Origin of the sequence: Streptomyces sp. JH14, assembly GCF_029428675.1 — a bacterium.
Classification (GTDB): Bacteria; Actinomycetota; Actinomycetes; order Streptomycetales; family Streptomycetaceae; genus Streptomyces.
This window is the reverse complement of the sequence record NZ_JAJNEL010000001.1, coordinates 4,182,683-4,240,082: the sequence shown is the minus strand read 5'-3', so window position 1 is coordinate 4,240,082 and position 57,400 is coordinate 4,182,683. Positions and strand designations below refer to the sequence as shown.

The 57,400-nt window shown below is 70.6% G+C and carries 50 protein-coding genes (2 of these 50 cut by a window edge); 19 read left to right on the top strand and 31 right to left on the bottom strand.

The features are described from left to right. The 3 genes from LRD69_RS19145 to LRD69_RS19135 form a co-directional block, all read right to left on the bottom strand. Positions 1 to 961, bottom strand: partial view of an NADH-quinone oxidoreductase subunit C gene (locus tag LRD69_RS19145; RefSeq protein ID WP_277329789.1) — the 5' portion only. 386 nt of this gene lie to the left of the window's left edge; 961 of the gene's 1,347 nt are visible here — the first part of the coding sequence; it begins with the start codon at positions 959 to 961; its stop codon lies off the left edge, out of view. Between the two features lie 83 nt (positions 962 to 1,044). Beyond that, complete coding sequence (locus LRD69_RS19140) at positions 1,045 to 1,677, bottom strand: NADH-quinone oxidoreductase subunit B (RefSeq protein WP_277327804.1); 633 nt, start codon at positions 1,675 to 1,677, stop codon at positions 1,045 to 1,047. Beyond that, positions 1,668 to 2,069: an NADH-quinone oxidoreductase subunit A gene (locus LRD69_RS19135; RefSeq protein ID WP_277329788.1), complete on the bottom strand. Its 402-nt coding sequence runs from the start codon at positions 2,067 to 2,069 to the stop codon at positions 1,668 to 1,670. The genes LRD69_RS19140 and LRD69_RS19135 overlap by 10 nt, the downstream gene beginning before the upstream one ends. Before the next feature lie 177 nt (positions 2,070 to 2,246). On the opposite strand from LRD69_RS19135, the gene LRD69_RS19130 reads away from it, so the two are divergent. The 6 genes from LRD69_RS19130 (at position 2,247) to LRD69_RS19105 (ending at position 11,210) form a co-directional block, all read left to right on the top strand. Next, positions 2,247 to 3,440, top strand: coding sequence for a sensor histidine kinase (locus tag LRD69_RS19130; RefSeq protein ID WP_277327803.1), 1,194 nt, complete (start codon positions 2,247 to 2,249; stop codon positions 3,438 to 3,440). Positions 3,441 to 3,625: 185 nt separating this feature from the next. Continuing rightward, complete coding sequence (locus LRD69_RS19125; protein WP_277327802.1) at positions 3,626 to 4,981, top strand: sensor histidine kinase; 1,356 nt, start codon at positions 3,626 to 3,628, stop codon at positions 4,979 to 4,981. Positions 4,982 to 5,210: 229 nt separating this feature from the next. Next, positions 5,211 to 5,870 (top strand): response regulator transcription factor, encoded by a 660-nt coding sequence (locus LRD69_RS19120; RefSeq protein ID WP_277329787.1) that lies wholly within the window; start codon positions 5,211 to 5,213, stop codon positions 5,868 to 5,870. 260 nt (positions 5,871 to 6,130) lie between these two features. Then, a complete protein-coding gene (locus LRD69_RS19115) occupies positions 6,131 to 8,104 on the top strand; it encodes a 2-oxoacid:acceptor oxidoreductase subunit alpha (protein ID WP_277327801.1) in 1,974 nt (657 codons plus the stop codon). Beyond that, positions 8,097 to 9,176, top strand: a complete 1,080-nt coding sequence (locus tag LRD69_RS19110; protein WP_277327800.1) for a 2-oxoacid:ferredoxin oxidoreductase subunit beta — start codon at positions 8,097 to 8,099, stop codon at positions 9,174 to 9,176. Before LRD69_RS19115 ends, LRD69_RS19110 begins: the two co-directional genes overlap by 8 nt. Positions 9,177 to 9,254: 78 nt before the next feature. Beyond that, complete coding sequence (locus LRD69_RS19105) at positions 9,255 to 11,210, top strand: APC family permease (protein WP_277327799.1); 1,956 nt, start codon at positions 9,255 to 9,257, stop codon at positions 11,208 to 11,210. Between the two features lie 31 nt (positions 11,211 to 11,241). Here LRD69_RS19105 and LRD69_RS19100 read toward each other — a convergent pair whose 3' ends face one another. After that, positions 11,242 to 11,637, bottom strand: a complete 396-nt coding sequence (locus LRD69_RS19100) for a helix-turn-helix domain-containing protein (RefSeq protein WP_277327798.1) — start codon at positions 11,635 to 11,637, stop codon at positions 11,242 to 11,244. Between the two features lie 111 nt (positions 11,638 to 11,748). On the opposite strand from LRD69_RS19100, the gene LRD69_RS19095 reads away from it, so the two are divergent. From LRD69_RS19095 to LRD69_RS19070, 6 genes are all read left to right on the top strand, one after another. Continuing rightward, entirely contained in the window at positions 11,749 to 12,609 is an 861-nt protein-coding gene (locus tag LRD69_RS19095) for an SDR family oxidoreductase (RefSeq protein WP_277327797.1), read from the top strand. Positions 12,610 to 12,748: 139 nt separating this feature from the next. Next, on the top strand, positions 12,749 to 13,741 hold the full coding sequence (gene rarD / locus LRD69_RS19090) for an EamA family transporter RarD (RefSeq protein ID WP_277327796.1): 993 nt from the start codon (positions 12,749 to 12,751) through the stop codon (positions 13,739 to 13,741). 190 nt (positions 13,742 to 13,931) lie between these two features. After that, entirely contained in the window at positions 13,932 to 15,686 is a 1,755-nt protein-coding gene (locus tag LRD69_RS19085; protein WP_277327795.1) for a hypothetical protein, read from the top strand. A gap of 138 nt (positions 15,687 to 15,824) precedes the next feature. Further along, positions 15,825 to 16,274, top strand: coding sequence for a VOC family protein (locus LRD69_RS19080; RefSeq protein WP_277327794.1), 450 nt, complete (start codon positions 15,825 to 15,827; stop codon positions 16,272 to 16,274). Between the two features lie 143 nt (positions 16,275 to 16,417). Then, positions 16,418 to 17,224, top strand: a complete 807-nt coding sequence (locus tag LRD69_RS19075) for an HAD family hydrolase (protein ID WP_277327793.1) — start codon at positions 16,418 to 16,420, stop codon at positions 17,222 to 17,224. A gap of 165 nt (positions 17,225 to 17,389) precedes the next feature. Continuing rightward, on the top strand, positions 17,390 to 17,941 hold the full coding sequence (locus tag LRD69_RS19070) for an NAD(P)H-dependent oxidoreductase (RefSeq protein WP_277327792.1): 552 nt from the start codon (positions 17,390 to 17,392) through the stop codon (positions 17,939 to 17,941). A 23-nt stretch (positions 17,942 to 17,964) separates the two neighbouring features. On the opposite strand, the gene LRD69_RS19065 is transcribed toward LRD69_RS19070, so the two are convergent. The 5 genes from LRD69_RS19065 to LRD69_RS19045 form a co-directional block, all read right to left on the bottom strand. Next, positions 17,965 to 18,618 (bottom strand): TetR/AcrR family transcriptional regulator, encoded by a 654-nt coding sequence (locus tag LRD69_RS19065; RefSeq protein ID WP_277327791.1) that lies wholly within the window; start codon positions 18,616 to 18,618, stop codon positions 17,965 to 17,967. A gap of 213 nt (positions 18,619 to 18,831) precedes the next feature. Continuing rightward, on the bottom strand, positions 18,832 to 19,722 hold the full coding sequence (locus LRD69_RS19060) for an ABC transporter permease (protein ID WP_277327790.1): 891 nt from the start codon (positions 19,720 to 19,722) through the stop codon (positions 18,832 to 18,834). Then, positions 19,709 to 20,695, bottom strand: coding sequence for an ABC transporter ATP-binding protein (locus LRD69_RS19055; RefSeq protein ID WP_277327789.1), 987 nt, complete (start codon positions 20,693 to 20,695; stop codon positions 19,709 to 19,711). Before LRD69_RS19055 ends, LRD69_RS19060 begins: the two co-directional genes overlap by 14 nt. A 108-nt stretch (positions 20,696 to 20,803) precedes the next feature. Further along, positions 20,804 to 22,075 (bottom strand): DUF2092 domain-containing protein, encoded by a 1,272-nt coding sequence (locus LRD69_RS19050; protein WP_277327788.1) that lies wholly within the window; start codon positions 22,073 to 22,075, stop codon positions 20,804 to 20,806. Positions 22,076 to 22,314: 239 nt separating this feature from the next. Then, a complete protein-coding gene (locus LRD69_RS19045; protein WP_277327787.1) occupies positions 22,315 to 23,325 on the bottom strand; it encodes a polyprenyl synthetase family protein in 1,011 nt (336 codons plus the stop codon). Between the two features lie 482 nt (positions 23,326 to 23,807). On the opposite strand from LRD69_RS19045, the gene LRD69_RS19040 reads away from it, so the two are divergent. From LRD69_RS19040 to LRD69_RS19030, 3 genes are all read left to right on the top strand, one after another. Beyond that, positions 23,808 to 25,814, top strand: a complete 2,007-nt coding sequence (locus tag LRD69_RS19040; RefSeq protein WP_277327786.1) for a CocE/NonD family hydrolase — start codon at positions 23,808 to 23,810, stop codon at positions 25,812 to 25,814. 136 nt (positions 25,815 to 25,950) lie between these two features. Further along, complete coding sequence (gene fahA, locus LRD69_RS19035; protein ID WP_277327785.1) at positions 25,951 to 27,180, top strand: fumarylacetoacetase; 1,230 nt, start codon at positions 25,951 to 25,953, stop codon at positions 27,178 to 27,180. Beyond that, entirely contained in the window at positions 27,177 to 27,863 is a 687-nt protein-coding gene (locus tag LRD69_RS19030; RefSeq protein ID WP_277327784.1) for a GPP34 family phosphoprotein, read from the top strand. The genes fahA and LRD69_RS19030 overlap by 4 nt, the downstream gene beginning before the upstream one ends. 132 nt (positions 27,864 to 27,995) lie before the next feature. Here LRD69_RS19030 and recQ read toward each other — a convergent pair whose 3' ends face one another. The 15 genes from recQ to LRD69_RS18955 all read right to left on the bottom strand — a co-directional run bounded on the left by recQ (position 27,996) and on the right by LRD69_RS18955 (position 46,149). Next, a complete protein-coding gene (gene recQ / locus LRD69_RS19025) occupies positions 27,996 to 29,996 on the bottom strand; it encodes a DNA helicase RecQ (RefSeq protein WP_277327783.1) in 2,001 nt (666 codons plus the stop codon). A 147-nt stretch (positions 29,997 to 30,143) separates the two neighbouring features. Continuing rightward, positions 30,144 to 31,808, bottom strand: coding sequence for an NADH-quinone oxidoreductase subunit NuoN (nuoN, locus tag LRD69_RS19020; RefSeq protein ID WP_277327782.1), 1,665 nt, complete (start codon positions 31,806 to 31,808; stop codon positions 30,144 to 30,146). Beyond that, positions 31,805 to 33,376, bottom strand: coding sequence for an NADH-quinone oxidoreductase subunit M (locus LRD69_RS19015; protein WP_277327781.1), 1,572 nt, complete (start codon positions 33,374 to 33,376; stop codon positions 31,805 to 31,807). Before LRD69_RS19015 ends, nuoN begins: the two co-directional genes overlap by 4 nt. 4 nt (positions 33,377 to 33,380) lie before the next feature. Then, on the bottom strand, positions 33,381 to 35,276 hold the full coding sequence (nuoL, locus tag LRD69_RS19010; protein WP_277327780.1) for an NADH-quinone oxidoreductase subunit L: 1,896 nt from the start codon (positions 35,274 to 35,276) through the stop codon (positions 33,381 to 33,383). 14 nt (positions 35,277 to 35,290) lie between these two features. Continuing rightward, positions 35,291 to 35,590, bottom strand: coding sequence for an NADH-quinone oxidoreductase subunit NuoK (gene nuoK, locus LRD69_RS19005; RefSeq protein ID WP_024493678.1), 300 nt, complete (start codon positions 35,588 to 35,590; stop codon positions 35,291 to 35,293). Further along, a complete protein-coding gene (locus LRD69_RS19000; protein ID WP_277327779.1) occupies positions 35,587 to 36,414 on the bottom strand; it encodes an NADH-quinone oxidoreductase subunit J in 828 nt (275 codons plus the stop codon). Before LRD69_RS19000 ends, nuoK begins: the two co-directional genes overlap by 4 nt. Continuing rightward, a complete protein-coding gene (nuoI, locus tag LRD69_RS18995) occupies positions 36,411 to 37,025 on the bottom strand; it encodes an NADH-quinone oxidoreductase subunit NuoI (RefSeq protein WP_277327778.1) in 615 nt (204 codons plus the stop codon). Before nuoI ends, LRD69_RS19000 begins: the two co-directional genes overlap by 4 nt. After that, positions 37,018 to 38,436 (bottom strand): NADH-quinone oxidoreductase subunit NuoH, encoded by a 1,419-nt coding sequence (gene nuoH, locus LRD69_RS18990; RefSeq protein ID WP_277327777.1) that lies wholly within the window; start codon positions 38,434 to 38,436, stop codon positions 37,018 to 37,020. The genes nuoI and nuoH overlap by 8 nt, the downstream gene beginning before the upstream one ends. Next, a complete protein-coding gene (locus tag LRD69_RS18985) occupies positions 38,433 to 40,955 on the bottom strand; it encodes an NADH-quinone oxidoreductase subunit G (RefSeq protein ID WP_277327776.1) in 2,523 nt (840 codons plus the stop codon). Before LRD69_RS18985 ends, nuoH begins: the two co-directional genes overlap by 4 nt. After that, positions 40,952 to 42,331 carry an NADH-quinone oxidoreductase subunit NuoF gene (gene nuoF, locus LRD69_RS18980; protein ID WP_277327775.1) on the bottom strand — a complete coding sequence of 460 codons (1,380 nt, stop codon included), beginning with the start codon at positions 42,329 to 42,331 and terminating at the stop codon, positions 40,952 to 40,954. The genes LRD69_RS18985 and nuoF overlap by 4 nt, the downstream gene beginning before the upstream one ends. Then, positions 42,331 to 43,158 carry an NADH-quinone oxidoreductase subunit NuoE gene (gene nuoE, locus LRD69_RS18975; protein ID WP_277329786.1) on the bottom strand — a complete coding sequence of 276 codons (828 nt, stop codon included), beginning with the start codon at positions 43,156 to 43,158 and terminating at the stop codon, positions 42,331 to 42,333. Before nuoE ends, nuoF begins: the two co-directional genes overlap by 1 nt. 29 nt (positions 43,159 to 43,187) lie before the next feature. Continuing rightward, entirely contained in the window at positions 43,188 to 44,510 is a 1,323-nt protein-coding gene (locus LRD69_RS18970) for an NADH-quinone oxidoreductase subunit D (protein ID WP_277327774.1), read from the bottom strand. Continuing rightward, on the bottom strand, positions 44,510 to 45,220 hold the full coding sequence (locus LRD69_RS18965) for an NADH-quinone oxidoreductase subunit C (RefSeq protein WP_277327773.1): 711 nt from the start codon (positions 45,218 to 45,220) through the stop codon (positions 44,510 to 44,512). Before LRD69_RS18965 ends, LRD69_RS18970 begins: the two co-directional genes overlap by 1 nt. Continuing rightward, a complete protein-coding gene (locus tag LRD69_RS18960; protein ID WP_030926341.1) occupies positions 45,217 to 45,771 on the bottom strand; it encodes an NADH-quinone oxidoreductase subunit B in 555 nt (184 codons plus the stop codon). Before LRD69_RS18960 ends, LRD69_RS18965 begins: the two co-directional genes overlap by 4 nt. 18 nt (positions 45,772 to 45,789) lie before the next feature. Continuing rightward, positions 45,790 to 46,149: an NADH-quinone oxidoreductase subunit A gene (locus LRD69_RS18955; protein WP_030379754.1), complete on the bottom strand. Its 360-nt coding sequence runs from the start codon at positions 46,147 to 46,149 to the stop codon at positions 45,790 to 45,792. A 762-nt stretch (positions 46,150 to 46,911) separates the two neighbouring features. Between LRD69_RS18955 and LRD69_RS18950 the strand changes: the two genes are divergently transcribed. After that, positions 46,912 to 47,721: a C40 family peptidase gene (locus LRD69_RS18950; protein ID WP_277327772.1), complete on the top strand. Its 810-nt coding sequence runs from the start codon at positions 46,912 to 46,914 to the stop codon at positions 47,719 to 47,721. A 70-nt stretch (positions 47,722 to 47,791) separates the two neighbouring features. Here LRD69_RS18950 and LRD69_RS18945 read toward each other — a convergent pair whose 3' ends face one another. Continuing rightward, on the bottom strand, positions 47,792 to 48,181 hold the full coding sequence (locus LRD69_RS18945; protein ID WP_346771914.1) for a hypothetical protein: 390 nt from the start codon (positions 48,179 to 48,181) through the stop codon (positions 47,792 to 47,794). 50 nt (positions 48,182 to 48,231) lie between these two features. Between LRD69_RS18945 and LRD69_RS18940 the strand changes: the two genes are divergently transcribed. Beyond that, positions 48,232 to 48,744, top strand: a complete 513-nt coding sequence (locus LRD69_RS18940) for a DinB family protein (RefSeq protein WP_277327771.1) — start codon at positions 48,232 to 48,234, stop codon at positions 48,742 to 48,744. A gap of 18 nt (positions 48,745 to 48,762) precedes the next feature. On the opposite strand, the gene LRD69_RS18935 is transcribed toward LRD69_RS18940, so the two are convergent. Both LRD69_RS18935 and LRD69_RS18930 read right to left on the bottom strand, forming a co-directional pair. Next, complete coding sequence (locus LRD69_RS18935; RefSeq protein ID WP_277327770.1) at positions 48,763 to 50,046, bottom strand: geranylgeranyl reductase family protein; 1,284 nt, start codon at positions 50,044 to 50,046, stop codon at positions 48,763 to 48,765. A 142-nt stretch (positions 50,047 to 50,188) separates the two neighbouring features. After that, positions 50,189 to 50,881, bottom strand: coding sequence for a demethylmenaquinone methyltransferase (locus LRD69_RS18930; RefSeq protein WP_277327769.1), 693 nt, complete (start codon positions 50,879 to 50,881; stop codon positions 50,189 to 50,191). Positions 50,882 to 51,027: 146 nt separating this feature from the next. Between LRD69_RS18930 and LRD69_RS18925 the strand changes: the two genes are divergently transcribed. Continuing rightward, a complete protein-coding gene (locus LRD69_RS18925) occupies positions 51,028 to 51,537 on the top strand; it encodes a SigE family RNA polymerase sigma factor (protein ID WP_277327768.1) in 510 nt (169 codons plus the stop codon). 17 nt (positions 51,538 to 51,554) lie between these two features. Further along, positions 51,555 to 52,454: a hypothetical protein gene (locus LRD69_RS18920; RefSeq protein ID WP_277327767.1), complete on the top strand. Its 900-nt coding sequence runs from the start codon at positions 51,555 to 51,557 to the stop codon at positions 52,452 to 52,454. Between the two features lie 216 nt (positions 52,455 to 52,670). Here the strand turns inward: LRD69_RS18920 and LRD69_RS18915 are convergent, their stop codons facing one another. The 4 genes from LRD69_RS18915 to LRD69_RS18900 all read right to left on the bottom strand — a co-directional run. Beyond that, positions 52,671 to 53,705: a M36 family metallopeptidase gene (locus LRD69_RS18915; protein WP_277327766.1), complete on the bottom strand. Its 1,035-nt coding sequence runs from the start codon at positions 53,703 to 53,705 to the stop codon at positions 52,671 to 52,673. 140 nt (positions 53,706 to 53,845) lie between these two features. Beyond that, positions 53,846 to 54,499 (bottom strand): hypothetical protein, encoded by a 654-nt coding sequence (locus LRD69_RS18910; protein ID WP_277327765.1) that lies wholly within the window; start codon positions 54,497 to 54,499, stop codon positions 53,846 to 53,848. 7 nt (positions 54,500 to 54,506) lie between these two features. After that, the gene (mqnC, locus tag LRD69_RS18905) at positions 54,507 to 55,706 is read right to left on the bottom strand and encodes a cyclic dehypoxanthinyl futalosine synthase (RefSeq protein WP_277327764.1); all 1,200 of its coding nucleotides are present in this window, start codon (positions 55,704 to 55,706) and stop codon (positions 54,507 to 54,509) included. A gap of 72 nt (positions 55,707 to 55,778) precedes the next feature. Beyond that, positions 55,779 to 57,400 carry the 3' portion of a serine/threonine-protein kinase gene (locus LRD69_RS18900; protein ID WP_277327763.1) on the bottom strand. 175 nt of this gene lie beyond the right edge of the window, so only the last 1,622 of its 1,797 coding nucleotides appear in the window; its start codon lies off the right edge, out of view — the gene reads right to left on this strand; it ends in the stop codon at positions 55,779 to 55,781.

Sequence of the window (57,400 nt, the reverse complement as noted above, 5' to 3'; positions counted from 1 at the left end):
CCGCTGCCGACTTCGGCACTTCCGGGCGGGAGGCCGCGGACTCGTCGGTCTCCGGGCCGGGAACCGCTGCCGGCTTCGACGCTTCAGGACCGGCAGCTGCGGACTCGTCGGCCTCCGGGGTTGCCGGCTCCGGCGCCGCCGCGCCCGGCTCCACCGCCTTGCGCGCCTCGGGCTGCGGCGTTGCCGCTGCCGGCTCCGCCGACGGCTGCTGGCTCGCCGAACCCTGGGATGCGCTGCGGGTGCGGCGTGGGGTCGCGGTCGTGGGTGGGGTCTCCGTGCCCGTGGCCGGTGCCGGTGTCTCCGGCTGCTGGCTCGCCGAGCCCTCGCTCACGCTGCGGGCGCGGCGTACCGGGCGGTCGCCTGCGGCCCTCGCGGCGCGGGCCGGGCGGGCCGGGGCGGGTGGGAGCTGGCCCTTCAGGGGGCCCCATTCGTTCGGGTCGGGGACACCCGGCGGCAACATCGTGCGTCGCTTCGGACCGCCGTGTTCGGACTCGCCCGGCTCCTTGGCGCCCGGCCATGCCTTGGCGACCCGGGCCGCCAGCACGAAGTCCTTGCGCAGCGGGTGGCCCTCGAAGCCCTCGGGCAGCAGCAGCGGCACCAGGTGCGGATGGCCCTCGAAGCCGATGCCGAACATTTCGTGCGTCTCGCGCTCGTGCCAGGCGGCGCCCGCGTAGACGCCGACTGCCGTGGGAAGAACGGCAGCGTCGTGCGGGACGGTCGTACGGATCAGGAGTCGGCGTACCGTGCCGGGTGCCGGGGCGGCCACGTGGGCGCAGACGCGGAATCCGGTGCCCGGTTCGTCGACGGCGCTCAGCCAGTCGAAGTAGGTGCAGCCCAGCCGGTCGCGGGCCGTTTCGAGCGCGGTGATCCAAGCGGTGGCCGGGACGTCGACGGTCAGCAGGTCGTACGCGTGCTCCGCCGCGGCTCCGTCGCCGAAGAGGGTGGTGACGGCATCCGGCAGGCTGTCGTACGCGTCGGCCGCAGGGGTGCTGCCGGGTGCGGCGCCGGCCGGGACGTCGGCAGGCGTGCTGTCGGGCGTGCTGGTCACTGTCGGTCCTCCCCCGGTGCCGGCGGGGCCGCGACCAGGCCGCTGCGCAGCGCGGCGGTGGAGGGACGGCTGCCGCCCTCCGTCGCGTACCGCGCACCCAGCGACTCGCGCGCGATCTTCTCCTGCAGCTTGAGGATGCCCTGGAGCAGCGCCTCGGGGCGCGGCGGGCAGCCGGGTACGTAGACGTCGACGGGGATGATCTGGTCGACGCCCTTGGTCACGGAGTACGAGTCCCAGTACGGGCCGCCGCAGTTCGAGCAGGCACCGAAGGAGATGACGTACTTGGGCTCGGGCATCTGCTCGTACAGCCGCTTCACGGCCGGGGCCATCTTGTCCGTCACCGTGCCGGAGACGATCATGAGGTCGGCCTGGCGGGGGCCGGGCGCGAACGGGATCACGCCGAGCCGGATGAAGTCGTGCCGGGCCATGGAGGCGGCGATGAATTCGATCGCGCAGCAGGCGAGCCCGAAGTTGAAGACCCAGAGGCTGTAGCGGCGCCCCCAGTTGAGGACCACCTTCATCGGCTCCGGCGCGAGCCGGGACAGCACGCCGAGCCGCTTCGGCTCCGGCAGCAGGGTCGGTTCGGGCCGGGGCTGCGGCTCCGGGGTCTGCGGGCTCGTCACGTCCATTCGAGGACGCCCTTCTTCCATGCGTAGAGCAGTCCCACGGCCAGGAAACCGAGGAAGATGAACATTTCCACCAGCGTCGTCGCGCCGTATCCGGGAGCGGCGAATACGGTCGCCCATGGAAAGAGGAAGATCGAGTCGACGGCGAAGATCACGTACAGGAAGGCATAGACGTAATAACGGACCTGGGTATGTGCCCATCCTTCACCCACGGGGTCCACGCCGCACTCGTACGTGAGGAGCTTTTCCGGTGTCGGCACCACGGGGCGCAGCAGTCGTCCGGCTCCGAAGGCGACGGCCACGAACAGCACGCCGATCAGTGCGAGCAGCCCGATCACCGAGTAGCTGTGGAAGTAGTCCGACGCGAGAACGGTCGATTCCGGCAGGTCCGCCACGTAGGCCACGTCCGCCCCTCCGCTCCCTCATACCTGTTCGACGATCTGTACGCACGGGAGTCTAGGCCCTGTTAAAGAGACGGTAAGCAGCCGCGTCTGGGATCGGGGGGTTATCCCTACCTCACCTCACCTACGAACCCCATGGCGTGCGCAGGTCCGGCCCGGCAGGCTGGGCCCATGACCATGAGCCCCCCGGCGCCCGACAGCGACCGGCTGCCGCCTGCCCGCATCGCCCTCGATCCGTGGACGTGGAAGGAGATCTCGTATCTCCTGGCCAATCTGCCGATGGCGATTGCCGGGTTTGTTTACACAGTGTTCATGATCGGTGTCGGCGTGGGGCTTGCCGTCACGGTCATCGGTCTGCCACTGCTCGCCGCCGGGCTGCAGGGCGCGCGGCTGCTCGGCAGGGCGGAGCGGGGCCGGGCCAGGGCGCTGCTCGGGGTCCGGATCGACGAGCCGAGCTCGATGGCGCCGGTCCACCGCGACCAGGGGTTCTTCCCCTGGCTGTGGTCGAGCCTCAAGGACCCGGTGGGCTGGCGGGCGGTGCTGTACTCGTTCATCCGGCTGCCCTGGGGGGTGCTCACGTTCACGGTGACGTTCGTGAGTCTCTTCGTCCTGTGGCCGGTGCTGCCGTTCACGGCACGTCTGCTCACCAACGCGGACCGGGCGATGGCGCGCGGACTGCTCTCGCCCTCGGACGAGCTGGAGCGCCGGATCGCGGAGCTGGAGTCGGACCGCGGGGTGGTCGTCGACACGGCCGCCGCCGACCTGCGCCGCATCGAGCGGGACCTGCACGACGGCGCCCAGGCCCGCCTCGTCGCCCTCGCCATGGGGCTCGGTCTGGCGAAGGAGAAGCTCGCCGAGGACCCGGAAGCCGCCGCCCGCATGGTCGACGAGGCACACGGCGAGGTCAAGGTCGCCCTCCAGGAGCTCCGCGACCTCGCCCGCGGCATCCACCCCGCCGTCCTCACCGACCGCGGCCTCGACGCCGCGCTGTCCGCCGTCGCCTCCCGCTGCACCGTCCCGGTGCAGGTGGGCGTGGACCTGCCGGGGCGGCCGGCGCAGGCGATCGAGGGCATCGCCTACTTCACCGTGTCCGAGCTGCTGCAGAACGTCAGCAAGCACAGCGGGGCGCGTTCGGCGTCCGTCGAGGTGTGGCGGTCGGGGGAACGGCTGCTGATCCAGGTCAGCGACGACGGCCGGGGCGGGGCACGGATGGACGGCGGTACGGGAATGTCGGGGCTGGCGGAGCGGCTGGGGGCGGTCGACGGGCTCTTCGTCCTCGATTCGCCGGCCGGCGGGCCGACGACGGTCACCGCGGAGCTGCCCTGGCGGGACCGGGACGGCTCCGGCGCCGCGAAACGCGCTTGAGGCCCTTCTCCCGGACCGTGCCGCGGTGCGGGGTGGGGAAAACCCCCGCCCGAAGAGGGATACCGCCCTCATGGTGCGGCGCCCCGCGCCCCAGCACCCTTGACGTATCCGCCCGCTGCACGGGCTGTTCCAGACGAACCACAGCCGAGACGACCACTGCCGAGCAGAAGAAACGGATGGCACCCATGGCCACGGCATACGGACCGGACACCCGGGACCATCGGCGGTCCGGTGCCGGCTCGGAGAACCATCCCCCGGTGAAGCACTTCTTCCCGGCGGTGCTGCGGGCGCCGCTGGAGGCGAGGACATGGCGCGAGTTCGGCTATCTGCTGCTGAGCCTGCCGATCAGCGTGGTGTTCTTCAGCTTCGCAGTCACCCTGACCTCACTGAGCGCGGGTCTGCTGATCACCTTCCTCGGCATCCCGCTCCTCGCCTTCGGTCTGGCCATGTGCCGCGGTTTCGGCGCGATGGAGCGGGCCCGGGCACGCGGCCTGCTGCGGCTGGAGGTGGCGGACCCGGCGCCGGCGCGCAGCCGGACGGGCGGGCTGATGTCCTGGGTGGGCGCGGTCCTGAAGAGCGGGGTGTCCTGGCGGCATCTGCTCTACGCGCTGCTGCACTTCCCGTGGGCGGTGTTCGCCTTCAGCGTCTCGCTGACGTTCTGGTCGTGCGGGTGGGCGGCGTTCACGTACCCGCTGTGGCAGTGGGTCTTCCCGGTGTACGCGGGCGTCGACGGCATCCAGCTGTACGGCGACACCACGCACAGCGTCTATCTCGACTCGCCCTTCGAGCTGGCGGCAACCTGCGTGTTCGGCCTTCTACTCGTCCTGCTCACCCCGTGGATCATCCGCGGTCTGGCGTCCGTGGACCGGGTGATGGTCTACGGGCTGCTGGGACCGTCCCGGCTGGCGTCGCGCGTCGTCGAGCTGGAGTCGGACCGCGGGGTGGTCGTCGACACGGCCGCCGCCGACCTGCGCCGCATCGAGCGGGACCTGCACGACGGCGCCCAGGCCCGCCTCGTCGCCCTCGCCATGGATCTGGGGCTGGCGAAGGAGAAGCTCGCCGAGGACCCGGAAGCCGCCGCCCGCATGGTCGACGAGGCACACGGCGAGGTCAAGGTCGCCCTCCAGGAACTCCGCGACCTCGCCCGCGGCATCCACCCCGCCGTCCTCACCGACCGCGGCCTCGACGCCGCACTGTCCGCCGTCGCCTCCCGCTGCACCGTCCCGGTGTCGGTCGATGTGGATCTGGCCTCGCGGCCGGCGCAGGCGATCGAGGGCATCGCCTACTTCACCGTGTCCGAGCTGCTGCAGAACGTCAGCAAGCATGCGCATGCGACGCGTGCGACGGTCGACGTGTGGCGGGCTGCGGACCGGCTGATGCTCCAGGTCACCGACAACGGCCGGGGCGGTGCGGATCCTGCGGCGGGCAGTGGTCTCGCCGGTCTGACCGAGCGGCTGGACGCGGTGGACGGTGTCCTCGTCGTCGACTCCCCGGTGGGCGGGCCGACGAGGGTCACGGCCGAGCTCCCCTGGCGCGGCTGAAACAGACCCGTACCCAGAGTGCGCGCGCAGTCACGCACGGTTTCCAGGCGCCCGGACACCCGTCCGGGCGCTTCGACCGCCCCTTGCCCCACCCGGCACACGACCGTCCGCCACAGCCCCCATCCGCGGACCGATGCTGGGATGCTGGAGGCACCAGAGGGCGGATGTCGCCGGCCTTTCGCCGGCGGAGAGCAGCAGTGGGGGATACAGCGTCGTGGTGGAGGACAGGGTGCGGGTGGTCATCGCCGAGGATTCGGTACTGCTTCGGGAGGGACTCACCCGATTGCTGACCGATCTCGGGCACGACGTCGTCGCCGGGGTGGGGGACGCCGAGGCGCTGATCAGCACGGTGAATGATCTTGCCGCGCAGGGGGAGCTGCCGGATGTCGTCGTCGCCGATGTGCGCATGCCGCCGACGCACACCGATGAGGGCGTGCGGGCGGCGGTGCGGCTGCGCAAGGAGTACCCGGGCATCGGGGTGCTCGTCCTCTCACAGTACGTCGAGGAGCGGTACGCCACCGAGTTGCTGGCGGGCAGCAGCCGCGGCGTGGGCTACCTGCTGAAGGACCGGGTCGCCGAGGTCCGCGAGTTCGTGGACGCCGTGGTCCGGGTGGCGCAGGGCGGTACGGCGTTGGACCCTGAGGTGGTGGCGCAGCTGCTGGGCCGGAGCCGTAAGCAGGATGTGCTGGCCGGGCTGACGCCGCGCGAGCGCGAGGTGCTCGGCCTGATGGCGGAGGGGCGGACGAACTCGGCGGTCGCGAAGCAGCTGGTGGTGAGCGACGGCGCGGTGGAGAAGCACGTCAGCAACATCTTCCTGAAGCTCGGCCTGTCGCCCAGCGAGGGGGACCACCGACGGGTTCTGGCCGTGCTGACCTACCTCAACTCCTGACGGCCTGACACCCTGTCAGGAAAACGGCCGGAGCTGCGGGCCCGGAAGCAGGAAGGAGCGCCCGTGAACAGCCGGCCATGCGGACGGACAGCCCCGGGGGGTTCACGAAATATGGCGATGCGGAATAAAAAGGCGTCTCATAGTGGCGTCCAGTATGTGACCGGTCCAAGGAAGGCGACCCTTACCGACGTAGGGTGGGCTTTGGGACCGCCGGTGGGCCGGACGGTCCCGAGCCGCCGCCCCGAGGGAGGTCCAGTTCAGTGACCAGTCAGGTCAGTAGCCCAGCCGACCAGGCCGATGAGGCCAATGACGCCGATCAGGCCAGTGAGGCTGTTCTCGGGGAGCAGCGAGCCCCCCAGTCCGACAAACCGGGTGCCGACGGGAAAGAGATCCGCCGCCTGGACCGGGTGATCATTCGCTTCGCGGGTGACTCCGGAGACGGCATGCAGCTCACGGGTGACCGGTTCACCTCGGAGACGGCGTCCTTCGGGAACGACCTGTCGACGCTGCCGAACTTCCCGGCCGAGATCCGGGCCCCCGCAGGTACCCTGCCGGGCGTCTCCTCGTTCCAGTTGCACTTCGCCGACCATGACATCCTCACGCCGGGCGACGCCCCGAACGTGCTGGTCGCGATGAACCCCGCGGCGCTGAAGGCGAACATCGACGATGTGCCGCGCGGCGCCGAAATCATCGTCAACACCGATGAGTTCACCAAGCGCCCGATGGCGAAGGTGGGCTACGAGACCAGTCCGCTGGAGGACGGCTCGCTGCAGGCGTACAACGTCCATCCGGTGCCGCTGACGACGCTGACGATCGAGGCGCTGAAGGAGTTCGGGCTCTCCCGCAAGGAGGCCGAGCGCTCGAAGAACATGTTCGCGCTCGGACTGCTCTCCTGGATGTACCACCGGCCCACCGACGGCACCGAGGCGTTCCTGCGGTCGAAGTTCGCCAAGAAGCCGCAGATCGCCGAGGCGAACGTGGCCGCCTTCCGGGCGGGCTGGAATTTCGGGGAGACGACCGAGGACTTCGCGGTCAGCTACGAGGTGGCGCCCGCGGCGCACACCTTCCCCACCGGCACGTACCGGAACATCTCCGGGAACCTCGCCCTGTCGTACGGGCTGATCGCCGCGAGCCGGCAGGCGGATCTGCCGCTCTACCTGGGCTCGTACCCGATCACCCCGGCCTCCGACATCCTGCACGAGCTCAGCAAGCACAAGAACTTCGGCGTCCGCACCTTCCAGGCGGAGGACGAGATCGCGGGCATCGGTGCCGCGCTCGGTGCGGCGTTCGGCGGCTCGCTCGCCGTGACGACGACGTCCGGGCCCGGGGTGGCCCTGAAGTCGGAGACCATCGGCCTCGCCGTCTCGCTCGAACTGCCGCTGATCATCGTCGACATCCAGCGCGGCGGGCCGTCCACCGGTCTGCCGACCAAGACCGAGCAGGCCGACCTGCTCCAGGCCATGTACGGGCGCAACGGTGAGGCCCCGGTGCCGGTCGTGGCCCCGCGGACCCCGGCCGACTGCTTCGAAGCCGCGCTCGACGCGGCCCGGATCGCGCTGACCTACCGCACGCCGGTCTTCCTGCTCTCCGACGGCTACCTCGCCAACGGCTCCGAGCCCTGGCGGATTCCGCAGATCGACGAACTCCCGGACCTGCAGGTGCAGTTCGCCACCGGGCCCAACCATGAGCTGGCCGACGGCACCGAGGTCTTCTGGCCGTACAAGCGCGACCCGCAGACGCTGGCCCGCCCGTGGGCCGTCCCCGGCACCCCCGGTCTCGAACACCGCATCGGCGGCATCGAGAAGCAGGACGGCACCGGCAACATCTCGTACGACCCGGCGAACCACGACTTCATGGTCCGCACCCGCCAGGCCAAGGTCGACGGCATCGAGGTCCCCGATCTGGAGGTCGACGACCCCTCCGGCGCCCGGACCCTGGTCCTGGGCTGGGGCTCCACGTACGGCCCCATCACCGCCGCCGTCCGCCGGCTGCGCGCGGCGGGGCAGCCGATCGCACAGGCCCATCTGCGCCACCTCAACCCGTTCCCGCGGAATCTCGGCGAGGTGCTGAAGCGTTACGACAAGGTGGTCGTCCCGGAGATGAACCTCGGCCAGCTGGCCACGCTCGTCCGGGCGAAGTATCTGGTCGACGCCCACAGCTACAACCAGGTCAACGGCATGCCGTTCAAGGCCGAGCAGCTCGCCGCAGCTCTCAAGGAGGCCATCGATGCCTAACACCGACCAGGCACTGCCTACCGGGCTCCCCGCCCTGCAGTTGGTGCCCAAGGCCGAGGCCAGGCAGTCCATGAAGGACTTCAAGTCCGACCAGGAAGTGCGCTGGTGCCCCGGTTGCGGTGACTACGCGGTCCTCGCGGCCGTGCAGGGCTTCATGCCCGAGCTCGGTCTGGCGAAGGAGAACATCGTCTTCGTCTCCGGCATCGGCTGTTCCTCCCGGTTCCCGTACTACATGAACACGTACGGGATGCACTCGATCCACGGCCGCGCCCCGGCCATCGCCACGGGCCTGGCCTCGTCGCGGCGCGACCTGTCCGTCTGGGTCGTCACGGGTGACGGCGACGCGCTGTCCATCGGCGGCAACCACCTCATCCACGCGCTGCGCCGCAATGTGAACCTCAAGATCCTGCTCTTCAACAACCGGATCTACGGGCTCACCAAGGGGCAGTACTCCCCCACCTCCGAGGTCGGCAAGATCACCAAGTCGACGCCGATGGGCTCGCTCGACGCCCCCTTCAACCCGGTGTCGCTGGCTCTCGGCGCGGAGGCCTCGTTCGTCGCCCGCACGGTGGACTCCGACCGCAAGCACCTCACGAGCGTGCTGCGCGAGGCCGCGGCCCACCCGGGCACGGCGCTGGTGGAGATCTACCAGAACTGCAACATCTTCAACGACGGCGCCTTCGAGGTCCTCAAGGACAAGGACCAGGCGGAGAACGCGGTGATCCGGCTGGAGCACGGGCAGCCGATCCGCTTCGGCGCCGGGCAGTCCAAGGGTGTCGTACGCGACCCGGCCACCGGCGATCTCAAGGTCGTCGAGGTCACCGCGGAGAACGAGTCGCAGGTCCTGATCCACGACGCGCATGCCGCCAGCCCCACCACGGCGTTCGCGCTGTCCCGGCTGGCCGACCCCGACACCCTGCACCAGACCCCGATCGGGGTACTGCGCAGCGTCGAGCGACCGGTCTACGACACGCAGATGGCCGAGCAGCTCGACACCGCGATCGAACAGAACGGCAAGGGCGACCTGGCCGCGCTGCTCGCGGGCAACGACAACTGGACAGTCGTCGGGTAGGGCGGACGGACGCACCGAACGGGTGCCGGGCCGGGGAGTCTTCACCGCTCCCGGCCCGGCACCCGTTCTCATGTGGCCATGGCCCTGGACCGTCCCGCGTACCGCATCAAACGGCATCTGCTCGGCAAGCCCCTCACCACCGAGCGCATCAGCGACGAGAAGCTGAACAACCGGACGGCGCTCGGGGTGCTCGCCTCCGACTGCATCAGCTCATCGGCGTACGGCTCCGAGGAGATGCTGCGGGTCCTCGTGCCCGTCGTCGGCGCGGCGGCCTTCACCCTGCTCATGCCGGTGACCGGCGCGATCCTGCTCGTCCTGCTGCTTCTGACGCTCTGTTACAGCGACGTCGTCATGATCTACACGCGGGCGGGCGGTTCGTATGTCGTCGCCCGGGAGAACTTCGGGCCGAACATCGCCCAGATCGCCGCCGTGGCACTGCTCGTCGACTACATCGTGACCGTCGCCGTCCAGGTGTCGGCCGGCACCAACGCCCTCATCTCGCTCGCCCATCTGGTCGGGGGCGGCTGGACCGGGCTGGACCATCTGCAGCTCCCGGTCTCCGCCGGGGTGATCGTGCTGCTCGCCTACGGGAATCTGCGGGGCGTGCGCGAGGCGGGCCGGACCTTCGCGCTGCCCGCCTATCTCTTCATGACCGCGGTCGGTCTGGTGCTCGTCGCCGCCGGAGTGCGCGCGCTGACGGGCGGGCTGCCGCACGCCGATCTGCACGCGGACGGGGTGGTGCCGCTGGGCACGCCGGGCAACGGCTGGCTGTACGGTGCCTCGCTCTTCATCGTGCTGCGCTCCTTCGCCAACGGCGGCTCGTCGCTCACCGGGCTGGAGGCGATCTCCAACGGCATCTCCGCTTTCCGCGAACCGCAGGGCCGCAACGCCCGCCGCACCCTCATCGTGATGAGCTGTGTGCTCGGCACCCTCGTCCTCGGCGTCTCCACCCTTGCGCACTTCACGCACGCCGTGCCGTACACCGACGGCACACCGACCGTCATCGCGCAGGAGGCCCATCTCGCCTTCGGCGGCGGGCCGTTGGGGACGATCGGGCTGGTCTTCGTGCAGCTGGCGACCGCACTGGTCCTCTATACGGGCGCCAACACCCCGTTCACCGGCTTCCCGTTCCTCGCCAGCTTCGTGGCTGCGGACCGGTTCCTGCCGCGGGTGCTGACCCGGCGCGGCCACCGGCTGGCGTTCTCCAACGGGATCATCTCGCTCACCGTCGTCTCTCTGGCGCTGCTGCTGGCGACCGGCGCCAGCGTGGACAGACTGGTGGCGCTGTACGCGATCGGCGTGTTCACCGCGTTCACCATGGCGGGATCCGGCCTCACGGCGTACCACCTACGCCGCCGCGAGCCCTACCGCCGGCTGAAGATCGCGGTCAATGGGCTGGCCGCGGTCATCTCGGCCGCCGTGGTGCTGATCTTCGCGGTCACCAAGTTCACCGAGGGCGCCTGGCTGGTCGTGGTGATCTTCCCGCTGGGCGTCTGGGGGCTCATGCGGATCAACCGCGAGTACCGGCGCGAGGCCGCCGCGCTGAAAAGCATCCAGGCCCCGGGCGCCGACCGGCCGCGGGTCCGGCGCCATCTCGTCTTCGTCCTCGTCGAGTCGCTGGACCTGGCCACGCTGAAGGCACTGCGGTACGCCCATGAGCTGCGCCCGGACGAGATCCGGGCGGTGCACTTCTCGATCGACGAGGCGCACGGCAGACGGCTGGCCGCGCAGTGGGAGGCGACGGCCGCCACCACCGTGTCGCTGGAGGTGGTGGCGTGCCCGGACCGGCGGCTGCGTCATGCGATGAGGGAGCTCGCGGCCCGCACCACCGCGGACGGCGAGACGTCGCTGACGGTGCTCGTGCCGAGGCGGCTGTACCCGAACGCGCTCGGGAAGATGCTGCACCGGGGCACCGGCGAGCAGATGGCCAAGGCGCTGGGGCAGCTGCCGAACGTGGCCGTGACGATCCTGCCGTTCGACGTCGCGCGGGCGCTGCGGACGCTGGAGGAGGGCGGGGCCCCTCAGCCCGACTGAGCCCGCACGGTCCGTCCGGGCCCGGACTCCCTCAGCCCGCCCGGTCCTCGGTCGCCTGCCGCTTCCGGGCGTCGTACGTCTCGCGGGCCGCGTGCACGGCGTCGAGGCGCCGCTCCGTCCAGCGGGCCAGCCCCCACACCTGCTCGGCCGCCTCCCTGCCCAGCTCGGTGAGCGTGTAGTCCACCCGCGGCGGGATCACCGGCCTGGCGTCGCGGTGCACGAAGCCGTCGCGCTCCAGCGTCTGCAGGGTCTGGGCCAGCATCTTCTCGCTGACGCCGTCGACCTCTCGGCGCAGTTCGCTGAAGCGGTAGGACCGCTCCAGCAGCGCGGCCAGGACCAGGACGCCCCAGCGACTGGTGACGTGTTCGAGCACCAGCCGGGACGGGCACATCCGCCGGTTCACATCCGGTGCCTTGCTTACGCTCATGCCAGTACCTTACTCCAAAGTGGGTACTTTCTCTTGGTTAGCGCTTCTCCTAGGGTGGCTGGACAGAGAGACCGAACAAGGATCAGCGCCACCAAAAGGGAGCAACCACCCATGAGCATCGTTGTCACCGGAGCCACCGGAGAGCTCGGCCGCCTCGTCGTCGACCGGCTGCTGGCCACCGTGCCCGCGAGCGAGATCGCCGCGGTCGTCCGCAACAAGGAGAAGGCCGCCGGCCTCGCCGCCCGCGGCGTCGAGCTCCGCATCGCCGACTACGACCGGCCCGAGACCCTCACCCCCGCCTTCAAGGCGGGGGACCGCGTCCTGCTCATCTCCGGCAGCGAGGTCGGCAGGCGCATACCCCAGCACACCGCCGTCATCGACGCGGCCGGAACGGTGGGTGTCGCGCAGCTCGCGTACACCGGCGTGCTCGGCGGCCCGGCCGCCGACTTCCGGCTGGCGGCCGAGCACAAGGTCACCGAACAGCTGATCCTCGACTCCGGCCTGCCGTACACCTTCCTGCGCAACGGCTGGTACACCGAGAACTACACGGCGAACCTCGCCCCGGTCCTGGAGCACGGCGCCGTCGTCGCCAACGCGGGCGACGGCCGGGTCGCCTCCGCCACGCGCGCCGACTACGCAGCCGCCGCGGCCGCCGTACTGACCGGCGAGGGTCACCTCGGCAGGACGTACGAGCTGAGCGGCGACGTCGCCTGGTCGCTGGCCGAGTACGCGGCCGAGGTGTCGAAGGCCACCGGCAAGGAGATCGCGTACAACGACGTCCCCGCCGCCGTGCACCAGGAGATCCTGGTCGGCGCCGGTCTGCCCGAGGGCTTCGCGGCGATCCTGGTCGACGTCGACGAGGCGATCGGACGCGGACTGCTCGCCGGAACGAGCGGTGATCTGGCCCGCCTGATCGGCCGCCCGACGACGCCGCTGACCGAGACGGTGGCCGCCGCGATCGCTGCCGCGTAGGGCGCATCGCCCCGACCCGGCCGGGTCCGATGTCATGACCGTATCCCGATACGGGTATGACACCGGGCCCTCGTGGCGATACCGTCGTGCAGTTGACGATGCAGCCGAACGGCTGACGCGAGGGATGCCGGGAGGGCCCGTGGCAGGGACGAACGAACAGCGGGCGGGCTTGCTGTCCGGTATCGGCGCCTACGGACTGTGGGGCATCGTCCCGCTGTTCTGGCCGCTGCTGAAGCCGTCCGGTGCGATCGAGATCCTCGCCCACCGCATGGTCTGGTCACTCGCCTTCGTCGGCATCGCGCTGCTCGTACTGCGCCGCTGGGCATGGATCGGCGAGCTGATGCGGCAGCCGAAGAAGCTGGCACTGATCACCTGCGCCGCGGCCGTGATCAGCGTCAACTGGGGGCTGTACATCTGGTCCGTGAACAGCGGCCATGTCGTCGAGGCATCGCTCGGCTACTTCATCAACCCGCTGGTCACCATCGCCATGGGCGTTCTGCTCCTCGGCGAACGCCTGCGCCCTGCGCAGTGGGTGGCGGTCGCCACGGGCGTACTGGCGGTGCTCGTGCTGGCGATCGGTTACGGGCGTCCGCCGTGGATCTCGCTGGTGCTCGCGTTCTCCTTCGCCACGTACGGCCTGGTGAAGAAGAAGGTCAACATGGGCGGCCTGGAGTCGCTCACCGCCGAGACCGCGGTGCTGTTCCTGCCCGCGCTCGGGTATCTGCTGTGGCTCGGTGCGCAGGGCGACGCGACGTTCGTCTCCGGCGGCACCGGCCATCCGGTGCTGCTCGCCGCGACCGGTGTCGTGACGGCCGCGCCGCTGGTCCTGTTCGGGGCGGCGGCGATCCGGGTTCCGCTCTCGACTCTGGGGCTGCTGCAGTATCTGGCCCCGGTCTTCCAGTTCGCCCTGGGCATCCTGTACTTCCACGAGGCGATGCCGCCCGAGCGGTGGGCCGGGTTCGCACTGGTGTGGCTGGCGCTCACGATGCTGACGTGGGACGCGTTCCGGACGGCGCGACGGACGAAGGCACAGGCGGCGAAGCTTGCGGCAACGGTACAGGCGACGCGGCCCCGGACCCGGCCGCAGCGGCGTTCACAGCCGCTTGCGGCGGACGCGGACACCGCCTCGTAAGCAGCCCGGGAGCGGTGACCGTCGCGCCGGGCGGCACCCTCGCCGCCGGCCCGGCGATCGCCGTCGCCGACGGCGTCCGGGACGACCGCGGTGGACCACCCGGACAGGACGTACGGCAGTCGGGCGACCGTAAGCGTGTCACGGTGAGTAAGCGCAATATTATCGGCTGCTTATATTTTCCTACCGTTTCATGACCCGAACTCGGTACCTCGCGAGACACTCTCGCGCACTCCTGCGGACGGCCACCGCCACCGCCGCCGTTTCCGCGCTCGTCTGCGCGGCCGCGCCCACCGCCCTGGCCGTCGACACCGTGCAGGTGGTGAACCCGTCCGGTCTCGGCCCGGGCAAACCCTGGCTCCGCCTCCAGGGCCAAGGCCAGGACGGCAACGAAGGCCGGACCCCGGGCATCCAGGAAATCGCCCCGAAGTCCGACCCGGTCCAGCTGAACGGCAGTCGCCATCTGGCCGTGACGAACGACCAGCAGTCCCAGGTGGCCCACGCCTTCAACTCGTCGGCGACGCCCGTGTCCCTGCAGTCGCTCCTCGATCAGGGCGTCTCGTACTGGGCCTACACGGACACACGATCCGATGACACCAACCTTGCGGACTTCGGGCCCAACCTCCAGTTCCCCTCCCGGTGCGGGGAAACCTTCACCACGCTGTCGCTCGAACCCGGCCGGAACGCGGACGCTCAGGGCAGCGACCTGCAGCCGGACACCTGGCAGAAGTACGAGCTGACCGGCGCGTCCATGATGCGCACCTCACAGGACGTCCCCGGCCATCCGGCCGGCACGGACGCCTCGCTGGCCGACTTCGCGGCGGCCTGCTCAGGGGCTTACGGAATCATCGCCGACGTCGGCCGGCTCGGTTTGAACACGGCCGGCCTCGACACGTACGTCGACGACATCACCGCCAACGGCACGACGTGGGACTTCGCCGAACCGGGTGACGGCCCCGGCCCGACGCCGTATCCCACCCCGAGCCACACCCGCCCGCCCCACGACTCCTGGTCGCCGCACGAGGGCCGACCGTCGCACGACACGTGGCCGTCGCACGAGGGCCGGCCGTCGCACGACGCATGGCCTCCCCATCACACGCGCCCGCCGCACCACACCGCATCCCCGTCGCCGACAACCACTGCCACCACGGCCCCGTCCCCCGCCCCCACCCCGACGACGACGCCCAAGCCCTGGCCCACCCACTCGAAGCACGACGACCACTCCTGGAACGGCGGAGGCAAGCACGACAACAACGGCAACCACGACTCCTGGAACGGCGGAGGCAAGCACGACAACAACGACAGCCACGACTCCTGGAACGGCGGAGGCAAGCACGACAACAACGACAGCCACGACTCCTGGAACGGCGGAGGCAAGCACGACAACAACGGCAACCACGACTCCTGGAACGGCGGAGGCAAGCACGACAACAACGGCAACCACGACTCCTGGAACGGCGGAGGCAAGCACGACAACAACGGCAACCACGACTCCTGGAACGGCGGAGGCAAGCACGACAACAACGACAGCCACGACTCCTGGAACGGCGGAGGCAAGCACGACAACAACGGCAACCACGACTCCTGGAACGGCGGAGGCAAGCACGACAACAACGACAGCCACGACTCCTGGAACGGCGGAGGCAAGCACGACAACAACGGCAACCACGACTCCTGGAACGGCGGAGGCAAGCACGACTCCTGGAGCGGGAAGGGCGGCAGCCACGGCTCCTGGAAGGGCAGCGGCAGCCACGGCGCACAGCCCATCGGACCGGTCGACGCGGGTGAGGGCGGCCTCAGCGCGGGCAAGACCGAAGCCGCACCTACGGGCATGCTCGGCACCGGACTGACCGCCACGAACCTGGCAGCCGCCGCTGCCGCGCTCCTCGCAGCCGCGACAGCTGCGATCCTCGGCCGCTTCCGGACCCTGCGCCGTCGGCGCGCCTGAGCGGTACCACCTCGCGGGAACGGCTGCTGCGGCGGCCGTTCCCGCCCCGGGTCCCGACCCGACCGTCGCCGCTCGCCGGTGGAGCGGGCCCGCGCGCCGGTTGCCGACCCACGGGTGCAACGACTAGGAACGGTTTCCATGACCCTGCACTGGAAGCTAGTCATCGACGCGACCGACCCGCACGGCCAGGCCGACTTCTGGGCCGGAACGCTCGGCTACCTGGTCGAGGACAACAGCCCGCTGATCGAGCGGCTGCTCGCCCTCGGAGCCGCACCGGAGGCGGCGACGATCGAATCGCACGGGCGCCTGGCCTGGCGCGACCTCGCTGCGGTTCGCCACCCGGGCGATCCGCACGAGGAGGAGAGCGGCATGGGCCTCGGGCGCCGGCTGCTGTTCCAGCGCGTACCGGAACCGAAAACCGGCAAGAACCGGCTCCACCTGGACGTGCACGCCGGCCCGGACCGCCGCGAGACAGAAGTGGTGCGGCTGGAGGGCCTGGGCGCGACGCGGCTGCACAAGGTGGAGGAACCGGGGGGCACATGGTGGGTGCTCGCCGATCCGGAAGGCAACGAGTTCTGCGTGCAGTGACCGGCCCGGAGACCATCACGGTCACCCGCTCTGCACAGTTCCTCCCACGATGTCCCCGGCGGCTCGCCGCCGCGCCCCGAAGCGCGACCGTCCGCGCAGGTCAGGGCCGTACGACCGGAGGGCGATCTCCCTAGGCTTGGCCCATGCCCATGCCTCCCGCACATGCCCTCGTCGCCACGGATCTGGACGGCACTCTGCTGCGCCCCGACGACACCGTGAGCCCCCGCTCCCGTGCCGCGCTCGCGCGGGCCACCGCGGCGGGGGCGCGGCACATAGTGGTCACCGGGCGGCCGGTGCCCGGCATACGGAGCCTGCTCGCAGGGCTGGACTACCGGGGTCCGGCGGTCTGCGGGCAGGGCACCCAGCTGTACGACGCCGGGTCCGGGCGCATGATCAGCGCGGCCACCCTGGACCGGGAGCTGGCCGACACCGCTCTCGGCAAGATCGAGGCACAGGTGGGCCCGGTCTTCGCGGCCGTGGACCAGGACGGAACCGACGGCCGGACGCTGATCGAGCCGGGCTATCTGATGCCGCATCCCGCGTTGCCCGCCGTGCGGATCGGTCGCCGCGAGGAGCTGTGGGCCGCGCCGATCATCAAGGTCCTCGTCCGTCACCCGGAGCTGACGGACGACGCCCTCGCCGAGGCCGCCCGCACGGTCGTCGGCGATCTGGCGACCGTCACCCTGTCCGGCCCCGGCACGGTCGAACTCCAGCCGTACGGCGTGGACAAGGGCACCGGGCTGGCGCTCGCCGCCGAGGTCCTGGGGCTGGATCCGGCGGCGGCGATCGCCTTCGGGGACATGCCCAACGATCTGCCGATGTTCCGCCGGTCCGGGTACGGCGTCGCGATGGCCGACGCCCATCCCGAACTGAAGGCGGCAGCGGACGAGGTGACGCTGTCGAACGGCGAGGACGGGGTCGCGACGGTGCTGGAGCGGCTGTTCGGCTGACGGCACGGAGGCATTGGCCTGCCACGGAAGGAGCGGGCCGCACCGGCCTCGGGCACCCGGACCGCCCTCCTGGTTCATGAATCCCCTGGGCAAATTCCATGCGTATGCATATAGTGCAGACGCGTGAAGCCGTCGTACGCCAGGCCGCCCGAGGAGCCCATCGCCATGACCGCTCGTTCGTTCCTGTTCCTGCTCGGCAGCAGCCGCGCCGACGGCAACACCGAGGATCTCGCCCGGCTCGCCGCCGAACAGCTGCCGACCGGGACCGAGCAGCGGTGGCTGAACCTGAGCGAGCCGGCGCTCCCCGATTTCGAGGACCTGCGGCACGAGGGCGACGGCAGCTATCCCGCACCCACCGGGCACGCAGCCACCCTGCTGGAGGCGACGCTCGGCGCGACCGATCTCGTGCTGGCGTCACCGCTGTACTGGTATGCCATGTCCACATCCACCAAGCGGTACCTGGACCACTGGTCGGGGTGGATGCGGGTGCCCGGCGTCGACTTCAGGGAGCGGATGACCGGACGCACCCTGTGGGGCGTCACCTCGCTCGCGACCGCCGACAGGAGCGTCGCCGAACCGGCGACCGGGACGCTGCGTACCATCGCCTCGTACATGCGGATGGAGTGGGGCGGGATGCTGCTGGGAACCGGCAACCGGCCCGGCGACGTGCTGAACGACCCGGCCACCACCGCCCACGCCAAGCACTTCTTCGGCTGACGCCGGACACCGGCCGCAGGAGCCTACGAAGCAGCGGCCTCCGGAGCGGCCGGCTCCGGGCCGACCGCCGCCGGAGCGGCCGGCTCCAGCTCCGCCCGGGCACCCAGCGAGCGCAATACATGCACGACCAGCGCCGCGATCGTCGCGTCGTCCTGCGGGGGCTTGCGCAGCACATGGCGGTAGTAGACCGGCCCGTAGAGCATCTCCACGGCCAGCGGAAGATTCGCGCCGGGCGGGATCTGCCCCTGCTCCTGGGCCTGACGCAGACGGGCCACCGCCGCCTCGAAGCGGGGTTCGATCAGCTGGGTGCGGACCGTTTCGGCGAGTTCGTCGTCATGGTGGATCTCGGAGAGGATCCCTGCGTACGCGGGGCCGAACGGCGGCGTGGAGAGCAGTCTCACCGCACCCGTCACATGGGTGCGGATGTCGGCGGCGATGTCACCGGTGTCGACGAACGGTGTGGCGTCGACCAGCGCCTCCGTGAACGCCTCCAGCAGCACCGCACTCTTTGACGGCCACCAGCGGTAGATCGTCTTCTTGCTGACGCCCGCCCGGCCCGCGATCGCCTCGATGGTGACGCGGCCGTATCCCTTCTCCGTGCACAGCGCGAGGGCGGCATCCAGGGTCGCCCGTCGTGATCGCTCGCTGCGGCGCAGAGAACTCGGCGATGTGATCATTCGGTGAGCATAGGGGTGTTCGGTCCCATCCTTGTTGACAGTTCGTCGCCAAAAGTCGAACAATACCCAGGCGGAAACGGAACGTGCCGTGTCGGGTCGTGCCCGCTGTTCGCACCGTTCGTGCCGTTCGTGCTGCGACGAGCCGATCGGGGGACGGCTCGCCCGGCCGACGGCACGGACGGAACCAACAACCGGCCGTGCGCGCCCGCCCGTTCAGGCGGTGATGTCCTTCGCCGTGAATCGCGCCCAGGCCGCCGAGCCGAACACCGCCACGTACAGACCCTGCAGCCCCAGGTTCTTGACCACCTGGTCCCAGTAGACGGGGTCGCGCAGCAGGTCCGCGAAGGACAGCCAGTAGTGCGGGAAGAGATACGGGTGGATGCCGCTCAGCTGCGGGATCGAGTCGAGGATCTGCACGGTGATCAGCACCCCGACCGTCGTGGCCATCGCCGCGATCCCGCTGCCGGTGAGCGTCGACACGAACAGCCCGAGCGCCGCGAATCCGGTCAGCGAGGCCGCCACGGCCACCGCGATCAGGCCGGCCCGCAGCAGACCCTCGCCGAAGCCGATCTGCGTCCCGGAGATCGTCGTGACCTCCCCGACCGGGAACAGCAGCGCCCCGACGGCGAGCGCCGACGCCGCCACGACCACCGTGGCGAGCAGGCAGAACACCAGCGTGGAGGCGTACTTGGCGAGCAGCAGCCGGGTCCGGCCGGCGGGGGCGACCAGCAGATAGCGCAGGGTGCCCGCACCGGCCTCACCTGCGATCGCATCGCCGGCGATGACGCCGACGGCCATCGGGAGGAAGACCGGGAGGGTCGCGGCGAGGGCGGCGAAAACCAGGAACAGGCCGTTGTTGGTCACCTGGGAGAGAAACGCCGGGCCGCCGTCCCCCCTGCCCGGACCCGTCGGCGACCCGTCGCCCGTCTCGATCTTCACCGCGATCCCGATCAGTACGGGAACGGCGGCCAGCACCCCGAGCAGCGCGAGCGTGCGCCAGCGGCGCAGTGTCGTGGCCAGTTCGGAGCGGAGGATCCCGAAGGTCCACAGCGGGTTGCGGGGCCGGTCCGCCCCGGTGCGTGCGACTGCTTCAGCCTGCGACATCGAATCCCTCTCCGGTGAGTGCGACGAAGGCGTCCTCCAGCGAGGCCCGTTCGACGCCGAACGACCGTACGCGCACCCCGCCGCGGACCAACGCCCCGTTCAGGTCGGCGAGTTCGACATCGCCCGGAGGGGCCTCGGCGCTGACCCGGTCGCCGTCGGCGGTGATGCCGGTGACGCCCAGCTCCTTGAGGATGCGGGCCGCGTCACCCGGGTCGGGGGTGGTGACGGCGAGCCGGCCGCGGGCGCCGGCCGCGAGGTCGGCGACCGGGCCCTGGATGACCAGCCGCCCCCGGGCCATCACGGCGGCGTGCGTGCAGACCTGCTCGATCTCGTCGAGGAGGTGGGAGGAGAGGAAGACGGTGGTGCCGTCGGCCGCCAGCTCCCGGACCAGGTTGCGGATCTCTCGCATCCCTTGCGGGTCGAGGCCGTTGGTCGGCTCGTCCAGGACGAGGAGTCGACGCGGCTGGAGGAGGGCGGCCGCCAGGCCGAGGCGCTGCTTCATGCCCAGCGAGTACGCCTTCGCCTTCTTGCCCGCCGCGGCGCCGAGCCCGACCCGGTCCAGCGCGGCCTCGACCCGGTCGCGGCGGGTGCGCGGATCGGCGGTCGGGTCGGCCGAGTCGTACCGTACGAGATTGTCCCGGCCGGTCAGGAACCCGTACAGGGCGGGCCCTTCGATCAGCGCTCCGACCTGCGGGAGCACGGTCCGGCCCGCGCCCGGCATGGGGTGGCCGAGCACCCGGGCGGTGCCCGACGTCGGGTCGATCAGGCCCATCAGCATCCGGATCGTGGTGGTCTTCCCGGAGCCGTTGGGCCCGAGGAAGCCGAAGACGCTGCCGTCGGGGACGCTGAGGTCGAGTCCGTCGACGGCGAGCTGACCGCCGCGGTAGCGCTTGGTCAGTCCGCGGGTCTCGATCACGGCCGTTCCGGTCCGGGGCTCCGCCTCGGACACGGTCACGGCACCGGGCTCTGTCATGCGTGACTCCCCAGGGGTCGGGTAACGGACCGCCCCGCCGTACGGAGCGTACGGCGGGGCGGTCGCGCGGTGCGAGAGGTGCTGGGACATGCGTGAACTGCCGGTACGTCAGGCGGCGTTGTCCGCTGCCCTGACGAGTTCGTCCTTGGTGACCAGACCGACGTAGACCTTGCCGTCGTCCGTCACCAGGGCGTTGACCAGGCGGGTCCTGAAGACCGTGCCCGAGCCGAACTTCCCGGTGACCTTGTCGCCGAACGAGTCCAGGAACTCCTGTGCCGCAGGCGGCGCGTCGCCGGACTTCGGTGACGTCGGGACCGCCTTTCCGCCCGGCGCCTCGATCTCCGCTATCGCGCTCCAGCCCTCGCCGATGACCTTCACGCCCTTGCCGCCGGCCAGCTCGTCCAGCCCGGCCGGGCCGCCGGGCACGGTGAAGTCCGGAGCCTGCTTCCCCGCCTTCTTCTCCGCCTTCGCCTCGTCGGCCTCGGTCACCTTGGCGCCCTTCGGCGGGGTGAACGTGAACGAGGAAGCAGCCGGAGCGCCGAAGTCGACGCTGGTGAACCCTGCGTCGACGGCCGCCTTCCCGCCGCTGCTCGGGGAGAGCGTGAACTTCAGCGGTACGCCGTTCTTCGCGTCGACCGCGACCGTGATCGCGCCGATCGTCGAGCCGCCCTGCCTGGGCTTGATGACCAGCTTGTACGCGTCGCGCCCGGCGACCTGCGCCGTGCCGTCGACCGTCACCGAGGTGGTGGGTCCGGCCATCTTCAGTGCCTCTTCGGCGAAGGCCTTCGGGGTCGCCGGAACGCCCTGAGAAGCCCTGGCCCCGTCGTGCTCCTCCGCTCGGCCCGAAGCCTTGTCCTCGGTCGCGTGGTACGCCTCGTTGGACTTGCTGTCGTACGCCCAGACCTGGTCCCCGTTGCGGATCACGCTGTACTCCGCGGCGCTGTCCAGTATCGAGACGCGCTGCTTGTCGGGGCCGTCGGCGGCCACCCGCAGGGTGTGCGTGCCGGAGGCGAGCTCCGTCAGCTTCTGCTGCGGGTCGGCGCTCGAACCGCCCTGTGGTCCGTCGCCGCCGCCCGGCAGCGCCAGGCCTGCGATCCCGCCCAGCGACGGGATGCCGAGGTCGGTGCTGATCTTCACCGTGCCGGAGAGCTGCTCGGTGTCCGACGCTGCGATCTTCTCGATGAGCTGCTGCGCAGTGATCTCCGGCAGATCGGGGTCACCGGTGTCCGCGAGCGCCGGGACCAGCCCGATCGTCGCGGCCGCCACCCCCGCCACCGCTACCGGGACGATGTAGCGCGCCGCCTTGCGGCGGCCGACCGTGGTGCCGGTGACCTCGTCCGCGGCGTTGCCGGTGGTCCCTGCGCTGTCGTTCGGTGCCATGTGTGCCCTACCTCCGTGGTCGGCGGCTTCCGTCGGATGCACTCGTCCACTCCGTGCCGCCATTCTCACCCGTTTTGGTCAGGAGTGGTTGTTCTCCATCTGACCAAAATCTTCCTGGCGAGGCGTCAGCCCGCGGGAGCAACTCCGCGTACCTCTGCGGTATGACACCGCCCACCCGTACCTCCCCCGACCCGTAGGGGTCCGGGCGGGGGCACGGGTGCACAGCTCGCCGGACGGGGTCAGCCCGCGCGGTGCACCACGAGGTCGCACAGTTCTTCCAGCGCGGACTTCGCGTAGCACGCCGGCAGCGGCGCCAGCGTCGCCCGCGCCTCCTGCGCGTACCGGATCGTGTCGCGCCGGGCCTGCTCCAGCGCGGGGTGCGCGCGCAGCCGGCAGAGCGCCTCGGCGAGCCGGTCGTCGTCGCCGAGATCGCCGTCGAGCAGCTCCAGCAGCTCCAGGTCGTCCGGCTTGCCGTCGGCGGCCGCCTGCGCCCGCAGATGCAGCACGGGGAGCGTCGGGATGCCCTCGCGCAGGTCCGTGCCGGGGGTCTTGCCGGACTCGTGGGTGTCGGAGGCGATGTCGAGCACGTCGTCGGCGAGCTGGAAGGCGACGCCGAGCCGTTCCCCGTACTGGGTGAGGATGTCGACGGCCGACTCGTCGGCGCCGGACATCATCGCGCCGAACCGGCAGGCCACGGCGATCAGCGAGCCGGTCTTGCCGCGCATCACCTCGAGGTAGTGCTCGACCGGGTCGCGGCCGTCGCGCGGGCCCGCGGTCTCCAGGATCTGGCCGGTGACCAGGCGCTCGAACGCCTCCGCCTGGATGCGGACGGCCTCCGGACCGAGGTCGGCCAGTATGTGCGAGGCACGGGCGAAGAGGAAGTCGCCGGTCAGCACGGCCACCGAGTTGCCCCACCGGGTGTTGGCGCTGTCGACCCCGCGGCGTACGTTCGCCTCGTCCATCACGTCGTCGTGGTAGAGCGTGGCGAGATGCGTCAGCTCGACCACCACGGCGGACGGCACGACACCCGGCGCGTCGGCGTCACCGAACTGGGACGCCAGCATCGCCAGCATCGGCCGGAAACGCTTGCCCCCCGCCCGTACGAGATGCTGCGCGGCCTCTGTGATGAACGGGACGTCGCTCTTGGTGGCATCGAGCAGCCCCGCCTCGACAGCGGCCAAACCGGTCTGGACATCGGCCTCAAGAGCCTGGTCCCGCACGCTCAGTCCGAACGGCCCGACGACGGTCACGAGGGGATCTCCTGTCTGCTGACGATCACACGGAATGTCGATGTGTCGCTGCCATCACTCAAGTCAGCGTATCCGGTCCCCTTTCGATCACCGTGGGCGCCTTCCCGCCACCGCCGGTATGTTCGGGTTCAGCTCATCCGATCAGGAGTTGTCCCTTGGTCCCACAGCGCCGCCGAAGCCGGACGGACCCGGCCGCCACCCGGCGACGGCCATGCCTCCTCCCGGCCGTTCCCGGGCCTCGTCCGGGCCCTGTCCGGGCCTCCCCCGGGCCGCCCGGGGACCGCGCGGGCCGGCACCGCCACGTCACGGCCTGCCGGCCGCGCGACGAGCTCCGGCCCGGTCCGGTACATACACGGCCGGCGTCACCTGGCCGGGCGTAACCACGACGCCGGTTTCCCGCCCGTGCCGGCCGGCACCGCCCCGCCGCACCCCGGCCCGGGCGCACCCTGCGTCCCGTCGCACCCCGTCCCCCGAGGTACGCCATGCACATCCGCACCCGGTTCCCGTACGACACGGCCCACGAGGACGTCTGGATCCCGCTGCCGGGCGGCACACAGCTCTACGCCCGGATCTGGCGTCCGGTCACCGACGAACCCGTGCCGGCGCTCCTCGAGTACCTGCCGTACCGGCTGAGCGACTGGACATCGGCGCGCGACCGGCAGCGCCACCCCTGGTACGCCGGCCACGGCTACGCCTGCGTACGGGTCGATCTGCGCGGGCACGGCAACAGCGAGGGGCTGCCGGGCGACGCGCACGACACCACGGAGCTGGCCGACGGGGTCGCCGTCGTCCACTGGCTGGCCCAGCAGGAGTGGTGCTCCGGCCGGGTCGGCATGCTGGGGATCTCCTGGGGCGGCTTCGACGCACTCCGGATCGCCGCGCTCGCCCCCGAGCCGCTGAAGGCGATCGTCGCGGTCTGTTCGTCCGACGACCGGTACGACAACGACGTCCACTACCTGGGCGGCTCGGTCCTCGCCGTCGAGATGCACGCCAGGGCGGCGGCGCTGCTGGCCTTCACCGCCCGGCCACCGGACCCGGCGTACGTCGGCGATGACTGGACGGACCTGTGGCTGAAGCGGCTCGAAGGGGTCGCCCCGTACATCCACACCTGGCTGGCACACCAGACCCGCGACGCCTACTGGACCCGGGGCAGTGCCCGCGAGGACTGCTCCGCCATCCAGGCGCATGTGCTCGCGGTGGGCGGCTGGCACGACCCGCACCGCGACACCGTCCTGCGGCTCGTCGAGCGCCTCGACCCGGCGAGGGTGCGCGGGCTGATCGGGCCGTGGTCGCACCAGTATCCGGACGGCGGCCTGCCGCCGGGGCCGTCGATCGGGTTCCTCCAGGAGACGCTGCGCTGGTGGGACCAGCACCTCAAGGACAAGGACACCGGCGTCATGTCCGAGCCGCTGCTGCGGTCCTGGATCAGCGGGTCGCACCGGCCCGCCACGGTGTACGAGTCGCTTCCCGGCCGGTGGGTCGGCGACACCGGCTGGCCCTCGGAGAACGTCACGCCCCTCACGTACGCCCTCCGGGGCGGGCCGCAGACCGTCCGCTCGCCGCAGCAGACCGGGCTGGACGCCGGGCGCTTCGTCCCGATCGGCAGCGACGCCGATCTGCCGCCCGACCAACGTGACGAGGACGCCAAGTCGGTCTCCTTCGAGTTCCCCGTCGAGAACGCCCCGATCGAGATCCTGGGACGTCCGAAGGTGAAGCTCCGGATCCGGATGGACGTACCGCGCGGCCAGGCGATCGCCCGGCTCTGCGACGTCGCACCCGACGGCTCCTCCACCCTCGTCACCCGCGGCTTCCTCAACCTGTCCGCCCGGCACGGCCTCGACCGCTCCGACGACTGGCCGGTGGGCGCCACGGAGGACGTCACGTTCGAGCTGAACGGCATCGGATACGCCTTCCCGCCCGGCCACCGGATCAGACTCGCCGTCTCCTCCTCGTACTGGCCGTGGATCTGGCCGCAGGCCGGTTCGGCGGGATTCACCCTGGACGCGGACGGCAGCTTCGTCGAACTGCCGGTGCGCCGCCGCACCGAGGATCCGCCCATCATGTTCGAGGAGGCGGAGCACTCGGAGCCGCTCGGCGTCGTCCAGCCGGTGACGCTCGACGAGCCGCGCCCCGAGCGCCTGGTGGTCCGCGACGTCGCCAAGGGTGAATGGCGGCTGGAGACCGACCCGCGCCACGGCGGCACGCGCGTCTACCCGGACGGTCTCGAAGTCACCGAGGACGCGGAGGAGACGTACACGATCCAGGAGGACGACCCGCTGTCCGCGCGCACCCGCTCCCGGTGGACGATCCGGCTCCACCGGCCGGAGACGGCCGAGGACGTGAAGTGGGACGTGAAGATCGAGACACGGTCCGAGATCAGTGCGGACGAGACCGACTTCCTCACCTTCGACGAGGTGGTGTGCACGGACGGCAGCGAGATCGTCTTCCACCGCACCTGGGAGAAGCGGATCGCGCGCACGGCGGGCTGAATCGGCTCCGCACCCTCTCCCACATGGGCGTACGAAGGAACTTTCCGGGCATCGGGCGTAGTTGGGGCACTGCCGCGAGACGGCCGCGTCGACGTAACGTGTCCCCCAAGCGACCTTGAAAGCGAGGCAGCAACAGATGCCCGAGCAGAGCAGTCCGCTCGATCTGGCCGAGGGCGACCCCTTCGGTCCGCACAACCTTCCGTACGGTGTGTTCTCCACGACCGGCCACCCCGGGGAGCGCCGGGTCGGCGTCCGCATCGGCAGCCACGTGCTGGACGCGGGGGCCGCGGCGCACGCGCTCGGCTCGCCCTACGCACAGCTCCTCGCCCAGCCGGACCTGACCGCGCTGCTCGCTGCCGGCCGCACCGCCTGGCGTGACGTCCGGCGGGCGCTCACCGCCTGGGTGACGGTCCCGGCCCACCGTGCCGACATCGAGCCGCTGCTGCACCCCGTCGACGCGGTGACGCTCCATCTGCCGTACGCCGTCGCGGACTACGTCGACTTCTACGCGAGCGAGAACCACGCCACCAACGTCGGGAAGATCTTCCGCCCGGACGGCGTCGCGCTCACCCCCAACTGGAAGCACCTCCCGATCGGCTACCACGGCCGGTCCGGCACCGTCGTCGTCTCCGGTACGGACGTGGTGCGCCCCTCGGGCCAGCGCAAGGCACCGTCCGACGCCGCCCCCGTCTTCGGCCCCTCCGTCAAGCTGGACATCGAGGCCGAGGTCGGCTTCGTGGTGGGGGTTCCCTCCGAGCAGGGCCGGCCGGTCGCACTCGGCGACTTCCGCGACCATGTCTTCGGGCTCTCGCTGCTCAACGACTGGTCGGCGCGCGACATCCAGGCGTGGGAGTACGTCCCGCTGGGACCGTTCCTCGGCAAGTCCTTCGCCACATCCGTATCGGCGTGGGTGACCCCGCTCGAGGCACTGGACGCGGCCCGGATCGCACCGCCCGCCCGGGACTTCCCGCTCCTCCCCTATCTGGAGGACGGGGGCGAGGACGAGCCCGGCGGCCTCGACCTGCGGATCACCGTCGCGATCAACGGGCAGCCGGTGGCCGAGCCGCCGTTCGCCACCATGTACTGGACGGCCGCCCAGATGCTGGCGCACATGACGGTGAACGGTGCGTCGCTGCGTACCGGCGATCTGTACGGCTCCGGCACCGTCAGCGGCACCGAGCCCGGCCAGCGCGGCTCGCTCCTCGAACTCACCTGGAACGGCCGCGACCCGCTGGACCTCCCGAACGGGAAGCGGACCTTCCTGGAGGACGGCGACGAGGTGACCCTGACGGCCTGGGCGCCGGGGCCGCACGGCACCCGGGTGGGTCTCGGCGAAGTGACGGGCCGAATCGTGCCGACACCATGACCCCGGCCCACCCGGGACTCACGCTCCCCGAGGAACTGCTGCTGCTCGCACTGGACCCGCAGCGGGGCAGACCGTACTGCCGCAACCGCTTCCTGGAGTACGGGATGGCGGGCGCGGTCCTCGCAGAGCTGGAGCTCCAGGGCCGGATCACCGAGCAGCTCGGCCGGATACGGGTGATCAACCCGCTGGCTCCCCAGGACCCGCTCCTCGCACAGGTCCTGGGGAGTCTGCCGGCCCCGGACAAGGGCGGATTCACCGGCGGCGTCAGCGCGAAGCGATGGATCCGGCGGACCGGCCGGCACGTCGAGGAGCTGTGCCTGGGCCACCTGGTCGGCCGCGCGGTCCTGCGCAGGGAGACCCACCGCTTCCTCGGCCTGCTGCCGTACCACCGCCACCCGGCGGCGGCCCCGGACCTGCCGGCCGCGGTCCGGGAACGCTTCACGGCCGCCCAGACGGCCGGCTTCCCAGACCCTCGCAGCCGCACACTGGCCGCGCTGGTCTCGGCGATCGGTCTGTCGAGCGCGGTGGCGCAGGGCGGCTGGAGGGCCCGTTCGGCGATGCGCGACCTCGTACACCAGGAGTGGACCGCGCACGCGGTGCACCGGAACGTCCGTCAGGACAAGGCGAACGGGAGCGGCGGGAGCGCGGGCGGCAGCGGAGGAAGCAGCGACGACGGCGACTGACCGCGGGCAGGGCCACGGGTGCAGGGGCTGACCGCGGCGTGAGGCGGTCAGCCCCGGTCGGGGCCCGATCCGGTTTCCGGCGCACACGCCCCGGACAGCCGCGGGACTGTCCGGCACCGCCCGGCCCCGGGCTCACTCATACTCGGGCGGCTCCTCGTCCCAGCCGAACTCGGGGTCCGCATCCGGGACCGCGGGTGCGACCGGGCGCGGGGCCGCCGGCTGACGGGTAGCCCCCACCCGATGCGCGGCCGGCTCCCCGTCGCCCGGCGCGGGCGCCCCGGCCGCCCCGAGCGACGCGAGCACCTCCAGCACCCCCTCCCCGTACGTCACCAGCTTCTTCTCGCCGAGGCCGCTGACCGTGCCCAGCTCGGCCAGGGAGGCGGGGCGCACGGACGCGATCTCGCGCAGCGTCGCGTCGTGGAAGATGACGTACGCCGGAACGCCCTGCTCCTTCGCCCGTGCGCCGCGCCAGGCGCGCAGTGCCTCGAAGACCGGTACGGCCTCCGGGGCCAGCTCGGCGACGGCCGCCGACGCCTTCGGGCTCCGCTCACCCTTCGAGGACCGCGACGCGGGCTTCGGCGCCTCCTTGCGCAGCCGTACCTCCCGCTCCCGGCCGAGCACCGAGCCGCTCTCCCCGGTCAGCACCAGCGTGCCGTACTCGCCCTCGACCTCCAGCAGCCCCTGGGCCAGCAACTGCCGCACCACGCCCCGCCATTCCGCCTCGGACAGCTCTGCGCCGATGCCGAACACCGACAGCTGGTCGTGGTCGAACTGGATGACCTTCGCGGTCTTGCGGCCCAGCAGGATGTCGATGACCTGGCCCGCGCCGAACTTCTGGCCCCGCTCCCGCTTCAGCCGCACCACGGCGGACAGCAGCTTCTGCGCGGCCACCGTGCCGTCCCAGGTCTCGGGCGGGGTCAGGCAGGTGTCGCAGTTGGCGCAGGCCGCCTTCTGCGGATCCTGGCCGAAGTACGTCAGCAGCCGGGCGCGGCGGCAGTCGGCGGTCTCGCACAGGGCGAGCATCGCGTCGAGGTGGGCGGCCGCGCGACGGCGGAACGCCTCGTCGCCCTCACCGCCCTGGATCAGCTTGCGCTGCTGCACGACGTCCTGGAGGCCGTACGCCATCCAGGCCGTGGACGGCAGCCCGTCGCGGCCCGCGCGGCCGGTCTCCTGGTAGTAGCCCTCGACGGACTTCGGCAGGTCGAGGTGGGCGACGAACCGCACGTCCGGCTTGTCGATGCCCATCCCGAACGCGATCGTCGCGACGACGATCAGGCCGTCCTCGCGCAGGAACCGTGCCTGGTGGCGCGCCCGCGTCCCGGCGTCCAGACCCGCGTGGTACGGCACTGCCTCGATGCCGTTGCGGCAGAGGTACTCGGCGGTCTTCTCCGTCGAGGCGCGCGAGAGGCAGTAGACGATGCCCGCGTCCCCGGCGTGCTCCTCCTTGAGGAAGGTCAGCAACTGCTTCTTGGGGTCGGACTTCGGCACGATCCGGTACTGGATGTTGGGCCGGTCGAAGCTGGCCACGAAGTGCTTCGCACCGGGCATGCCGAGGCGCTGGGTGATCTCCTGGTGCGTGGCGTTCGTCGCCGTCGCGGTCAGGGCGATCCGCGGTACGTCGGGCCAGCGCTCGCCGAGCACGGACAGGGCCAGATAGTCCGGCCGGAAGTCGTGGCCCCACTGGGCGACGCAGTGTGCCTCGTCGACGGCGAAGACGGAGATGCTGCCGCGTGCGAGCAGATCGAGCGTGGAGTCCAGGCGCAGCCGCTCCGGCGCCAGGTAGAGCACGTCGAGCTCGCCGGCGAGGAACTCGGCCTCGCGCACCCGGCGTTCGTCGAAGTCCAGCGTGGAGTTGATGAATCCGGCGCGCACACCGAGCGCCCGCAACGCGTCCACCTGGTCCTGCATGAGGGCGATCAGCGGCGAGATCACCACGCCCGTACCGGGTCGGACGAGGGCCGGGATCTGGTAGCAGAGGGACTTTCCGCCACCGGTCGGCATCAGGACGACGGCGTCTCCGCCCGCCACCACATGGTCGACGACCGCTTCCTGCTCGCCGCGGAACGCCTCGTACCCGAACACCCGGTGCAGCGTCCGCTGCGCCTCGCTCTCGGTGCTCTCGGTCACGTCCATGGTCACGCCCGTCCCGCCCATCGCTCTCCCCGGGGGTCTGCCCTGTTCTGTCCTGCGCCGTCCCCTGCCACCATAGGCGCCGGGTACGACAACGCCGGACGGGCTTGACTTCCTGTGCCCGTCCGGCGCTCTCGCAGTGTCTCCGTGTTACCGCACGAACACTCCCGCCTGGCTCGCCAGGTCCAGGAAGTACTGTGGCGCCAGGCCCAGCACCAGCGTGACCGCGACGCCGACCGCGATGGTCGTCATCGTCAGCGGCGACGGGACGGCGACCGTCGGGCCGTCCGCCTTCGGCTCGCTGAAGAACATCAGCACGATGACCCTGATGTAGAAGAACGCGGCGATCGCGGACGAGATCACACCGACCACGACCAGGCCGCCGGCGCCGCCCTCCGCCGCCGCCTTGAAGACCGCGAACTTTCCGGCGAAGCCCGACGTCAGCGGGATACCGGCGAACGCCAGGAGATACACCGCGAAGACCGCGGCGACCAGCGGTGAGCGCCGGCCGAGCCCGGCCCACTTCGACAGGTGCGTCGCCTCGCCGCCCGCGTCGCGCACCAGGGTGACGACGGCGAACGCGCCGACCGTCACGAAGGAGTACGCGCCCAGGTAGAAGAGCACCGAGGAGATGCCACTGGGGGTGGTCGCGATGACACCGGCGAGAATGAACCCGGCGTGCGCGATGGACGAGTAGGCCAGCAGCCGCTTGATGTCGGTCTGGGTGATGGCGACGATCGCACCGCCCAGCATCGTGACGATGGCGACGGCCCACATGACCGGCCGCCAGTCCCAGCTGAGGCCCGGAAGCACCACGTACAGCAGACGCAGCAGTGCGCCGAACGCGGCGACCTTCGTGGCCGCGGCCATGAAGCCGGTGACCGGGGTCGGGGCGCCCTGGTAGACGTCCGGCGTCCACATGTGGAACGGGACGGCACCGACCTTGAAGAGCAGCCCGGTCAGGATCATCGCGCCGCCGATCAGCAGCAGCACGTCGTTGCCCATGGTGTCGGCGAGCGCCGGGTCGATCTGGGGGACGGAGCCGTCGACCACCTGGGCGATCGCGGCGTACGAGACGGAGCCCGCGTACCCGTACAGCAGGGCGATCCCGAAGAGCAGGAACGCCGACGAGAAGGCGCCGAGCAGGAAGTACTTCACGGCCGCCTCCTGCGACATCAGCCGCTTGCGGCGGGCGACGGCGCACAGGAGGTACAGCGGGAGGGAGAAGACCTCCAGGGCCACGAAGAGCGTCAGCAGATCGTTGGCCGCCGGGAAGACCAGCATGCCGGCCACCGAGAAGAGCAGCAGCGGGAAGACCTCGGTGGTGGTGAACCCGGCCTTGACCGCGGCCTGCTCGCTCTCGCCGCCGGGGACGGACGCGGCCTGTGCGGCGAACGAGTCGACGCGGTTGCCGTGCGCCACGGGGTCGAGCCGCCGCTCGGCGAAGGTGAAGACGGCGACCAGCGACGTCAGCAGGATGGTGCCCTGCAGGAACAGCGCGGGTCCGTCGACGGCGACGGCGCCCATCGCGGCGAGGTGCGCCTTCGTCGTGCCGTACCCCCCGGCCGCGAGGCCGACGACCGCGGCGAACGCGGCGGCGAGGGCGACGACGGCCAGGAAGACCTGCGTGTAGTAGCGGGCCCGGCGCGGCACGAAGGCCTCGACGAGTACGCCGACGACGGCGACACCGATCACAATGAGGACCGGGGCCAGCTGGGCGTACTCGATGACGGGTGCCTTGAACTTCTCGTCCGGGGCGGCCGTTGTCACCCCGCCCGCCATTGTCCACAGGCTGTGGACAGCTGTTGCGCTCACTTGGCGGCCTCCACCTCGGGCTGGGGGTCCTTCTTCTGGACGTCCGACAGGGTGTGCTGCACCGCGGGGTTGACGATCTCCGTCAGCGGCTTCGGATAGACGCCCAGGAAGATCAGCAGCGCGATCAGCGGGACGACCACCACCAGCTCCCGGGCCTTGAGGTCGGCCATGCCCTGGACCTCGGCCTTCACCGGGCCCGTCATCGTCCGCTGGTAGAGGACGAGGACGTAGAGCGCGGCGAGCACGATCCCGGTGGTGGCGACGATGCCGGCCGCGGGATAGGAGCTGAACGTCCCGACCAGGACCAGGAATTCGCTGACGAACGGAGAGAGCCCGGGCAGCGACAGCGTGGCGAGACCGCCGATCAGGAAGGTGCCGGCCAGGACCGGCGCCACCTTCTGCACCCCGCCGTAGTCGGCGATGAGCCGCGAGCCGCGCCGGGTGATCAGGAAGCCGGCCACCAGCATCAGCGCGGCGGTCGAGATTCCGTGGTTGACCATGTAGAGCGTGGCGCCCGACTGGCCCTGGCTGGTCATCGCGAAGATGCCCAGGATGATGAAGCCGAAGTGCGAGATCGACGCGTAGGCGATCAGCCGCTTGATGTCGCGCTGGCCGACGGCGAGGAGCGCCCCGTACACGATGCTGATCAGTGCCAGCACCAGGATCACCGGCGTCGCCCACTTGCTGGCCTCCGGGAACAGCTGGAGGCAGAAGCGGAGCATCGCGAAGGTGCCGACCTTGTCGACGACCGCGGTGATCAGGACGGCGACCGGGGTGGTCGCCTCGCCCATGGCGTTGGGCAGCCAGGTGTGCAGCGGCCAGAGCGGGGCCTTCACCGCGAAGGCGAAGAAGAACCCGAGGAACAGCCAGCGTTCGGTGCTGGTCGCCATGGAGAGCGAGCCGTTGGCGCGGGCCTCGGCGATCTCGGAGAGCGAGAAGGTGCCCGCGACGACGTACAGGCCGATGACGGCGGCCAGCATGATGAGCCCGCCGACCAGGTTGTAGAGGAGGAACTTGACGGCCGCGTACGAACGTTGTGCCGCGGCGTTCTCGTCGCTGCCGGCGTGGGCCCGGTCCCCGAAACCGCCGATGAGGAAGTACATCGGGATGAGCATGGCTTCGAAGAGGATGTAGAAGAGGAAGACGTCGGTGGCCTCGAAGGAGAGGATCACCATCGCTTCGACCATCAGGATCAGAGCGAAGAAGCCCTGGGTGGGACGCCAGCGCGAGGACTTCGTCTCCAGGGGGTCGGCGTCGTGCCAGCCGGCCAGGATGACGAACGGGACCAGCAGGGCCGTGAGCGCGAGGAGCGCCACCCCGATGCCGTCCACGCCCAGTTCGTACCGGACGCCGAAGTCCTTGATCCAGGCGTGCGATTCGGTGAGCTGATAGCGCGCGCCGCCGGGCTCGAAGCGGGCGAGCGCGATGCCCGCCAGTACGAGCGTGGCCAGCGAGAAGAGCAGCGCCAGCCATTTGGCGGCGGTGCGCCGGGCGGCCGGGACGGCGGCGGTGGCGATCGCGCCGATCGCCGGGAGCGCCGCCGTCGCTGTCAGGAGGGGAAAGGACATGTGATCAGACCGCCCTCATCAGCAGGGTCGCGGCGATGACGATCGCCGTACCGCCGAACATCGAGACCGCGTAGGAGCGGGCGTAGCCGTTCTGCAGCTTGCGCAGCCGGCCGGAGAGCCCGCCCATCGTTGCGGCCGTGCCGTTGACGACGCCGTCCACCAGGGTGTGGTCGACGTACACCAGGGAGCGGGTGAGGTGCTCGCCTCCGCGGACCAGGACCACGTGGTTGAAGTCGTCCTGGAGGAGATCGCGGCGGGCGGCCCGGGTGAGCAGCGAGCCGCGCGGTGCGACGACCGGTACCGGCCTGCGCCCGTACATCGCCCAGGCGATGGCGGCGCCGATGACGAGTACCACCATGGTGGCGGCGGTGACGGTCGCTGCGCCGACCGGGGCGTGCCCGTGGTCGTGTCCGGTGACCGGCTCCAGCCAGTTCAGGAAGCGGTCGCCGATGGAGAAGAAGCCTCCGGCGAAGACCGAGCCGAACGCCAGGACAATCATGGGGATGGTCATCGACTTCGGGGACTCGTGCGGATGCGGCTCATGGCCTTCCGCGTCGGGCTGCCAGCGCTTCTCGCCGAAGAACGTCAGCAGCATCACGCGCGTCATGTAGAACGCGGTGATCGCGGCGCCCAGCAGCGTGACCGCGCCGAGGATCCAGCCCTCGGTGCCGCCCTTGGCGAACGCCGCCTCGATGATCTTGTCCTTCGAGAAGAAGCCGGACAGACCGGGGAAGCCGATGATCGCCAGATAGCCGAGACCGAAGGTGATGAAGGTGACCGGCATGTACATGCGCAGGCCGCCGAACTTCCGCATGTCGACCTCGTCGTTCATGCCGTGCATGACCGAACCGGCACCGAGGAAGAGCCCGGCCTTGAAGAAGCCGTGCGTCACCAGGTGCATGATCGCGAAGACGTAGCCGATCGGGCCGAGCCCGGCAGCCAGGATCATGTAGCCGATCTGCGACATCGTCGACCCGGCGAGGGCCTTCTTGATGTCGTCCTTCGCGCAACCGACGATCGCACCGAAGAGCAGCGTGACCGCGCCGACGACCACGACGACCAGTTGGGCGTCCGGCGCGGCGTTGAAGATCGTGCCGGAGCGGACGATCAGGTAGACGCCGGCGGTCACCATGGTGGCGGCGTGGATGAGGGCGGAGACCGGGGTCGGGCCCTCCATCGCGTCACCGAGCCAGGACTGCAGCGGCACCTGGGCCGACTTGCCGCAGGCGGCCAGGAGCAGCATCAGGCCGATCGCCGTCAGCTTGCCCTCGCTCGTCCCCCCGGTCGCCGCCAGGACGGGGCCGAAGGCGAACGTGCCGAACGTGGTGAACATCAGCATGATCGCGATCGACAGGCCCATGTCGCCGACCCGGTTGACCAGGAACGCCTTCTTGGCGGCGGTGGCCGCGCTGGGCTTGTGCTGCCAGAAGCCGATCAGCAGGTACGACGCCAGACCGACGCCCTCCCACCCGACGTACAGCAGCAGGTAGTTGTCGGCGAGGACCAGCAGGAGCATCGCCGCGAGGAACAGGTTCAGATATCCGAAGAAGCGGCGCCGGCGCTCGTCGTGCTCCATGTAGCCGATCGAGTAGATGTGGATCAGAGTGCCCACACCGGTGATCAGCAGCACGAACGTCATCGACAACTGGTCGAGCTGGAAGGCCACATCGGCCTGGAAGCCCTCGACCGGGATCCAGCTGAACAGGTGCTGGTGCAGCGCCCGGTGCTCGGCGCCCTTGCCCAGCATGTCGACGAAGAGCACCGCCCCGATGACGAACGAGGCGGCGGCGAGCAGCGTGCCGAGCCAGTGCCCGGCACGGTCCAGCCGTCGGCCGCCGCAGAGCAGCACAGCCGCTCCGAGCAGGGGCGCCGCGACGAGCAGCGCAATGAGGTTGTCCACGATTCAGCGTCCCCTTACAGCTTCATCAGGCTGGCGTCGTCGACCGAGGCCGAGTGGCGGGAACGGAACAGCGACACGATGATCGCGAGCCCGACCACGACTTCGGCGGCGGCGACGACCATCGTGAAGAAGGCGATGATCTGGCCGTCGAGGTTGCCGTGCATCCGGGAGAACGTCACGAACGCGAGGTTGCAGGCGTTGAGCATCAGCTCCACACACATGAACACCACGATCGCGTTCCGCCTGATCAGCACTCCGGACGCGCCGATGGTGAACAACAGCGCGGCGAGGTAGAGGTAGTTGACCGGGTTCACTTGGCGACCTCCTCCTCTTCCTTGTCACGGCCGAGCCGCTCCTCGGAGCGCTGCTCCAGCGCCTTGAGGTTGGCGAGCGACTCGTTCGACACGTCGCGGATCTGGCCGCGCTTGCGCAGCGTCTGCATGACGGTGAGCTCGGACGGGGTGCCGTCCGGGAGCAGACCGGCGATGTCCACGGCGTTGTGCCGGGCGTAGACACCCGGGGCGGGCAGCGGCGGCAGGTGATTGCTGCGCACGCGCGCCTCGGACATCTCCCGCTGGGTCCGGGCCCGTTCGGTGCGCTCGCGGTGGGTGAGCACCATCGCGCCGACGGTCGCCGTGATCAGCAGGGCGCCGGTGATCTCGAAGGCGAAGACGTACTTGGTGAAGATGAGGTTGGCCAGCCCCTCGACGTTCCCGCCGTGCGCGGCGTTGGCGCTGCCGAGTCCGTTGAAGCTGTTCAGGGAGGCGTGGCCGATGCCCGCGATCAGCAGGACACCGAAGCCGAGCCCACAGCCCGCGGCCAGCCAGCGCTGGCCCTTGAGGGTCTCCTTCAGCGAGTCCGCCGCCGTGACACCGACGAGCATGACCACGAAGAGGAACAGCATCATGATCGCGCCCGTGTAGACGACGATCTGGACGACGCCGAGGAAGTACGCGCCGTTGGCGAGATAGAAGACCGCCAGGACGATCATGGTCCCGGCGAGGCTCAGCGCACTGTGCACGGCCTTCTTCATCAGTACGGTGGACAGCGCGCCGAGCACGGCGACGGTGCCGAGGATCCAGAACTGGACGGCCTCGCCCGTCGATGTGGTGGAGGCCGCCGCGGCCAGGCCGGTCATGCGTCCACCTCCTCGTTCTCGGCCGCCTGCTCCTTGGACTCGCCCTTGGAGACGGCGACCTGGCGCTCCGTACCGGGCGCGGCCTCGGTCACCAGCCCCCGGTAGTAGTCCTGCTCGTCCATCCCCGGGTAGATCGCGTGCGGACTGTCGACCATGCCTTCCTCCAGGCCCGCGAGCAGCTCGTCCTTGGTGTAGATGAGGCTCTCGCGGGTGGTGTTGGCGAGCTCGAACTCGTTGGTCATCGTCAGCGCCCGGGTCGGGCAGGCCTCGATGCACAGTCCGCAGAGAATGCAGCGCGCGTAGTTGATCTGGTAGACGCGGCCGTAGCGCTCACCCGGGGAGTAACGCTCCTCGTCGGTGTTGTCCGCGCCCTCCACGTAGATGGCATCCGCCGGGCACGCCCAGGCGCACAGCTCGCAGCCGACGCACTTCTCCAGGCCGTCGGGGTGGCGGTTGAGCTGATGCCGGCCGTGGAAGCGCGGCGCCGTCACCTTCTGCTGTTCCGGGTACTGCTCGGTCAGCCGCTTCTTGAACATGGCCTTGAAGGTCACGCCGAAGCCGGCCACGGGGTTCTGGAACTTCTCCCCCGAGGGTTCCGATGACTCAGACACCGTCAGCCTCCTTTCCGTCGCTGGGGCTTCCACCCGTCCGACTGCTGTCACTCTGAGTATCCGGCCCGCCACTGACAACGAGCTCCCGCTCATGCCGTGGCCCGCGGCGCGGTACCGGCGGCAGGGTCTGTCCGGGCAGCGGTGGCACCGGGAATCCGCCTGCCATCGGGTCGAACGCGGGTTCCGGTCCGGCTTCCGCCTCGGCCGCCTTGGCCGAGCGGTCCCGGAAGAGGTCGGCGACGAACGAGATCAGCAGGATCGCGAGCACGGCGCCCACCACGTACAGCACGACGCTCGTGAAGTCGTAGCCCTCGTTGCGCAGCGCACGCACGGTCGCGACCAGCATCAGCCAGACCACGGAGACCGGGATCAGAACCTTCCAGCCGAGCTTCATCAGCTGGTCGTAGCGGACGCGGGGCAGGGTGCCGCGCAGCCAGATGAAGAAGAACAGCAGCAGCTGGACCTTGATGACGAACCAGAGCAACGGCCACCAGCCGTGGTTCGCCCCCTCCCAGAAGGTGCTGATCGGCCACGGGGCCCGCCAGCCGCCCAGGAACAGGGTCGTGGAGACCGCGGAGACGGTGACCATGTTGACGTACTCGGCGAGCATGAACATCGCGAACTTGATCGACGAGTACTCGGTGTTGAAGCCGCCGACCAGGTCGCCCTCGGACTCCGGCATGTCGAACGGGGCGCGGTTGGTCTCGCCGACCATCGTGATGATGTAGATGATGAACGAGACCGGCAGCAGGAGGATGAACCAGCGGTCCTGCTGCGCCTCCACGATCTTCGAGGTCGACATCGACCCCGAGTAGAGGAAGACGGAGGCGAAGGCGGCGCCCATCGCGATCTCGTACGAGATCATCTGCGCGCAGGAGCGCAGGCCGCCGAGGAGCGGGTACGTCGAGCCGGAGGACCAGCCCGCCAGCACGATGCCGTAGATGCCGACCGAGGCGACCGCGAGGATGTAGAGCATCGCGATCGGCAGGTCGGTCAGCTGCATCGCCGTACGGTGTCCGAAGATCGAGACCTCGTTGCCGGACGGGCCGAACGGGATCACCGCGATCGCCATGAACGCCGGTACGGCGGCGACGATCGGCGCGAGGACATAGACGACCTTGTCCGCCCGCTTGACGATGACGTCTTCCTTCAGCATCAGCTTGATGCCGTCGGCGAGCGACTGGAGCATGCCCCAGGGGCCGTGCCGGTTGGGGCCGATGCGCAGCTGCATCCAGGCGACGACCTTGCGCTCCCACACGATGGAGAAGAGCACGGTCACCATCAGGAACGCGAAGCAGAACACCGCCTTGATGACGACGAGCCACCAGGGGTCGGTGCCGAACATCGACAGATCCTCGGCGGCGAGTACGGCGCGGTCGGGCGCCGCGGCCAGGTGAGCGAAGCCAGTCACGCTCGCACCTCCGGTGAGACGTCGGGAGTACCCGGTGCGGACGTCCCCGGTGCGGCGGGACCGATCCGGACCAGGCCGCCGGGGCGGGCGCCGGTGTCGGCCGGTACGCCCCGCCCGGCGGAGTTCAGCGGCACCCAGACCACCCGGTCCGGCATGTCGGTGACCTGCAGGGGGAGTTCGACGCTGCCGGACGGTCCGGTGACGGCCAGCAGATCGCCGTCCTTCACCCCCGTCTCGGCCGCGGTGACGGCGGAGAGCCGGGCGACCGCGGCGTGCCGGGTGCCGGCCAGCGCGGCATCGCCCTCCTGGAGCCGCCCCTGGTCGAGCAGCAGCCGGTGGCCCGCGAGGAGCGCCTCGCCGTCACCGGGCCGGGGCAGCGGCTGCGCCGACGCCTGCGGGTCGGTGGCGTGCGTGCCGGTCCAGCCGCCGAGCCGGTCCAGCTCACGGCGTACGGACTTCAGGTCCGGCAGGGCGAGGTGGACGTCGAGGGCGTCCGCCAGCATGTGCAGCACCCGGGCGTCGGTCGGCGCGAGGGCCCGCGTCATCTGCTCGGGCTTCAGCGCGGCCTCGAACATCCGGGCCCTGCCCTCCCAGTTGAGGAAGGTGCCGGCCTTCTCGGCCACCGCGGCGACGGGGAACACCACATCGGCCCGCTCGGTGACCTCGCTGGGCCGCAGCTCCAGCGAGACCACGAACCCGACCTGGTCCAGCGCCTCCAGGGCGCGGGCCGGGTCGGGCAGGTCGACGGCCTCGACGCCGGCGACGAGCAGCGCGCCCAGTTCGCCGGTGGCCGCGGCCTCGACGATCTGGCCGGTGTCGCGGCCGAACCGGGCCGGCAGCTCGGCGACGCCCCAGACGGCCGCCACCTCGTCCCTGGCCCGCGGGTCGGTGGCGGGGCGGCCGCCGGGCAGCAGCGACGGGAGCGCGCCCGCCTCCACTGCGCCGCGCTCGCCGGCCCGGCGCGGGATCCACACCAGCCGGGACCCGGTCGCGGTCGCCGCCCGTACCGCGGCGGTCAGCCCGCCCGGCACCCCGGCCAGCCGCTCGCCCACGACGATGACGGCCTCACCGCCGCGCAGCGCCTCGGCGGCCGCGGCCCCATCGCCGTCGAGTCCGACGCCGCCCGCGATCGCGTCCAGCCACTCGGTCTCGGTGCCGGGTGCGGCGGCCAGCAGCGTGCCGCCGGCCTTCGTCAGCCCGCGGGTGGCGTGCGAGGCGACGGCGAAGGTGCGCTGGCCGTGCTTGCGGTGGGCCTTGCGCAGCCGCAGGAAGACGCCGGGCGCCTCCTCCTCGGACTCGAAGCCGACCAGCAGCACGGTCGCGGCCTTCTCCAGCGAGGTGTACGTGATCCCGCCGCCGTCCAGATCGCGTCCGCGTCCGGCGACGCGGGCGGCCAGGAAGTCGGCCTCCTCGCCGCTGTGCACCCGGGCCCGGAAGTCGATGTCGTTCGTGTCCAGGGCGGTCCGGGCGAACTTGCTGTACGCGTACGCGTCCTCGACGGTCAGCCGGCCGCCGGTGAGGACACCGGTCCGGCCGCGGGCGGCGGCGAGTCCGGCGGCCGCGGCCTCCAGCGCCTCGGGCCAGCTCGCCGGTTCGAGGACGCCGTCCGCGTTCCGCACCAGCGGGGTGGTGAGCCGGTCCCGCTGCTGCGCGTAACGGAACCCGAAGCGGCCCTTGTCGCAGACCCACTCCTCGTTGACCTCGGGGTCGTCGGCGGCGAGCCGCCGCATGACCTTGCCGCGCCGGTGGTCGGTGCGGGTCGCGCACCCACCCGCGCAGTGCTCGCACACCGACGGCGACGACACCAGGTCGAAGGGCCGGGAGCGGAATCGGTACGCCGCCGAGGTCAGCGCACCGACCGGGCAGATCTGGATGGTGTTGCCGGAGAAGTACGACTCGAACGGGTCGCCCTCGCCCGTACCGACCTGCTGGAGCGCGCCGCGCTCGATCAGCTCGATCATCGGGTCGCCCGCCACCTGGTTGGAGAACCGGGTGCAGCGTGCACACAGCACGCACCGCTCACGGTCCAGCAGCACCTGGGTGGAGATGGGGACGGGCTTCTCGTACGTCCGCTTCTTCCCGTCGAACCGGGAGTCCGGGTCACCGTGCGACATCGCCTGGTTCTGCAGGGGGCACTCGCCGCCCTTGTCGCAGACCGGGCAGTCCAGCGGGTGGTTGATCAGCAGCAGCTCCATCACCCCGCGCTGCGCCTTGTCGGCGACCGGCGAGGTGAGCTGCGACTTGACGACCATGCCGTCGGTGCAGGTGATGGTGCAGGACGCCATCGGCTTGCGCTGGCCCTCGACCTCGACGATGCACTGCCGGCAGGCGCCGGCCGGGTCGAGGAGCGGGTGGTCGCAGAAGCGCGGGATCTCGATGCCGAGGAGTTCGGCGGCGCGGATGACCAGAGTGCCCTTGGGCACGCTGATCTCGATGCCGTCGATGGTCAGCGTGACAAGGTCCTCGGGCGGGACCGCCGCCGCGCCGCCCCCGGAGGGCGCACTTGTGGTGACTGTCATGCGTTCACCTCCTGGTGAGCGTTCTTGTCGTCGGCCCAAACGGTCGACTTGGCGGGATCGAACGGGCAGCCCTTGCCGGTGATGTGCTGCTCGTACTCCTCGCGGAAGTACTTCAGCGAGGAGAAGATCGGCGCGGCGGCGCCGTCGCCGAGAGCGCAGAAGGACTTGCCGTTGATGTTGTCGGCGATGTCGTTCAGCTTGTCGAGGTCGGCCATCTGTCCCTTGCCGGCCTCGATGTCGCGGAGCAACTGGACGAGCCAGTAGGTGCCTTCGCGGCAGGGCGTGCACTTGCCGCAGGACTCATGGGCGTAAAACTCGGTCCAGCGGGTGACGGCCCGCACGACACAGGTCGTCTCGTCGAAGCACTGGAGCGCCTTGGTGCCGAGCATGGAACCGGCGGCGCCGACCCCCTCGTAGTCGAGGGGCACATCGAGGTGCTCGTCGGTGAACATCGGGGTGGAGGAGCCGCCCGGGGTCCAGAACTTCAGCCGGTGGCCGGGTCGCATGCCGCCGCCCATGTCGAGCAGCTGGCGCAGCGTGATGCCGAGCGGCGCCTCGTACTGGCCGGGGGTGGCGACATGCCCGCTGAGCGAATACAGCGTGAAGCCCGGGGACTTCTCGCTGCCCATCGACTTGAACCAGTCCTTGCCGTTGCTCAGGATCGCGGGAACCGACGCGATGGATTCGACGTTGTTCACCACAGTGGGGCAGGCGTACAGACCGGCGACCGCGGGGAAGGGGGGCCGCAGCCGGGGCTGGCCGCGTCGCCCTTCGAGCGAGTCGAGCAGCGCGGTCTCCTCACCGCAGATGTACGCGCCCGCGCCCGCGTGCACGGTGAGCTCCAGGTCGAGCCCCGAGCCCAGGATGCTCGTCCCGAGGTAGCCCGCCTCGTGCGCCTCGCGCACGGCCTCGTGCAGACGCCGCAGCACGGGGACGGCTTCGCCGCGCAGATAGATGAAGGCGTGCGAGGAGCGGATCGCGTAGCAGGCGATCACGATGCCCTCGATCAGGCTGTGCGGGTTGGCGAACAGGAGCGGGATGTCCTTGCAGGTCCCGGGCTCCGACTCGTCGGCGTTGACCACCAGGTAGTGCGGCTTGCCGTCGCCCTGCGGGATGAACTGCCACTTCATGCCCGTGGGGAAGCCGGCGCCGCCACGGCCGCGGAGTCCGGAGTCCTTGACGTACGCGATGAGGTCGTCCGGCGTCATGGCGAGGGCCTTGCGCAGCCCCTCGTAACCGCCGTGCCGCTTGTACGTGTCCAGGGTCCAGGACTCGGGCTCGTCCCAGAAGGCGGAGAGCACGGGCGAGAGCAGCTTCTCGGGACCGGCTCCGCCGCCGTTGCCGCCCCCGTCGTTGATTTCGGCTGCCAATGTCATCACTCTCCCTCCTCAGCTGCGGGACCGGCCGGGTGGTCCGGGTCGGATGCAGAGGTCTGCTGCGGTGCGTCATGGGAGCTGAGGTGCTGGGCGCCCGGCTGCGGACGGTCCTGCGGGGCTTCGGAGCGTGCCGACTCACCACGCGGAGCGACGACCTTCGGGTGCAGCTCCTCCCCCTTCGCCAGCCGGAGGCCGACGAGCGAGGCGGGACCGGCGCCACCGGTCGCCTCGACGGCACCGGGGCGCTGGTCGGGGAAGCCGGCCAGGATCCGGGCGGTCTCCTTGTACGAGCAGAGCGGGGCGCCGCGGGTGGGTTCGACGGTGCGCCCGGCGATGAGGTCGTCGACGAGCTGCGTCGCGCTCTCGGGCGTCTGGTTGTCGAAGAACTCCCAGTTGACCATCACGACGGGGGCGAAGTCGCAGGCCGCGTTGCACTCGATGTGCTCGAGGGTGACCTTGCCGTCCTCCGTCGTCTCGTTGTTACCGAGGCCGAGGTGCTGCTTCAGACGGTCGAAGATGGCGTCGCCGCCCATCACCGCGCACAGCGTGTTGGTGCAGACGCCGACCTGGTAGTCACCGCTCGGCCTGCGCCGGTACATCGTGTAGAAGGTGGCGACCGCGGTGACCTCGGCGGTGGTGAGGCCGAGCAGCTCGGCGCAGAGCGCCATGCCCGTCCGGGAGACGTACCCCTCCTCGGACTGCACCAGGTGCAGCAGCGGCAGCAGTGCGGAGCGGCTGTCGGGGTAGCGGGCGATCACCTCCTTCGCGTCCGCTTCGAGCCGGGCGCGTACCTCGGCCGGGTAGGCGGGGGCGGGGAGCTGCGGCATCCCCAGACTGACTTCCTGACGTGCTTCGGTCACCGGTCGACGCCTCCCATCACGGGGTCGATGGACGCGACGGCGACGATGACGTCGGCGACCTGGCCGCCCTCGCACATCGCCGCCATGGCCTGCAGATTGGTGAAGGACGGGTCGCGGAAGTGGACCCGGTAGGGGCGGGTGCCGCCGTCCGAGACGACATGCACACCGAGCTCGCCCTTGGGCGACTCGACCGCGGTGTACGCCTGTCCGGCCGGGACCCGGAAGCCCTCGGTCACCAGCTTGAAGTGATGGATCAGGGCCTCCATGGAGGTGCCCATGATCTTCTTGATGTGGTCGAGCGAGTTGCCGAGGCCGTCGGGCCCGAGCGCGAGCTGCGCGGGCCAGGCGATCTTCTTGTCGGCGACCATGACCGGGCCCGGGGCGAGCCGGTCGATGCACTGCTCGATGATCCGCAGCGACTGGCGCATCTCCTCCAGCCGGATGAGGAAGCGGCCGTAGGCGTCGCAGCTGTCGGCGGTGGGGACGTCGAACTCGTAGTTCTCGTACCCGCAGTAGGGGTCCGTCTTGCGCAGGTCGTGCGGGAGTCCGGCGGAACGCAGGATCGGGCCGGTGGCACCGAGCGCCATGCAGCCGGTCAGGTCGAGATAGCCGACGTCCTGCATGCGGGCCTTGAAGATGGGGTTGCCGGTGGCGAGCTTGTCGTACTCCGGCAGGTTCTTCTTCATGGTCTTCACGAACTCGCGCAGCTGGTCGACCGCGCCGGGCGGCAGGTCCTGGGCGAGTCCGCCGGGCCGGACGAACGCGTGGTTCATCCGCAGGCCGGTGATCAGCTCGAAGAGATCGAGAACCAGTTCACGATCGCGGAACCCGTAGATCATGATCGTGGTCGCGCCGAGCTCCATGCCGCCGGTGGCGATGCACACCAGGTGCGAGGAGATCCGGTTGAGCTCCATCAGCAGGACGCGCAGGACGCTCGCCCGGTCGGGGATCTGGTCCTCGATGCCGAGCAGCTTCTCGACGCCCAGGCAGTACGCCGTCTCGTTGAAGAACGGCGTCAGGTAGTCCATGCGCGTCACGAACGTGGTGCCCTGGGTCCAGTTCCGGAATTCGAGGTTCTTCTCGATGCCGGTGTGGAGGTAGCCGATGCCGCAGCGGGCCTCGGTGACGGTCTCGCCGTCGATCTCCAGGATCAGCCGCAGCACACCGTGCGTGGACGGGTGCTGGGGACCCATGTTGACGATGATGCGCTCGTCGTCGGACTTGACCGCCGATTCGACGACCTCGTCCCAGTCGCCGCCGGTGACTGTATATACAGTCCCCTCGGTCGTGGCCCTGGGTGTCGCATGGGGAGTAGTCATCAGGAGTACGACCTCCGCTGGTCCGGAGCCGGGATCTGGGCGCCCTTGTACTCGACGGCGATGCCGCCGAGCGGATAGTCCTTGCGCTGCGGGAAGCCCTGCCAGTCGTCCGGCATCATGATCCGGGTGAGGGCCGGGTGCCCGTCGAAGACGAGCCCGAAGAAGTCGTAGGTCTCGCGCTCGTGCCAGTCGTTGGTCGGATAGACCGTGACGAGCGACGGGATGTGCGGGTCGCTGTCCGGGGCCGAGACCTCCAGCCGGATCAGCCGGCCGTGCGTGATCGACCTCAGGTGGTAGACGGCGTGCAGTTCCCGGCCCTTGTCGCCGAGGAAGTGGACACCGCTCACCCCCGTGCAGAGCTCGAAGCGCAGAGCCGGGTCGTCGCGCAGCGTGCGGGCGACCTGGACCAGATGCTCACGGGCGATGTGGAAGGTGAGCTCGCCGCGGTCGACGACGGTCTTCTCGATGGCGTTCCCGGGAAGCAGGTCCTGCTCCTCCAGGGCCCCTTCGAGCTCGTCGGCCACCTCGTCGAACCAGCCGCCGTACGGCCGGGATGTGGCGCCCGGGAGCGCCACCGTGCGAACGAGGCCGCCGTAGCCGGAGGTGTCGCCGCCGTTGTTGGCGCCGAACATGCCCTTGCGTACGCCGATGACCTCGCCTGTCTCGTCGCGCGGGGCGGGTACGCCGTTGCTGTTCCGCTCGTCGCTCACCGCAGCAGCCCCTTCATCTCGATGAGGGGAAGCGCCTTCAGTGCGGCGTCCTCCGCCTCGCGGGCGGCCTCCTCCGCGTTGACCCCGAGCTTGGAGCCCTGGATCTTCTGGTGGAGCTTGAGAATGGCGTCCATCAGCATCTCGGGACGCGGCGGGCAACCCGGCAAATAGATATCGACCGGGACAATGTGATCAACACCCTGCACAATGGCGTAATTGTTGAACATCCCGCCCGATGATGCGCAAACCCCCATGGAGATGACCCACTTGGGGTTCGGCATCTGGTCATAGACCTGCCGAAGGACGGGCGCCATCTTCTGGCTGACCCGCCCTGCGACGATCATCAGATCCGCCTGCCGCGGCGATCCGCGGAAGACCTCCATCCCGAAACGGGCCAGGTCGTAACGCCCGGCTCCGGTCGTCATCATCTCGATGGCGCAGCAGGCGAGGCCGAACGTGGCGGGGAAGACGGAGGACTTCCGCACCCAGCCGGCGGCCTGCTCGACAGTGGTCAGCACGAAGCCGCTGGGCAGCTTCTCTTCCAGTCCCATGGTGTGCCCCTCAGCCCCTCAGTCCCATTCCAGACCGCCGCGGCGCCATACATACGCGTAGGCGACGAAGACGGTGAGCACGAAGAGCAGCATCTCCACGAGCCCGAAGATCCCCAGAGAGTCGAAGGTGACCGCCCAGGGATAGAGGAAGACGATCTCGATGTCGAAGACGATGAAGAGCATCGCCGTCAGGTAGTACTTGATAGGGAAGCGGCCGCCTCCGGCTGGAGTGGGGGTGGGTTCGATACCGCACTCGTACGCTTCGAGCTTTGCCCGGTTATACCGCTTTGGACCGATTAGCGTGGCCATGACCACGGAAAAGATCGCAAACCCTGCCCCGAGGGCGCCGAGCACGAGGATGGGCGCGTAGGCATTCACGCTCCTCGCTCCTTCCAGTCGTCCTTGACCGTTGGACCGCATCGGGCGACCGGCTCGCCACCTCACCAAGATCGTGCACATGTGAGGCAGTTCACAAGCCCGACTGCCCCGCATCCTATGCCTGCCGTCCTGTGATCTGCGACACGGGGTGCTACACCGACTTTGTGATCTCCACCACCCGGCGAACGATCATGAAGTCGGATGAGAGGTGATCTTCGTACGCAAAGCGGCCGCGCGATCACGAGATGTGACATCTGATGTTGTTACCGCTGGTCAAAGCGATGTTTCCACTAACAATCAGACGCCTCGACATGCAAATTGGCAATGGACGGTTGCGAGTGGTAAGAGGATCCGTCCCGGTCCGGACTCACCCGCGCGAGGGGCTCCGCGGGAGCGAAGTGGACGCGTGCCGGCGTGCGCGATCACCCGGGCGGAACGACGGGCCGCCCGGCGTCACCGGCGGCCCGAATGCGTCGGCCGCTCTTATGCCCACCATGTAACAGTCATGCTGTGACCTGCATCACTTCACCCGGCCTTCAACAAAAGCGGGCTTGGCCATTGGTGTGAACGGATGGTAAGTGGTGGGCAATTCGGGCGAATTACCGAAAGGCCGTGATCACAGCCGTGATGGCGGGTGCCCGTTTTGCCCGTTACGGCGTCAATAAGGGCTCCCGGAAAGCGGATTCACAGATTCCGTACGTAACTGTGTCGCAACACACGTTTCTTGATGGGACCCCTGAGGCCCTGATAGCGCTAGTACTCATGTCCCACACCGCTCACATACCCAGCCACCGGAAGCCCCGCCGAAGCGCCTCGAAGACGGCGCTGCGGGCCGGAGTTGCCGGTGGCGTCCTCAGCACCATCGCGGTCGCCGCGGCCACCGGTCCGGCCCAGGCCGAGCCGGTGACCCAGACCATCGAGATGCCCACCCTCACCTCCGGGGTCTCCACCGCCGTCGCCGAGTCCGCCGAGGCCACGCAGCAGGTCGCCCTGGACCTGGAGACGCAGGCCCACGAGGACGCCGCAGCGACCACCGCCGCCAAGGCCGCCAAGAAGGCCAAGGCGGAGGCCGTGCGCAAGGCGGAGGCCAAGGAGAAGGCCGAGGCGGCCGCCAAGGCCAAGGCGGAGGCCGCCGAGCGCGCTTCCCGCTCCCAGGCCCGCACGACGCTCAGCGCGACGTCCGGCTCCACCGCCGTGACCTCCTCGTCGAGCGCCACCGGCTCCGCCGCGTCCGTCATCGCGTTCGTCAAGGCGCAGGTCGGCGACGCGTACGTGTCCGGCGGCACCGGACCCAACTCCTGGGACTGCTCCGGCCTGGTCCAGGCCGCGTTCCGCTCGGTGGGCGTCGACCTGCCGCGCGTCTCGCAGTCCCAGTCGACCGCCGGCACCCAGGTCTCCCTGAGCAACCTGCAGCCCGGCGACATCCTGTACTGGGGTGGCGCGGGTTCCGCGTACCACGTCGGTGTCTACGTGGGCGGTGGCCAGTTCGTCGGTGCGCAGAACCCGAGCAGCGGTGTGGTGCTCCGTTCGCTGGACTACGACCCGCCGTCGGGCGCGGTCCGCGTTCTCTGAGTTCGTCGCGCACTCTCCGGGACCGCCGCGTTCTCGGATTCACAAGCGCAGGTGATCCGGCCGAGGGCCGTCACTTCCCCGCTCGGGAGTGGCGGCCCTCAGCCGTGCGTACCGCCCCGGAGGCCGCGCGCTCCCCCGGACCGACGGTGTTCGAAAGCCCCGGCCCGAAGCGCACCTCGTCGATGCGCTTGAAGGGCTCCGGCTCGGGCGGCTGGTCGGGCCCCCAGGTCGTACAGCGCGCGGCGGTCGAGCCGTCGGCGTCCAGCAGCGCAGGGACCGCGATGCCGACCGCGTCCGTGAGCTGGGCCCGGACCTCGGCCGCGAACTCCTCGCGGGTGCACTGCCTCGCGGTCATCCCGTAAGGAATGCCCGGCTTGTCCCACTCGGAGGCGATCGCCGGGACGCAGTCGACGGCGCGGCCGTCCCCGTACTCCGCGGGAAGGTCGTGCAGCATCCTCATCCGGCGTTCGCACCGCACCCGTCGCGGCCGGTGCGATACCTTCGGCTGCCATGACCCGCCCGCGTATACGCCCACCGTACGAAGCCGACGCGCGGACCCAGTTGCTCGGCTGGTTCGACATGCAGCGAGCCGTCATCCACTGGAAGTGCGCGGGGCTCTCCGAGAGGGATGCGCACCGGGCCGTACTTCCCGCCTCGCCCCGCCTGTCGGCCGCGGGGCTCGTCTCGCATCTGCGCTGGGTCGAGAACTACTGGTTCGAGGTGATGTTCCTCGGCCGGCCCGCCGTGGGGCCGCGGTTCGACCCGGACACCGAGGATGCCGACATGCGGGTCGACGGCATTCCGCTCGCGCGGCTGCTCGAGGAGTACGAGCAGCAGTGCGCCGTCACCGACGAGATCGTCGCGGCCCACGCCCTGGAGGACGTGGGCCGACATCCCGACTTCGAGCTCGCCTCCGCGAATCTGCGGTGGATGCTCTTCCACATGATCGAGGAGACCGCCCGGCACGCGGGTCATCTCGATGCCGTGCGGGAGATCATCGACGGCGAGAAGGGCTACTACTGACCGGACGCCGCCGTACGGTCAGGACCGCGGGGCGACCTTCGCCAGGCCGTTGATGATGCGGTCCATCGCGTCGCCGCCCGTCGGGTCGGTGAGGTTGGCCAGCATCTTCAGCGTGAACTTCATCAGCAGCGGGTGCGTCAGACCGCGCTGCGTGGCGATCTTCATGACCTTCGGGTTGCCGATCAGCTTCACGAAGGCGCGGCCCATCGTGTAGTAGCCGCCGTAGGTCTCCTTGAGGGTCTTCGGATAGTTCTGCAACGCCAGTTCGCGCTGGGCGGGGGTGGCGCGGGCATGGGCCTGGACGATGACGTCCGCGGCGATCTGGCCCGACTCCATGGCGTACGCGATGCCTTCGCCGTTGAACGGGTTGACCATGCCGCCCGCGTCGCCGACGAGCAGCAGCCCCTTGGTGTAGTGCGGCTGGCGGTTAAAGGCCATCGGGAGCGCGGCGCCGCGGATCGGCCCCGTCATGTTCTCCTCGGTGTAGCCCCAGTCGGCGGGCATCGAGGCGCACCACGCCTTGAGGACCTCGCGCCAGTCCAGTTCCTTGAACGCGGACGACGAGTTGAGGATGCCGAGGCCGACGTTGGACGTGCCGTCGCCCATGCCGAAGATCCAGCCGTAGCCGGGCAGCAGCCGGTCCTGGGGGCCACGCCGGTCCCACAGCTCCAGCCAGGACTCCAGGTAGTCGTCGTCATGGCGGGGCGAGGTGAAGTACGTACGGACCGCCACACCCATCGGACGGTCCTCACGGCGGTGCAGGCCCATGGCGAGCGACAGCCGGGTGGAGTTGCCGTCGGCGGCGACCACGAGCGGGGCGTGGAAGGTGACCGGGGTCTTCTCCTCGCCGAGCTTGGCGTTCACGCCGGTGATGCGGCCGGTGCGGTCGTCGACGATCGGGGCGCCGACATTGCAGCGCTCGTACAGCCGCGCGCCCGCCTTCTGCGCCTGGCGGGCCAGCTGCTCGTCGAAGTCGTCGCGCTTGCGGACCAGACCGTAGTCCGGGTACGAGGCGAGATCCGGCCAGTCGAGCTGGAGCCGGACGCCACCGCCGATGATGCGCAGGCCCTTGTTGCGCAGCCAGCCCGCCTCTTCGGAGATGTCGATGCCCATGGCGACGAGCTGCTTGGTGGCGCGCGGGGTGAGGCCGTCGCCGCAGACCTTCTCACGCGGGAAGGCGGTCTTCTCCAGCAGGAGGACGTCGAGTCCGGCCTTGGCGAGGTAGTACGCCGTCGTGGAGCCGGCTGGGCCCGCCCCGACGACGATCACATCCGCGCTGTGTTCGGAGAGGGGCTCGGTCACGGTCGGATCTCCCGAGGACTCGAAATCGCGTGCCGCGCGGCACATGTCCCGTGCAGTCTATGGGTGCCTGCTGATCAGCCTTCCGAAGGGCTCCCGATGTCGCCCCGTGCAGGGGCCAGCACCCGCCGCGCCGCCTCCGTCGTCAGGCGCGTACGCCCCGGTGCAGTGCCACGACACCGCCGGTGAGATTGCGCCAGGCGACCTTCGACCAGCCGGCCTTCTGCAGCAGCTGCGCGAGGCCGGCCTGGTCGGGCCAGGCGCGGATGGACTCGGCGAGATAGACGTACGCGTCGGGGTTGGACGACACCGCGCGCGCGACCGGCGGCAGCGCCCGCATCAGGTACTCGGTGTAGACCGTGCGGAACGGCGCCCAGGTCGGCTGCGAGAACTCGCAGATCACCACCCGGCCACCCGGCTTGGTCACCCGGTACAGCTCGCGCAGCGCCGTGTCCGTGTCCTGGACGTTGCGCAGCCCGAAGGAGATCGTCACCGCGTCGAACGTCTCGTCGCGGAACGGCAGCTTTGTCGCGTCACCCGCGGTGAACGGCAGCCAGGAGTGCCGCTTCTTGCCCACTTGGAGCATGCCGACGGAGAAGTCGCACGGCACGACGTACGCACCGGTGGCGGCGAACGGCAGCGAGGACGTCGCCGTGCCCGCGGCCAGGTCGAGGACCTTCTCCGCCGGGCGGGCGTCCACCGCCTTCGCGACCTCCTTGCGCCACAGCCGGGCCTGGCCGAGCGACAGCACGTCGTTGGTGAGGTCGTAGTTCGCCGCCACGTCGTCGAACATCGAGGCGACTTCGTGCGGCTGCTTGTCCAGGGATGCTCGGGTCACGCACCCATTCAAGCAGCCCGGCCGACGGCGCCTCGCGCCGGTCGCGGGTCGGCGGCCGGGCAATCCGAAGTCGGCTTCAACCTTTTGGGTGCGACAGCACTCAGTAGACGGGTGAGAAACCACTGAGAACCGGAGAGGGGGGGCAGATGACCGCAGACCGTACCCGGGACGCCACCGGCTTCGAGGAATTCGCCCGGTCGAACCAACGGCGTCTGTACCGGACCGCATATCTGCTGTGCGGTGAGGCGGAGAGCGCCCGCGATCTGACCCAGACGACGCTGGCCAAGCTCTTCCAGCACTGGCACCGGGCGAGCACGGCCGACCATCCCACCGCCTATGCGCGCACCGTCCTGACCCGGACCTATCTCGCCGAGCGCCGCCGCCGGCTCCGCGACTTCCTCGCCCACAGCCATGTCGACGCCCCGCCGCCCGCGGTGGGTCCCGAGCTGACGGTCACCCTGCTGACCGCGCTCGCCGAACTGCCGCCCCGCGCCCGGGCGATGGTCGTCCTGCGCTACTGGGAGGACCTGGGGGTGCACACGGTCGCCGAGCTGCTGCGCTGCAGCGAGTCCACCGTCAAGAGCCAGTGCTCGCGCTCGCTCGTCACGCTGCGCACGCGGCTGGGCGACGCGCATCTCTACACCACTCGCAGCTGAGGAGAACCGTCGTGGACATGTCTTCAGGTCGTGCGCCGTACGACAGCGCGCAGGAGAACGCACGGGAGAACGAGTTGCTGCTGATCCGGTCGGCCATGGCCGAGGCGGCCGAAGGGGCGCCGCCGCTTCCGGACCTGGTTCCCGTCGCCCTCGTCCAGGGGCGCCGGCGCCGTGCGCGGGCCCGGGTGGCGGTCGGCACCGGGGTGGCCGCAGTGCTGGCGCTCGGAACGTTCGGCGCGACGCTGCCCTCCTGGGGCACGGGCAGCGTCGCGGGACAGGTCGGGGCCGCTCCCGGGGCGCCGGACGGCACCGCCATGCCGACGCCGGTCCCCACCGGACCGTCGCGCACCCCCGTGCACGTCGAGCCCACCCCCGGCGAATCGTCGATGGCGGGACTGCCTGCCGCCGAGCGCAGGCGGCAGGAGCAGTTCCAGCAGCAGGCCGCGGCGCTGCTCGACACGTTGCTGCCGGCCGGGTTCGGAACCGTCCGCCCGGTCGACCTGGCCGTCAGCCGGTACCAGGGCGGGTCGAACGGGCGGGTCTTCCCCGTCGTCTTCTCGGTGCGCCCGACCGGCGGCTCCGCGGACGCCCCGGGTGAGGCGCCTTGCAGGGACAACCCGAAGAAGATGTTCCAGTGCAAGGAGGCGAAGCTGCCGGACGGCCGCGTGGCCCGTGTCGTCTCCGCGGCCGGGAACCAGAAGGACGGCAGGACCATCGTCGGCGTCAGCCTCCGTTTCGTGTACGGGGACAGCACCGTCCTCCTCTCGGCCGACGGCGACGACTCGGCGATGGTCTCGGCGCCGGTCACCGCGGACCAACTCCTCGGCGTCGCCGGGGACTCCCGCTTCCTCGCCCTGGTCCGTTACGCGGAGACGTTCCCGATGGAACCGAAGCAGGAGTCCGTCCGTGGCGGCTAAGAGACGCGGACGCCAGGCATGTGGCCGCACTCCGCAGGGCCGCCGGGCGTCGCGGCGTGCCCGCCATCGGCGGACCCGCATACGCGTGGCGGGCGCCGTGGTGGTGCCCCGAGCGTGTCGCTGCGGCCGGTGCGGAGGCCGTGGACGAACGGAGGGGACGCGTGGACATTCGCCGGGGCCGGCGGCAGGCCGTCGCCGCCCGGCCCCGGCGCGGGCTCACACCCCCGGGATGCCCCGGCCCCGGAACGCCTTCCGCACGGCATCCTCCGCGCTCTTGCCGTACATCCGCTGCGCGGTCGCGATCGTCGTCAGGGCCGCGTCCTCGAAGCTGGTGTCCGGGGCGAAGCCGAACTGGGCGTTGACGATGATCCGGTCGGCCTCGCGCGCGCCGAGCGCGCCGCGGATGTCGAACAGGGCCCTCGACCAGATCTCACCGTCCGCGTGCACCTCGCCCACCTTGTCCGCGTACGTCTTGTCGCCGTCGACGCGGCGCAGGCAGTGCGGCACGGAGGAGGTGTACGCGACGGAATCCCAGTCCGCGACGCAGCCCAGGTCGGTCTTGCGCGGCCAGCCGTACTCGGAGTCCGCGTACGCGCCGACGGACACAGCCAGGTAGTCGCCCCAAGCCTCTCCGATGGACCCGGCCTCCTCCGACGTACCGAAGCCGGGAACTTGGGCGTTGTGCACGGCGTGCCCGTACTCGTGGACGATCACCTCCGCGTCCTCGGCATCGTCGACCCCGCCCTTGCCGAAGCGGATCTCGGCCTTCTTGTCGGTGAAGAAGGAATTGTCGGCGCCCCACTGGTTGATGCGGACGGGCTGAGCGCGGTCGTTGGCGCCGGGCAGCTCGCTGCCGAAGCCGAGGCTCTGCAGGTACTCCTGTGCCTCGTTGACCCAGAAGTAGGCCATCACCTGCTCGAACTGGTCGTCCTTGCGGGTGTACGTGCCCGCGTCGGCGACCTTCGCGGAGGATCCGGTGTCGGACCTGATGTACGCCCACTTTCCGGAGAGTTCGCCGCTGCCGTCCAGATTGCGCAGGGCGGCCAGGGCGTAGGCGCCGGCGGGCACGGCGGCGGCCGAGTCCTTGGCGTCGGTCAGGTTCTGGTCCCCCGAGGACTGCACGGGGTTGACCATGAAGACCCGCCCCTGCGGGGAAGCGGCGGCCGATGCCGTGACGGGGGCGGCGAGGGTGGCGAGCGCCACGGTGGTGGTGGCCGCGGCGAGCAGAACGCGGGACATACGGCAGGCCATGAACATCCTCCTGTCAGGTGGAGCACGTGGGCGGGGGGGCAGCATGGCGCTGCGGGATCCTCCCGCATCCTGGGCCCGTGTGGCCAGGGGCACGACGTTGCGATTCGCCCCGGTCACCCCCCGCCGGAATGCCGCCCCGCTCAGCGCCGCCGGTACACCAGCCGTCCTCCCAGCACCGTGGCCACGCATGTCGCGGCCCCCGCCGCGCACAGCGCCGCCTCGTCCGGAACGTCGAACACCGCGAGGTCGGCGCGGGCGCCGACGATGAGCGGGCCGTGCGCGGAGCCGGGCAGGTCGTGCCCCTCCGTGAACGGGTCCAGGCCGGGCTCGCCGACGAGGATGCCGGGAGCGCCGACGGGCGAGACCTCCGTCAGCCCCGAACGGGCCACGGCGGTGCGGACGGCCGGGTCGTGGAACCGGCCCGCGAGGTGCGTCGTCCCGTACCGCAGCATCTGCTGCAGCCCGCGCCGTACGCTGCCCGCCCGCCGCGTCGCGTCCATCCCGGCGGCCAGCCGCTCGAACTCCTCGCCCCACAACGGCCGGTCCCCGAGCTCGTCCGCCTCGCGCGGGTCGGGGTGGTAGCAGCGGGTGAGCAGCCAGACGGCGTGCCACTGCCGCAGACCGGGGGCGATGACGCCGGGCCACCGGCGGACGCGGGCCGCCGGGTGGGCGGCCATGACGTCGTCGTACGGCCCCAGGGCGACGATCCGGTCGCCCTCCACGGCCACCGCGCCCTGCGCAACGGCAGCCGCGCCGACCGGAAGGACCAGCGGCGCGGCATGAACGGTCAGCAAAGGTGCCTCAGTTGGCGTTCAGGAGCTTCAGCTCCGGGTGCGCGGTGCCGCCCTCGATCGCGGTGGACGAGATGTGCGAGACGACGCGCTCGTCGACCGGGTCGTTCGCCGGGTCGTCGTGGACGACGAGGTGCTCGTACGTCGTGGCGCGCTGCGCGGGGACGCGCCCCGCCTTGCGGATCAGGTCGATGATCTCCAGCCGGTTGGAGCGGTGCTTGGCGCCGGCCGAGGAGACGACGTTCTCCTCCAGCATGATCGAGCCGAGGTCGTCCGCGCCGTAGTGCAGCGACAGCTGGCCGACCTCCTTGCCGGTGGTCAGCCAGGAGCCCTGGATGTGCGCGACGTTGTCGAGGAACAGCCGGGCGATGGCGATCATCCGCAGGTACTCGAAGAGCGTGGCCTGCGTCCGCCCCTTCAGGTGGTTGTTCTCCGGCTGGTACGTGTACGGGATGAACGCGCGGAAGCCACCGGTCCGGTCCTGCACGTCGCGGATCATCCGCAGGTGCTCGATGCGCTCGGCGTTGGTCTCGCCGGTGCCCATCAGCATGGTGGAGGTGGACTCGACACCCAGGTGGTGTGCGGTCTCCATGATCTCCAGCCAGCGCTCGCCGGACTCCTTGAGCGGGGCGATCGCCTTCCGCGGCCGGGCGGGCAGCAGTTCGGCGCCGGCGCCCGCGAAGGAGTCGAGACCGGCGGCGTGGATCCGCTGGATCGCCTCCTCGACGGAGACCTTGGAGATCCGGGCCATGTGCTCGACCTCGGACGCGCCCAGCGAGTGGATCACCAGCTGCGGGAACGCCTTCTTGATCGCGGAGAAGTGCTCCTCGTAGTACTCGACGCCGTAGTCCGGGTGGTGTCCGCCCTGGAACATGATCTGCGTGCCGCCGAGTTCGACGGTCTCCGCGCAGCGGCGCAGGATGTCGTCGAGGTCGCGGGACCAGCCCTTGGCGGTGTCCTTCGGCGCGGCGTAGAACGCACAGAACTTGCAGGCCGTGACGCACACGTTGGTGTAATTGATGTTGCGCTCGATGATGTACGTCGCGATGTGCTCCGTACCGGCGTAACGGCGGCGGCGCACGGCGTCGGCCGCCGCGCCCAGCGCGTGCAGGGGCGCCGACCGGTAGAGGTCGAGGGCCTCCTCCGGAGTGATCCGCCCGCCCTCGGCGGCTCGGTCGAGGATGGGCTGGAGGTCGGCCTTCTCGGTCACCGGGCTGTCACCTTTCGGCGGTTTTTCAACGGATCAACGGACCGATCCAGCCTACGCCAGCCCTTGCCGGGCTCAGCGGCCGGACCTGCTGAGCGTGCCGTACGGAAGACCCGCGCCCCGCTCCTCGGACCTGAAGCGGAGTGTGCCGTCGGCGGCGAGGGTGAAGACGACGTCGGTCGTGGTGGTCGTGCACAGCCCGGCGGTGCCGGGGCGGTCCGGGTCGGTGCGCTCCCGCAGCGTCAGTTCCCTGGCGGTGCCCGAGGAGAGCCGGGCGATGCTGTGGCAGCTGACGGTCACTCCGAGGGTGGAGACCGTCGTGCTCATACGGACGACGTCCGTGCCCTTCTTCCCCTCGGTGAACACCGCGGTGAGCGTGCCGTGCGGCTGTCCGGTGGTCTTCTCGGTCAGCGGCCCCTTCCAGGTGCCGACGAACGTCCTGGGCAGTGCGGTGACCGGTTCCGCGCCGTCGGTGCCCGCGTCCGACGGGGTCGACGGCGGCGCGGTGGCGGACGGGGGCTCGGCCACCCCGCCGTGCTCGCCGTCGCTGCCGCCGCCCGGCAACAGATCGAAGAGGAAGGCGCTGCCCACGGTCACGGCGGCGAGCGCACCGGCCACGGCGAGGGCGACGGTGCAGCTGAGCCGGCGGCCGCGGGTCCGATCGGGGGCGGCGTCGGCACTGACGGTGACGGAGAAGCGGGGGTCGGGGGTGCGGGTTCCGGAGGCGTGGAGTCCGGCGTCACGAGGACCGGGCAGCCCGGCCGAGTGGTCCCCCCGGACCCCGGCCGCCCCCGGGTGCGCCTGGTGCGTCCGCGGCGGGAGGACCGGTTCGACCGGTGGCCCGAACACCCCGAGCACGTCGCCGCCCGCTCCGCTCGCAGCCTGCGCCCCGTTGCCGCCACGCGCCCCATCGGCATGCCGGGCATCGAGGAACGCATTGCTGAACGGCACCGGCCCCGACTGCACCGGCGCGTCCTGCGGCTCCAGGTCCAGCAGCGCCACGGCGGCCCGGCTGAGCTCACGCACCAGGGTGCCGGGCAGCCAGCCCGCCGCCACCTGCGCGGCCGCCCCGTCGGGCGCGAGCCGCCGGGCGAGCTCCGTCGGCGTGGGCCGCCGCGCCGGGTCCTTCGCCAGGCATCCGGCGATCACTTCCCGCAGCTCGCCGTCGATCTCGCCCAGCTCCGGTTCCTCGTGCACCACCTTGTAGAGGAGCACCGCCGAGGAGTCGCCGAGGAAGGGGGCGACGCCCGTCGCCGCGTACGCGAGCACCGCGCCGAGCGAGAAGATGTCGGCCGCGCCCGAGACGCCCAGACCTCTGATCTGCTCCGGCGCCATGTAGCCGGGCGAGCCGACCGAGACACCGGTGGAGGTGAGCGAGGCGGTGGCGTCGATGGCGCGGGCGATGCCGAAGTCGATCAGCCGGGGACCGTCGAGGGCGAGCAGGACATTGGACGGCTTCACATCGCGGTGGATCAGTCCCTGTCCGTGCACGGCGGCCAGCGCCTCGGCGAGCCCGGCGCCGAGGGTCCGTACCGACTGCTCGGGCAGGGGTCCGTGCTCGGTGACCGCTCCCGACAGCGGGGGCCCGGCGACATAGCCGGTGGCCACCCACGGCACGGGGGCGTCCGGATCGGCGTCCAGCACGGGCGCCGTCCACTGCGCCCCGATCCGCCGCGCCGCCTCCACCTCGAGGCGGA

What these genes read in the sequence shown, in the direction of transcription:
- LRD69_RS19065 (WP_277327791.1), bottom strand. Translation starts at nt 18,618, where the DNA reads ATGATCACATCGCCGAGTTCTCTGCGCCGCAGCGAGCGATCACGACGG.
- LRD69_RS19080 (WP_277327794.1), top strand. Translation starts at nt 15,825, where the DNA reads ATGACCCTGCACTGGAAGCTAGTCATCGACGCGACCGACCCGCACGGC.
- LRD69_RS19075 (WP_277327793.1), top strand. Translation starts at nt 16,418, where the DNA reads ATGCCCATGCCTCCCGCACATGCCCTCGTCGCCACGGATCTGGACGGC.
- nuoE (WP_277329786.1), bottom strand. Translation starts at nt 43,158, where the DNA reads ATGCCGCAGCTCCCCGCCCCCGCCTACCCGGCCGAGGTACGCGCCCGG.
- LRD69_RS18925 (WP_277327768.1), top strand. Translation starts at nt 51,028, where the DNA reads ATGACCGCAGACCGTACCCGGGACGCCACCGGCTTCGAGGAATTCGCC.
- LRD69_RS19060 (WP_277327790.1), bottom strand. Translation starts at nt 19,722, where the DNA reads ATGTCGCAGGCTGAAGCAGTCGCACGCACCGGGGCGGACCGGCCCCGC.
- LRD69_RS18960 (WP_030926341.1), bottom strand. Translation starts at nt 45,771, where the DNA reads ATGGGACTGGAAGAGAAGCTGCCCAGCGGCTTCGTGCTGACCACTGTC.
- LRD69_RS19095 (WP_277327797.1), top strand. Translation starts at nt 11,749, where the DNA reads ATGAGCATCGTTGTCACCGGAGCCACCGGAGAGCTCGGCCGCCTCGTC.
- LRD69_RS18945 (WP_346771914.1), bottom strand. Translation starts at nt 48,181, where the DNA reads ATGAGGATGCTGCACGACCTTCCCGCGGAGTACGGGGACGGCCGCGCC.
- LRD69_RS19125 (WP_277327802.1), top strand. Translation starts at nt 3,626, where the DNA reads ATGGCCACGGCATACGGACCGGACACCCGGGACCATCGGCGGTCCGGT.
- LRD69_RS19070 (WP_277327792.1), top strand. Translation starts at nt 17,390, where the DNA reads ATGACCGCTCGTTCGTTCCTGTTCCTGCTCGGCAGCAGCCGCGCCGAC.
- LRD69_RS18970 (WP_277327774.1), bottom strand. Translation starts at nt 44,510, where the DNA reads ATGACTACTCCCCATGCGACACCCAGGGCCACGACCGAGGGGACTGTA.
- LRD69_RS19030 (WP_277327784.1), top strand. Translation starts at nt 27,177, where the DNA reads ATGACCCCGGCCCACCCGGGACTCACGCTCCCCGAGGAACTGCTGCTG.
- LRD69_RS19140 (WP_277327804.1), bottom strand. Translation starts at nt 1,677, where the DNA reads ATGGACGTGACGAGCCCGCAGACCCCGGAGCCGCAGCCCCGGCCCGAA.
- fahA (WP_277327785.1), top strand. Translation starts at nt 25,951, where the DNA reads ATGCCCGAGCAGAGCAGTCCGCTCGATCTGGCCGAGGGCGACCCCTTC.
- LRD69_RS19050 (WP_277327788.1), bottom strand. Translation starts at nt 22,075, where the DNA reads ATGGCACCGAACGACAGCGCAGGGACCACCGGCAACGCCGCGGACGAG.
- LRD69_RS19000 (WP_277327779.1), bottom strand. Translation starts at nt 36,414, where the DNA reads ATGACCGGCCTGGCCGCGGCGGCCTCCACCACATCGACGGGCGAGGCC.
- LRD69_RS19085 (WP_277327795.1), top strand. Translation starts at nt 13,932, where the DNA reads ATGACCCGAACTCGGTACCTCGCGAGACACTCTCGCGCACTCCTGCGG.
- LRD69_RS19105 (WP_277327799.1), top strand. Translation starts at nt 9,255, where the DNA reads ATGGCCCTGGACCGTCCCGCGTACCGCATCAAACGGCATCTGCTCGGC.
- LRD69_RS19040 (WP_277327786.1), top strand. Translation starts at nt 23,808, where the DNA reads ATGCACATCCGCACCCGGTTCCCGTACGACACGGCCCACGAGGACGTC.
- LRD69_RS19100 (WP_277327798.1), bottom strand. Translation starts at nt 11,637, where the DNA reads ATGAGCGTAAGCAAGGCACCGGATGTGAACCGGCGGATGTGCCCGTCC.
- LRD69_RS19015 (WP_277327781.1), bottom strand. Translation starts at nt 33,376, where the DNA reads ATGTCCTTTCCCCTCCTGACAGCGACGGCGGCGCTCCCGGCGATCGGC.
- LRD69_RS19110 (WP_277327800.1), top strand. Translation starts at nt 8,097, where the DNA reads ATGCCTAACACCGACCAGGCACTGCCTACCGGGCTCCCCGCCCTGCAG.
- LRD69_RS18940 (WP_277327771.1), top strand. Translation starts at nt 48,232, where the DNA reads ATGACCCGCCCGCGTATACGCCCACCGTACGAAGCCGACGCGCGGACC.
- LRD69_RS18950 (WP_277327772.1), top strand. Translation starts at nt 46,912, where the DNA reads ATGTCCCACACCGCTCACATACCCAGCCACCGGAAGCCCCGCCGAAGC.
- LRD69_RS18915 (WP_277327766.1), bottom strand. Translation starts at nt 53,705, where the DNA reads ATGGCCTGCCGTATGTCCCGCGTTCTGCTCGCCGCGGCCACCACCACC.
- LRD69_RS18920 (WP_277327767.1), top strand. Translation starts at nt 51,555, where the DNA reads ATGTCTTCAGGTCGTGCGCCGTACGACAGCGCGCAGGAGAACGCACGG.
- LRD69_RS18985 (WP_277327776.1), bottom strand. Translation starts at nt 40,955, where the DNA reads ATGACAGTCACCACAAGTGCGCCCTCCGGGGGCGGCGCGGCGGCGGTC.
- nuoF (WP_277327775.1), bottom strand. Translation starts at nt 42,331, where the DNA reads ATGACATTGGCAGCCGAAATCAACGACGGGGGCGGCAACGGCGGCGGA.
- LRD69_RS19055 (WP_277327789.1), bottom strand. Translation starts at nt 20,695, where the DNA reads ATGACAGAGCCCGGTGCCGTGACCGTGTCCGAGGCGGAGCCCCGGACC.
- LRD69_RS19130 (WP_277327803.1), top strand. Translation starts at nt 2,247, where the DNA reads ATGACCATGAGCCCCCCGGCGCCCGACAGCGACCGGCTGCCGCCTGCC.
- recQ (WP_277327783.1), bottom strand. Translation starts at nt 29,996, where the DNA reads ATGGACGTGACCGAGAGCACCGAGAGCGAGGCGCAGCGGACGCTGCAC.